42 protein-coding genes, 2 tRNA genes and 9 pseudogenes (1 of these 53 cut by a window edge) are annotated in these 57,540 nt (G+C 71.4%); 23 read left to right on the forward strand and 30 right to left on the reverse strand.

What is annotated here, in order from left to right:
* Positions 1-1,780 (reverse strand): annotated as a pseudogene (locus tag BJF83_RS23030) (type IIA DNA topoisomerase subunit B); it reaches 325 nt to the left of the window's first position.
* Positions 1,781-2,238: 458 nt separating this feature from the next.
* On the opposite strand from BJF83_RS23030, the gene BJF83_RS23035 reads away from it, so the two are divergent.
* The gene (locus BJF83_RS23035) at positions 2,239-2,463 is read left to right on the forward strand and encodes a hypothetical protein (RefSeq protein WP_075927956.1); all 225 of its coding nucleotides are present in this window, start codon (positions 2,239-2,241) and stop codon (positions 2,461-2,463) included.
* Between the two features lie 132 nt (positions 2,464-2,595).
* On the opposite strand, the gene BJF83_RS23040 is transcribed toward BJF83_RS23035, so the two are convergent.
* Positions 2,596-3,294, reverse strand: a complete 699-nt coding sequence (locus BJF83_RS23040; protein WP_075927957.1) for a GNAT family N-acetyltransferase — start codon at positions 3,292-3,294, stop codon at positions 2,596-2,598.
* A 116-nt stretch (positions 3,295-3,410) separates the two neighbouring features.
* Here BJF83_RS23040 and yaaA point away from each other — a divergent pair, with 116 nt between their 5' ends.
* Entirely contained in the window at positions 3,411-4,208 is a 798-nt protein-coding gene (gene yaaA / locus BJF83_RS23045; RefSeq protein WP_075927958.1) for a peroxide stress protein YaaA, read from the forward strand.
* Between the two features lie 270 nt (positions 4,209-4,478).
* Here yaaA and BJF83_RS23050 read toward each other — a convergent pair whose 3' ends face one another.
* Together BJF83_RS23050 and BJF83_RS23055 are read right to left on the reverse strand one after the other, a co-directional pair.
* Entirely contained in the window at positions 4,479-6,161 is a 1,683-nt protein-coding gene (locus BJF83_RS23050) for an RNA polymerase sigma factor (RefSeq protein WP_143832045.1), read from the reverse strand.
* A gap of 237 nt (positions 6,162-6,398) precedes the next feature.
* On the reverse strand, positions 6,399-8,456 hold the full coding sequence (locus tag BJF83_RS23055; protein WP_075927959.1) for a SpoIIE family protein phosphatase: 2,058 nt from the start codon (positions 8,454-8,456) through the stop codon (positions 6,399-6,401).
* Positions 8,457-9,021: 565 nt separating this feature from the next.
* On the opposite strand from BJF83_RS23055, the gene BJF83_RS23060 reads away from it, so the two are divergent.
* Entirely contained in the window at positions 9,022-9,294 is a 273-nt protein-coding gene (locus BJF83_RS23060; RefSeq protein WP_075927960.1) for a hypothetical protein, read from the forward strand.
* 146 nt (positions 9,295-9,440) lie between these two features.
* Positions 9,441-11,093 carry a hypothetical protein gene (locus BJF83_RS23065; protein WP_075928021.1) on the forward strand — a complete coding sequence of 551 codons (1,653 nt, stop codon included), beginning with the start codon at positions 9,441-9,443 and terminating at the stop codon, positions 11,091-11,093.
* A gap of 176 nt (positions 11,094-11,269) precedes the next feature.
* Here the strand turns inward: BJF83_RS23065 and BJF83_RS23070 are convergent, their stop codons facing one another.
* The 4 genes from BJF83_RS23070 to BJF83_RS23085 form a co-directional block, all read right to left on the reverse strand.
* Positions 11,270-12,067: a tyrosine-protein phosphatase gene (locus BJF83_RS23070; RefSeq protein ID WP_075928022.1), complete on the reverse strand. Its 798-nt coding sequence runs from the start codon at positions 12,065-12,067 to the stop codon at positions 11,270-11,272.
* A 50-nt stretch (positions 12,068-12,117) separates the two neighbouring features.
* Positions 12,118-12,858 (reverse strand): nucleotidyltransferase family protein, encoded by a 741-nt coding sequence (locus BJF83_RS23075; protein WP_075928023.1) that lies wholly within the window; start codon positions 12,856-12,858, stop codon positions 12,118-12,120.
* A 47-nt stretch (positions 12,859-12,905) separates the two neighbouring features.
* On the reverse strand, positions 12,906-15,359 hold the full coding sequence (locus BJF83_RS23080) for an AAA family ATPase (RefSeq protein ID WP_075927961.1): 2,454 nt from the start codon (positions 15,357-15,359) through the stop codon (positions 12,906-12,908).
* A gap of 223 nt (positions 15,360-15,582) precedes the next feature.
* On the reverse strand, positions 15,583-16,296 hold the full coding sequence (locus BJF83_RS23085) for a ribonuclease HII (RefSeq protein ID WP_075927962.1): 714 nt from the start codon (positions 16,294-16,296) through the stop codon (positions 15,583-15,585).
* 172 nt (positions 16,297-16,468) lie between these two features.
* Here BJF83_RS23085 and BJF83_RS31340 point away from each other — a divergent pair.
* The 6 genes and pseudogenes from BJF83_RS31340 to BJF83_RS23105 form a co-directional block, all read left to right on the forward strand.
* Positions 16,469-16,783: pseudogene (locus BJF83_RS31340) on the forward strand (transposase domain-containing protein); the annotation flags it as partial.
* Between the two features lie 19 nt (positions 16,784-16,802).
* A pseudogene (locus BJF83_RS29925) lies at positions 16,803-17,543 on the forward strand (IS4 family transposase); the annotation flags it as partial.
* 16 nt (positions 17,544-17,559) lie between these two features.
* Positions 17,560-17,823, forward strand: coding sequence for a hypothetical protein (locus BJF83_RS29930; RefSeq protein ID WP_262391795.1), 264 nt, complete (start codon positions 17,560-17,562; stop codon positions 17,821-17,823).
* Positions 17,824-17,982: 159 nt separating this feature from the next.
* A pseudogene (locus tag BJF83_RS23095) lies at positions 17,983-18,557 on the forward strand (DoxX family protein).
* A 70-nt stretch (positions 18,558-18,627) separates the two neighbouring features.
* Positions 18,628-19,287 carry a hypothetical protein gene (locus tag BJF83_RS23100; protein WP_075927963.1) on the forward strand — a complete coding sequence of 220 codons (660 nt, stop codon included), beginning with the start codon at positions 18,628-18,630 and terminating at the stop codon, positions 19,285-19,287.
* Positions 19,288-19,452: 165 nt separating this feature from the next.
* Positions 19,453-19,644 (forward strand): hypothetical protein, encoded by a 192-nt coding sequence (locus BJF83_RS23105; RefSeq protein ID WP_075927964.1) that lies wholly within the window; start codon positions 19,453-19,455, stop codon positions 19,642-19,644.
* Positions 19,645-19,758: 114 nt separating this feature from the next.
* Here BJF83_RS23105 and BJF83_RS23110 read toward each other — a convergent pair.
* A pseudogene (locus BJF83_RS23110) lies at positions 19,759-21,209 on the reverse strand (SPFH domain-containing protein).
* Positions 21,206-23,016: pseudogene (locus BJF83_RS23115) on the reverse strand (SPFH domain-containing protein). Before BJF83_RS23115 ends, BJF83_RS23110 begins: the two co-directional pseudogenes overlap by 4 nt.
* Before the next feature lie 313 nt (positions 23,017-23,329).
* On the opposite strand from BJF83_RS23115, the gene BJF83_RS23120 reads away from it, so the two are divergent.
* Complete coding sequence (locus BJF83_RS23120) at positions 23,330-23,635, forward strand: hypothetical protein (RefSeq protein ID WP_075927965.1); 306 nt, start codon at positions 23,330-23,332, stop codon at positions 23,633-23,635.
* Between the two features lie 58 nt (positions 23,636-23,693).
* On the opposite strand, the gene BJF83_RS23125 is transcribed toward BJF83_RS23120, so the two are convergent.
* The 4 genes from BJF83_RS23125 to nrdR all read right to left on the reverse strand — a co-directional run bounded on the left by BJF83_RS23125 (position 23,694) and on the right by nrdR (position 28,933).
* Positions 23,694-24,128: a CBS domain-containing protein gene (locus tag BJF83_RS23125; protein ID WP_075927966.1), complete on the reverse strand. Its 435-nt coding sequence runs from the start codon at positions 24,126-24,128 to the stop codon at positions 23,694-23,696.
* 284 nt (positions 24,129-24,412) lie between these two features.
* Positions 24,413-24,643 (reverse strand): hypothetical protein, encoded by a 231-nt coding sequence (locus BJF83_RS29935; RefSeq protein ID WP_262391796.1) that lies wholly within the window; start codon positions 24,641-24,643, stop codon positions 24,413-24,415.
* Entirely contained in the window at positions 24,582-28,424 is a 3,843-nt protein-coding gene (locus BJF83_RS23130; protein WP_262391797.1) for an LAGLIDADG family homing endonuclease, read from the reverse strand. Before BJF83_RS23130 ends, BJF83_RS29935 begins: the two co-directional genes overlap by 62 nt.
* Positions 28,425-28,459: 35 nt before the next feature.
* Positions 28,460-28,933 (reverse strand): transcriptional regulator NrdR, encoded by a 474-nt coding sequence (gene nrdR / locus BJF83_RS23135; RefSeq protein WP_075927967.1) that lies wholly within the window; start codon positions 28,931-28,933, stop codon positions 28,460-28,462.
* A gap of 647 nt (positions 28,934-29,580) precedes the next feature.
* Between nrdR and lexA the strand changes: the two genes are divergently transcribed.
* On the forward strand, positions 29,581-30,297 hold the full coding sequence (lexA, locus tag BJF83_RS23140) for a transcriptional repressor LexA (RefSeq protein WP_075927968.1): 717 nt from the start codon (positions 29,581-29,583) through the stop codon (positions 30,295-30,297).
* Between the two features lie 204 nt (positions 30,298-30,501).
* Positions 30,502-31,575, forward strand: a complete 1,074-nt coding sequence (locus BJF83_RS23145; RefSeq protein WP_075927969.1) for a S9 family peptidase — start codon at positions 30,502-30,504, stop codon at positions 31,573-31,575.
* A gap of 3 nt (positions 31,576-31,578) precedes the next feature.
* Here the strand turns inward: BJF83_RS23145 and BJF83_RS23150 are convergent, their stop codons facing one another.
* From BJF83_RS23150 to leuS, 3 genes are all read right to left on the reverse strand, one after another.
* Positions 31,579-32,214 (reverse strand): hypothetical protein, encoded by a 636-nt coding sequence (locus BJF83_RS23150; RefSeq protein WP_075927970.1) that lies wholly within the window; start codon positions 32,212-32,214, stop codon positions 31,579-31,581.
* Positions 32,211-32,789: a hypothetical protein gene (locus BJF83_RS23155; protein ID WP_262391798.1), complete on the reverse strand. Its 579-nt coding sequence runs from the start codon at positions 32,787-32,789 to the stop codon at positions 32,211-32,213. The genes BJF83_RS23150 and BJF83_RS23155 overlap by 4 nt, the downstream gene beginning before the upstream one ends.
* 125 nt (positions 32,790-32,914) lie before the next feature.
* Positions 32,915-35,410, reverse strand: coding sequence for a leucine--tRNA ligase (gene leuS, locus BJF83_RS23160; protein WP_075927971.1), 2,496 nt, complete (start codon positions 35,408-35,410; stop codon positions 32,915-32,917).
* Between the two features lie 356 nt (positions 35,411-35,766).
* On the opposite strand from leuS, the gene BJF83_RS23165 reads away from it, so the two are divergent.
* Positions 35,767-37,323, forward strand: coding sequence for a long-chain fatty acid--CoA ligase (locus tag BJF83_RS23165; protein WP_075927972.1), 1,557 nt, complete (start codon positions 35,767-35,769; stop codon positions 37,321-37,323).
* A gap of 67 nt (positions 37,324-37,390) precedes the next feature.
* On the opposite strand, the gene BJF83_RS23170 is transcribed toward BJF83_RS23165, so the two are convergent.
* The gene (locus BJF83_RS23170; RefSeq protein ID WP_262391807.1) at positions 37,391-38,131 is read right to left on the reverse strand and encodes a carbohydrate ABC transporter permease; all 741 of its coding nucleotides are present in this window, start codon (positions 38,129-38,131) and stop codon (positions 37,391-37,393) included.
* 256 nt (positions 38,132-38,387) lie between these two features.
* Between BJF83_RS23170 and BJF83_RS23175 the strand changes: the two genes are divergently transcribed.
* Positions 38,388-38,675 (forward strand): hypothetical protein, encoded by a 288-nt coding sequence (locus BJF83_RS23175; RefSeq protein WP_075927974.1) that lies wholly within the window; start codon positions 38,388-38,390, stop codon positions 38,673-38,675.
* Between the two features lie 41 nt (positions 38,676-38,716).
* On the opposite strand, the gene BJF83_RS23180 is transcribed toward BJF83_RS23175, so the two are convergent.
* The 5 genes and pseudogenes from BJF83_RS23180 to BJF83_RS23200 form a co-directional block, all read right to left on the reverse strand.
* Positions 38,717-39,595 (reverse strand): carbohydrate ABC transporter permease, encoded by an 879-nt coding sequence (locus BJF83_RS23180; RefSeq protein WP_075928025.1) that lies wholly within the window; start codon positions 39,593-39,595, stop codon positions 38,717-38,719.
* 137 nt (positions 39,596-39,732) lie between these two features.
* Positions 39,733-41,016, reverse strand: coding sequence for a sugar ABC transporter substrate-binding protein (locus BJF83_RS23185; RefSeq protein WP_075927975.1), 1,284 nt, complete (start codon positions 41,014-41,016; stop codon positions 39,733-39,735).
* Positions 41,017-41,159: 143 nt separating this feature from the next.
* Entirely contained in the window at positions 41,160-41,648 is a 489-nt protein-coding gene (locus tag BJF83_RS23190; protein WP_075927976.1) for a hypothetical protein, read from the reverse strand.
* A 124-nt stretch (positions 41,649-41,772) separates the two neighbouring features.
* Positions 41,773-43,143 (reverse strand): cyclopropane-fatty-acyl-phospholipid synthase family protein, encoded by a 1,371-nt coding sequence (locus tag BJF83_RS23195; protein WP_075927977.1) that lies wholly within the window; start codon positions 43,141-43,143, stop codon positions 41,773-41,775.
* 54 nt (positions 43,144-43,197) lie between these two features.
* Positions 43,198-44,642, reverse strand: a pseudogene (locus BJF83_RS23200) (FAD-binding oxidoreductase).
* 235 nt (positions 44,643-44,877) lie between these two features.
* Here BJF83_RS23200 and BJF83_RS23205 point away from each other — a divergent pair.
* Positions 44,878-45,669: a glutamate racemase gene (locus tag BJF83_RS23205; protein WP_262391799.1), complete on the forward strand. Its 792-nt coding sequence runs from the start codon at positions 44,878-44,880 to the stop codon at positions 45,667-45,669.
* Here the strand turns inward: BJF83_RS23205 and BJF83_RS23210 are convergent.
* Positions 45,612-47,147 carry a hypothetical protein gene (locus BJF83_RS23210; RefSeq protein WP_075928026.1) on the reverse strand — a complete coding sequence of 512 codons (1,536 nt, stop codon included), beginning with the start codon at positions 47,145-47,147 and terminating at the stop codon, positions 45,612-45,614. The two genes, BJF83_RS23205 and BJF83_RS23210, sit on opposite strands and share 58 nt — an antisense overlap.
* A gap of 216 nt (positions 47,148-47,363) precedes the next feature.
* On the opposite strand from BJF83_RS23210, the pseudogene BJF83_RS23215 reads away from it, so the two are divergent.
* Positions 47,364-47,710, forward strand: a pseudogene (locus BJF83_RS23215) (hypothetical protein).
* A 155-nt stretch (positions 47,711-47,865) separates the two neighbouring features.
* Positions 47,866-48,390 carry a DUF6315 family protein gene (locus BJF83_RS23220; protein WP_075927979.1) on the forward strand — a complete coding sequence of 175 codons (525 nt, stop codon included), beginning with the start codon at positions 47,866-47,868 and terminating at the stop codon, positions 48,388-48,390.
* A gap of 246 nt (positions 48,391-48,636) precedes the next feature.
* Here BJF83_RS23220 and BJF83_RS23225 read toward each other — a convergent pair whose 3' ends face one another.
* Entirely contained in the window at positions 48,637-50,718 is a 2,082-nt protein-coding gene (locus tag BJF83_RS23225) for an ATP-dependent DNA helicase (protein WP_075928027.1), read from the reverse strand.
* Between the two features lie 110 nt (positions 50,719-50,828).
* The gene (locus BJF83_RS23230; protein WP_075927980.1) at positions 50,829-51,263 is read right to left on the reverse strand and encodes a hypothetical protein; all 435 of its coding nucleotides are present in this window, start codon (positions 51,261-51,263) and stop codon (positions 50,829-50,831) included.
* 169 nt (positions 51,264-51,432) lie between these two features.
* Here BJF83_RS23230 and BJF83_RS23235 point away from each other — a divergent pair, with 169 nt between their 5' ends.
* Positions 51,433-52,614, forward strand: a complete 1,182-nt coding sequence (locus tag BJF83_RS23235; RefSeq protein WP_075927981.1) for a DUF418 domain-containing protein — start codon at positions 51,433-51,435, stop codon at positions 52,612-52,614.
* Between the two features lie 139 nt (positions 52,615-52,753).
* On the opposite strand, the gene BJF83_RS23240 is transcribed toward BJF83_RS23235, so the two are convergent.
* A tRNA-Ala gene (locus tag BJF83_RS23240) sits at positions 52,754-52,826 on the reverse strand.
* Between the two features lie 13 nt (positions 52,827-52,839).
* Between BJF83_RS23240 and BJF83_RS23245 the strand changes: the two genes are divergently transcribed.
* Positions 52,840-53,247 carry a hypothetical protein gene (locus tag BJF83_RS23245; protein WP_143832046.1) on the forward strand — a complete coding sequence of 136 codons (408 nt, stop codon included), beginning with the start codon at positions 52,840-52,842 and terminating at the stop codon, positions 53,245-53,247.
* A gap of 59 nt (positions 53,248-53,306) precedes the next feature.
* Positions 53,307-53,468, forward strand: coding sequence for a hypothetical protein (locus BJF83_RS27690; RefSeq protein WP_158070440.1), 162 nt, complete (start codon positions 53,307-53,309; stop codon positions 53,466-53,468).
* A 127-nt stretch (positions 53,469-53,595) separates the two neighbouring features.
* On the opposite strand, the gene BJF83_RS23250 is transcribed toward BJF83_RS27690, so the two are convergent.
* Positions 53,596-53,668: transfer RNA gene (locus BJF83_RS23250), tRNA-Ala, on the reverse strand.
* Positions 53,669-53,818: 150 nt separating this feature from the next.
* On the opposite strand from BJF83_RS23250, the gene BJF83_RS23255 reads away from it, so the two are divergent.
* Positions 53,819-54,112 carry a co-chaperone GroES gene (locus tag BJF83_RS23255; protein ID WP_075927983.1) on the forward strand — a complete coding sequence of 98 codons (294 nt, stop codon included), beginning with the start codon at positions 53,819-53,821 and terminating at the stop codon, positions 54,110-54,112.
* Positions 54,113-54,125: 13 nt separating this feature from the next.
* Here BJF83_RS23255 and BJF83_RS23260 read toward each other — a convergent pair whose 3' ends face one another.
* The gene (locus BJF83_RS23260; RefSeq protein WP_143832047.1) at positions 54,126-54,692 is read right to left on the reverse strand and encodes a TetR/AcrR family transcriptional regulator; all 567 of its coding nucleotides are present in this window, start codon (positions 54,690-54,692) and stop codon (positions 54,126-54,128) included.
* Between the two features lie 160 nt (positions 54,693-54,852).
* Between BJF83_RS23260 and BJF83_RS23265 the strand changes: the two are divergent.
* Positions 54,853-56,606, forward strand: a pseudogene (locus tag BJF83_RS23265) (ABC transporter ATP-binding protein).
* Positions 56,607-56,640: 34 nt separating this feature from the next.
* Here BJF83_RS23265 and BJF83_RS23270 read toward each other — a convergent pair.
* Entirely contained in the window at positions 56,641-57,291 is a 651-nt protein-coding gene (locus BJF83_RS23270) for a dihydrofolate reductase family protein (protein WP_075927984.1), read from the reverse strand.
* Positions 57,292-57,540: the final 249 nt, after the last annotated feature.

The raw sequence follows: 57,540 nt of genomic DNA on the forward strand, positions 1-57,540 counted from the left end.
CGCCGGGTGTTGGTCAGCTCGATCCGGTGCAGCGGCGGCACGGCGGCGTAGACCCGGCCCGCCTCCAGCATCGGCCGCATGTACCGGTAGATGAGCGTGAGCAGCAGGCACCGGATGTGCGCACCGTCCACGTCGCGTCGGCCATGAGGATGATCCGGCCGTACCGTGCGGCGTCGATGTCGAATGTCCGGCCCGAGCCGGCGCCGACCACCTGGAGGATCGCGGCGCACTCGGCGTTCTTGAGCATGTCGGAGACCGACGACTTCTGCACGTTGAGGATCTTGCCCCGGATCGGCAGCAGCGCCTGGAACTCCGAGTCGCGGGCCAGCTTGGCGGTGCCCAGAGCGGAGTCTCCCTCGACGATGAACAGTTCGCTGCGGTCCAGGCCCTCGCTGCGGCAGTCCACGAGCTTGGCGGGCAGAGCGGAGTTCTCCAGCGCGTTCTTGCGACGCTGAGTCTCGCGCTGCTGACGGGCCGCGAGCCGGGCCTTGGCCGCCCCGACCACCTTCTCCAGGACCGTGCGCGCCTTGGCCTTGTCCGTCTTCTTCGTGGAGGTGAGGAAGTCGCGCAGCTCCCTGCCGACCACCTGGGAGACGATCCGGGAGGCGGCCGAGGTGCCGAGGATCTCCTTCGTCTGCCCCTCGAACTGCGGCTCGGGCAGGCGGACGGTGACGACCGCGGTCAGACCCTCCTGCGTGTCGTCCTTGGTCACGGGGTCGTCGCTGTTCCTGAGCAGCTTGGTCGCGCGCAGCTGGTCGTTGACCACCCGGACCAGGGCGCGCTCGAAGCCGGTCAGGTGCGTGCCGCCCTTGGGCGTGGCGATGACGTTGACGAACGAGCGGACGGTCGTGTCGTAGCCGGTGCCCCAGCGCAACGCGACGTCCACGTCCAGGCGGCGCTCGACGTCGGCGGGGACCATGTGCCCGGCGTCGTCCAGGACGGGAACGGTCTCGGTGAACGTGCCCGAGCCCTGGATGCGCAGGACGTCGCTGACCGCCTCGTCGGGGGCGAGGAAGGTGCAGAACTCGCCGATCCCGCCGTCGAAGCGGAACTCCTCGGTGTAGGCGGGCTCGCCTTCGGCGCGCTCGTCGCGCACGGCGATGGTCAGTCCGGGCACGAGGAACGCGGTCTGGCGGGCGCGGTCGAGGAGGGACTCACGGGCGATCTCCGCCTCCTTGAGGAAGATCTGCATGTCCGGCCAGAAACGGATCCGGGTCCCGGTGATCTTGGCGGCGACCTTGCGGACCTGCTCCAAGCCGGAGACCGGGGTGAACTCGGCGTCGGGTCCGGCACCGGCGAAGCGGCCCGCGATGCCGCGGCGGAAGCTGATCGCGTGGGTGCGGCCCTGGCGGTCGACCTCGACGTCCAACCGGGACGACAGGGCGTTGACGACGGAGGCGCCGACACCGTGCAGTCCGCCCGAGGCGGTGTAGGAGCCCGAACCGAACTTCCCGCCCGCGTGCAGCTTGGTCATGACCAGCTCGACGCCGGACAGACCGGACTTGGGCTCGGCGTCGACGGGGATGCCGCGGCCGTCGTCACTGACCGAGACCGATCCGTCGGTGTGGAGGGTGACGTCGATCCGGGTGCAGAAGCCGCCCAGCGCCTCGTCGACGGAGTTGTCGATGATCTCCCACATGCAGTGGGTGAGGCCGCGGCTGTCGGTGGACCCGATGTACATGCCCGGCCGTTTGCGTACCGCCTCCAGGCCCTCCAGGACCGAGAGGTGCCGAGCGGAGTAATCCTCGGGGTCGTGGACGGCTGCGGTCAAGGCGGTCACTCGGACATCTCCTGCGTCTTGAGGGCCATCGGAGCTCTGATGCGGTGCGTGGTGCCCTTTGTACCGCGCCGCGCCGACGATAGGGGGCAGGCCACGGCGTGCCGGGCGGATTCCACGTCGTGGGGTAGCGGGGTCGTGGGCCGCCGCGGCGGCGGGCGTCGTCGCCGAGCGCCGCCCGTGCGGGGCCGCCGGAGCGCGGCGACGGGTGCTGCCCCGCGCGAGACTACCACCTCCTGTGGATGCGACCTGGATACTCCCACTTTCTGGGGATGCCGGAGGCCCACAGGGGGTATCAGGGAGGTAGGGAAGCGACAGCAAACCACAAACCCCCACATCGACCCCCCAGGGAACCAACCGGGCAGATTCCGCTGTCGGCGTACACCCGAGCCGGTTGGGAACGTCCCTGGCTGGTTAGATGTTGTCAGAGGTGACTAACGCCGAGTATTGAGGATGGCGAAGTGACTGGAACCCTTGCCCCCACCCAGCAGCTGACGGCTGCCGACCGTTGCGACCGTTGTGGCGCGCAGGCGTACGTCCGGGTGCTCCTGAACTCCGGCGGCGAGCTTCTCTTCTGCGCGCACCACATGCGCAAGCACGACGAGTCCCTCCGCAAGATCGCCTCGGACATCCACGACGAGACGGACAAGCTGACCGCGAGCAAGGCCACCGCCGAAGAGCGTTAGCCACGGGACGACAACTTCACACGGAATCCAGACGTACGGCGGCGGACCCGGAAGGGGCCGCCGCCCTTCGTCGTGCGCCCGCCACCGCCCGCGGTCCTACCCTCACGTCGCCCTCCGCCACGGCGTACGCGGCTACGGCTCGCCCACCCGGAAGTGGTAGCGGTCCGTCCGGATGAAGCCCGCTCGCTCGTAGGCGCGCAGCGCCGCCGTGTTCCCGTCCATCACGCACAGGTAGGCGCGCTCGGCTCCCCGGTCGCGCCCCCAGGCGAGCAGCGCGTCGACGATCCCCGCGGCGAGCCCCCGGCCCCGGGCCTCAGGCGCCGTGAGCATGGCGTACAGACCCACCCAGCCGTCCGCGAGGGACGCGCATCCCCGGGCCGCGCCAGCGGCCTCCACCGCGTACGCCATCTCGGGGACGCGGTCCATGATCCGGTGCTGGCCCTCCACGACCCGCGCGCCGGTCCCCTCTGCCGACCACAGCGCCCGCCAGCGCTCGTCCGGGCGCGCGAGCACCTCGAACCGGCCCCCCGGACCCTTGACGTCGTCCAGATCGCGCACCATGACCAGGGCGGGGTTCACCGAACGGTAGCCCCGCGCGGACAGGTCCCGGTCGAGGTCGTCCATCCCGTCCCAGACCTGGACGGCCGGAGGAGCACCCCGCTCCCGGTAGAAGCGTTCGACGGTCTCCGGGTCCGCGCGTTCCGGGTCCAGCGCAACCGCCGAGTTGGCGCGGAAGGTCACCCCTCCCGCGAAGCCCAGGTGCCATCCCCCGGTGACGCGCACCTCCTCCGGCGGCCAGTCCCTGGAGATCCTCCGTGCCCACGTGTGCATTCCAAGCCCCTCGACGGTTGCGATGATCCGATGATGCCAGGGCAGACCCGCCACCGGCACGTACCATGGCAGGGCCGCCTCCGGCTCTCCACCCGCAGTACCAGGAAAGTCCCGCCATGCTCATCTTGCTGCCGCCCTCCGAGGGCAAGGCCACCTCCGGGGAGGGGCCGCGCCTGGACCCGTCCTCGCTGACCTTCCCCGATCTGACCGGGGCCCGTGAGGAGGTCGCGGCGGCGCTGGCCGAGGTGTGTTCGGGTCCCGAGGAGACGGCCCTGGAGGTGTTGGGGCTGTCCGCCGGGCAGACCGACGCCCTCAAACGCAACCTGGACCTGGCCACCGCCCCCACGCTCCGCTCCGCCGACCTGTACACCGGCGTGCTCTACGACCGGCTGGGGCTGCCCTCGCTGCTCGGCTCCCCCGCCGCCGGGCGCGCGCGGGAGCGGGTCCTGGTGTTCTCGGGCCTGTGGGGTGTGGTCGCCCCCGAGGACCGGCTGCCGCCCTACCGCCTGTCGATGGGGGTCAGGCTGCCCCCACTGGGCGGGTTGGGCGCGTACTGGCGGCGCGCGGTGAGCGGCCCGCTGGGAGAGCTGGCTGAGGGACGGCTGATCGTCGACTGTCGTTCGGCCGCCTACGCAGCGGCGTTCCGACCGAAGGGAGCGACCGCCGAGCGCACGGTCTCGGTCCGGGTCCTGCACGAGAGAGTGGTGAGCGGTCAGACGCGCCGATCCGTGGTCAGCCACATGGCCAAGGCCACGCGGGGCGACATCGCACGCGCGCTGCTGGCCGAGGGCGTGGACGCGGCCACCCCGTACGAACTGGTGTCCGCCCTGCGCGACCTCGGGCACACGGTGGAACTCCAGCCCGCGGCCAAGGCGGGGACCGCCCGCACCATGGACGTGGTCGTTCAGGACTGACCGGGGCCGTCGTGCTCGGGGGAGGGGCCGGCCCCTCCCCCGAGCACGGGACTTTATCCCGCACCTACACCTGGGCTGGCAGCATGGCTGCCGTCGGATGGACGTCGGCACACCCTGGAACGCATGCGGGAACACGCCCCACACGCCCGAGGACACGCGGGAGTCGCCACACGCGTGGACGGCGGGGCGTCAGCGGACCGGTGCGCCGTCCCGGTCCCTCGGGACGGCGCAGTGGGCACAGCCTCTCAGACCATCACTGACAGGACCGCCCTAGTCCAGGTAGTCACGGAGCACCTGCGAACGCGACGGGTGACGGAGCTTCGACATCGTCTTGCTCTCGATCTGCCGGATGCGCTCGCGGGTGACGCCGTAGACCTTGCCGATCTCGTCTAAAGTCTTCGGCTGGCCGTCGGTGAGACCGAAGCGCATGGAGACCACGCCGGCCTCACGCTCGGACAGGGTGTCGAGCACCGAGTGCAGCTGCTCCTGCAGGAGTGTGAAGCTGACCGCCTCGCCCGGCTGGATCGCCTCGGAGTCCTCGATGAGGTCACCGAACTCGCTGTCGCCGTCCTCGCCCAGCGGGGTGTGCAGGGAGATCGGCTCGCGACCGTACTTCTGGACCTCGACCACCTTCTCCGGGGTCATGTCCAGCTCCTTGGCCAGCTCCTCCGGGGTGGGCTCGCGGCCCAGGTCCTGGAGCATCTGGCGCTGCACACGGGCCAGCTTGTTGATGACCTCGACCATGTGCACCGGGATGCGGATGGTGCGCGCCTGGTCGGCCATCGCCCGGGTGATCGCCTGACGGATCCACCAGGTGGCGTACGTCGAGAACTTGAAGCCCTTGGTGTAGTCGAACTTCTCCACCGCGCGGATCAGGCCGAGGTTGCCCTCCTGGATCAGGTCCAGGAACAGCATCCCACGACCGGTGTAGCGCTTGGCCAGCGACACCACGAGTCGCAGGTTCGCCTCCAGCAGGTGCTTCTTGGCGCGGCCGCCGTCCTCGGCGATCCACTCCAGCTCGTCGCGCAACTCGAAGGTGAGGACCTCGCCCTCCTCGGCGAGCTTCTCCTCGGCGAACAGACCGGCCTCGATACGCTTGGCGAGTTCGACCTCCTGCTCGGCGTTGAGCAACGGCACCTTGCCGATCTGCTTCAGGTAGTCCTTGACCGGATCCGCGGTGGCGCCGGCCGCGACCACCTGGGCGGCGGGAGCGTCGTCGTCATCGTCGTACAGGACGAAGGACTCGTCCTCGGACCTGGGCGCGGTGGGCGCGCCGACCGCCTCGGGCTTGGCGGACTTGACGTCCTTCTCCGGAGTGTCCTCGACCAACTCCAGCTCGGCGCCGGTGTGTTCGAGGTCGTCCAGCCCCTCCTCGTCCTCGAACTCGGCGGCGGGCGCGAGCTCCAGGTCCTTCTTGGCCGTCTTCTTGGCGGCGGCGGTCTTCTTGGAGGTCGCCGCGTTCTTCGGGGCGGCCTTCTTCACCGCGCCCTTCTTGGCTGCGGCTGGCTTCCTGCCGGCGGGCTTCCCCGCGGCGGCTCCCCCGTCGGAGGTCCCCTCGGGGTCGCCCGAGTCGACGACCGCGGTGACCGTCTCCGGCTGCTCCTGGGCCGCCGCGGCGCGCACGGGCTTGGCCGACCGGGCGGCCGCGGGCTTGGCGGTGGCGGTGGTCTTGGTGGACCTGGTCGAGGTGGACCGCGTGGTCGCCGTCTTGCGCCTGGGAGCCTTGCGCCGTGAGGAGGCCGACTCGGGCACGAGCACGGTCACGCCCTCCTTGGCGAGGCTGCGAAGCACGGACTGCGCCTGCGACATCGGGATTTCGGCCTCTTCGAAGGCACGGCGCACGTCCTCGGGCTCAAGAAAGCCCTGGGACCGCCCACGCTCGATCAGCTGCTGAATGACGGGCTCTTGCAGTGACTCGGACTGCTTCGAGCGAGTCGAACTGGCAGATGACACAAACACCTCTCGAACGGACGTGTGGCGAGATTGTCGGACCCGGTGGTCCGCCTGGCCGGGACCGGGCGCGCGCCCTCTCCCACCTGCGGCCTGGGATCGTCCCCACTGGGGCGGGGAAGCCGTTTGTCTATCAAGCGTATGCGCTCCGGGAGGTCATCCCCCTGGAGGATCACCCCCGCGTCGCGGGGCGGAACGGCTTCTTCACTGTAGGCAAGGCAATGGACTTGTTCGTACGGTCTACCGCTCCGACGCGGAGTCGATCACCGGAAGCTGAACGGCGAGCAGAGTGACGTCGTCGTCCTGCTCGTACCCTTCGAGCATGCTCTCAACAAGGTACTCCAGCATCTGCTGTGGGTCGCCCACCGCCTCGGGTGGCGCCGAGGCGGCCACGTCGACCAGCTCGTCGAGTCCGGAGGCGACGGACCGTTTGCGGTTCTCAACCAGTCCATCGGAGTAGAGGGCGACGGTGTTACCGGGTTGGACGAAGAATTTGTGGTGGCCCCTGGGAGCACTGACACCCAATGGCGTGTCGGGCTCGCCCTCCAGCAGGGAGGGGCCGGCGCTTCCCGCGACCACGAGGGGCGGCAGATGCCCCGCGTTGCTGAGGTCGAGCTGTCCGGTGACCGGGTCCAGCACGAAGTAGACCAGCGTCGTCACCTGGTCCAGCCCCTCGGTGGCGGCGAACATCCGGTCGAGCCCGGTCAGGACGTCGGCGGGTTCGGGCATGTTGAACGCCAGGGCGCGCAGCGCGTTGCGGATCCGGCTCATGCCGGCGGCGGCCGGGATCCCCTTGCCCATGACGTCGCCGAGCACCCCGGCGACGCGGCCGTCCGGCAGCGGGAAGGCGTCGTACCAGTCGCCGCCGACCTGCACGTGCTGGGAGCCCGAGCGGTAGTAGGCGGCCAGCCGTACGCCCGTCACCACCGGCAGCTCCTCGGGCAGGAGGCTGTGCTGGAGGGCCTGGGCGGTGTCGTGCTCGCGCTCGTAGAGCTGGGCGCGGCCGACGGCCAGGGCACACTGTCCGGCGAGGGCCTCCAGGAACACGCGTTCCTCGTCGGTGACTTCGCGGGTCGCGACGAAGGCCAGGCGCAGGGCGCCGATCGTGCGTCCCGCGATGCTCATGGGCAGGGCGACCCAGGAGCGTTCCGGTGTGGTCTCGACCAGTTCCACGGCTTCGGGAGCATCCTCGAACAGGGCGCGCAGCTCGGCCGGGTTCGCGGCCAGGCACGGGGCCTGGTCGGCCACGGCGCGGGCGGCGGGGTCGGGGTGTTCGAGCGGGAAGGAGGCCCTGGGCAGCGGATGGGTGCGCTCGGCGGCCATGGTCCGCAGTCGGAGGCGGTCCCGGTCGAACAGGACCACGTGGGCGTGGTCGGCGCCGACCCCGGAGCGCCCGATCTCGGTCATGGCGTTGACGACGTCGTCGACGGTGAGCGCCTCGGCGAGGTCGGAGGTGGCCTTCTGGAGCCGCGCGGTGCGCATGGCCGCCTCACCCAACTGCTGGTTGAGCCGCTGGCGGAGTTCGTCGGCCTCGCGTTCGGTGGTGACGTCGACGAACGTGCCGATCCATTCGACGGTTTCGGTCCCGTCCTTGATGGGGTTTGCGCGTGCCCGGTAATGGTCGTAACCGCCGGAACGGGTGCGCACGCGGAACATGGCGTCGAAGGGGGTCACGTCGAGCACGGCGTCGTCCCACGCGCGCTCGACCCGGGTCCGGTCGTCGGGATGGACGGCGCCGAGCCAGCCCCGTCCGAGGAAGGCGTCGGGTTCCTGACCGGTGAGCGATCGCCACTGGGGACAGTCCTCCTGCATGTCGCCGCCGGGTCCGGCCGCCCAGACGATCTGCTGGCCCGCATGGAGCAGGGCGCGCAGCCTGCGCTCGTCGCGTCGGGCGACGGAGGCCTCGTGCTCGGGCGCCGCGATCAGGCCGACGCGCTCCTCGTCGGTGTCGGGATCGGTCACCGGGAACCAGGTGAGGTCCCAGACCTGTCCCCTGGACGCGCGGAACCGCTCCCGAACGGTGCCGCCCCCGGCCCGGACGGCGCGCAGAGAGGCCCGCTGGGCGGCGGCCCCGGCCGGGTCTCCGGCTTCCTCCAGCAGGTCGGCGGGGGTCCGACCGAGGCACTGGGCGGGTGCGGCGCCCAGCAGCGCGGCGAAATGCTGGTTGACGGTGGTCAGACGCTCGTCGGAATCGACCAGGGCGAATCCGATGGGGGCGTCGGTCAGAAGCGATCTGACCGCGTCAGGCAGTTCCGCCCCCTCGATTCGGGGTGGCGGAATGGACGTCTCGGCGCTCACCTGCTCGACACCTCCGGAACCGTCGGACTCCCCACCCGTGTTTCGCTGGGGACGCTGCCTGGACCGCACGACCCACGTGAAGCACGTGTACCGGCCACGGCGTGTGCCCGGGGCCAGTCGCGAATTACGTACGGGGGCTCGCGGCCCTCGGGAGTCACACTCCAGGACTCCTCTCGGCCGCTGTCACCGCCCCAGCATAAGACACACCCGTCCTCACGCAACGGGCCCTGTGGAGGGGAGTACCACGGGCACGGAAGGTCATCATCGGGCCACACGTCGGCCGTCGGACGGTCAACCGGCGGTTTTTCGCCCGTGTTTTGCCCTCATTACCGATGCCTACCACACGCGACCGGTTTCCTCCGTGCATTCCGAAACAAGACTGTTATATGGCGGAAAAGTCCATTTTGTACCGTTGACCTGCGTTGATGGCGAGACCAGAGTAAACGCCGTCCCCCGAGGTTTTGACGACAGCGCACCGGAACGGGGGTTGACAGTCCGTCCAGAACAAGTGGAATGGGTGGAGGTCACCGTCCAGGCCATCTTCCAGCAAGGGGTGTGAGCGAGAATGCTCCAGACCTTCCCGGTCCAGGATCTCAGGCGGATCTCGGCGAGGCTCCACGACGAGTTCAGCGGACTGTCCCATCGTTGTGTCGAGCGTTGTGTCAGTGACACGTGGAACTGCGTCGAGCACCTGGGGATCGCGGTCACCCCGCACCTGGTCGAGAGGGTCGCCCGAGAGCACCTGGAGGCCATGGTCAACTCCGTGCCGCCGTCCGAGATCGGCGCGGTACGCGGTCACCGCGGCCCCGGGCACGGAGCCGTCCCCCGGCCGCGCTGACCGCACCGGCGGTGCGCCGCCGGACCCCGCGAGCCGCCGTCCTCGGGCGGGACCACGCCCCGGCGGCGCTGGCATACCCTCAGGTGGTGTCCAACCCAACGCCTCCCCCCGGACCCGAGCCGGTGCCCGGCGCCGTCTTCGACGAGATGCTGCGTGCGGCCCGAGCCCTGCTCGCCATGCGCGAGCCCCTGGACGCCGAACTGGCCTTCAGCGAACTGCTCGGGACGTGGTGGGGTGAGCGCGTCCCGGGCGTGGACGTCGAACGGCTGCTCGGCGAGGGACTGGTCGCGCACGCCACCGCCTCCGGCACCCCGGCCGGGCTCGGCGTGCTGGCGGCGGTCGCCGCGCTGGGCACCTCGCGCCCGCAGCGGCACCTGGCCGAACAGGGGGTGATCGCGCTCAGGGAACGCGGCCTCCAGGTGCCCGAGTGGGCCTCGAAACTCGGCGCGGTCACTCCGCTGGCCGCCCATGTCCACGGCGACCGTTTCGGAGACACCGACGACATCGTCTGCGTGTTCGGCAGGGCCGACGGCGACGGCGCACCGTCGCCGCCCGAGCACGCCGTGATCCTGGTCGTCGACCACAACGGCGGAGGCCTGCTGCGCGACGTGTGGGTCACCTCCAAGGTGGACCGACTGCTCGAACGCTGCCGGGAGCGGGCCGAGAAGGATGACTTCATCAGGTTCGCCCCGATCGGGCTCGGCACCGCCCGCGCCCTGCTCACCCGCGCCCTGGAACGGACCGACCTGGTCGTGGGCGGTGCGTCCAGCGACCCCGGAGCGGGTCCCACCGTGCGGGCCGTCGGGCTGACCGCCGCCGACCTGACCGACGGTTCCCTGGCCGCCCACTACGCCCTGGTCCGCGCCCGGATCCGAACCCTGCCCGCGACGGCCGCGGAGGCCGCCCCGGTCCCGCTGTGGCGGCGCGACGACCGCGCCGTGCTGGCCGCCCGCTTCCTGGCCTCGGACGAGGCTGCGGGACTCTCGGACTCCTACGCCGCCAGCCGGTGCGTCGACCACATCATCGCGTACGGCTGCGACGTGGACGCCGGTCGGCCGCTGCGCGTCAGCCCCCGCAAGGTGGAGTCGTTCCTGCTGCACTGGCTGCCCGGTCGCGTCGTGCTGCTGCCCGAGGAACAGGAGGCGATGCCGCACGTCCTGGCCGCGTGGGTGCGTTGGGCCGGTCGGGTCGCGCCGGAGGCGTCGGGCGGGTGCTCCGGCGGGCCGGGCGCGGCATCGGTCTCCCGGCTGCCGGAGGTGGCCCTGGGCGCCACCCTCGACGCCGTGTGGGAGTGCACCGGCGCGTTCGTGGGCACCTACCGCGACCCCGCGCGCCCCCTGGGCCTGCGCCAGGAGGCGGTGCGCCGCCTGCTGCCGGACGGTGACTTCGCGGCGCTCGCGCGCCGGATGTTCGCCTTCCCGCTGCTGGCCAGCGAGATCGTCGCGGGCGCTCCGGACGAGTTCGACCCCGCCACCCCGCGCGGTCGGCGGGCGCTGCTGCGGCTTGACCACTACGGCGAGTACGAGGCGGCCACACCGCACAGCGGCCGCCACTCCAGCGGACAGGACCACTGGTACCGGCCGGTGACGCGCACCGATCCCGAGCGGGAGCAGGAGTTGGACAGGCACGAACGGCTCGCCGAGCGGCTGTGGCACGGGCGGCCCGTCCACCTGTGGCGGGCCGCGAGGCGCCTGTTGGACCGGGGCGTGGACCGGCGCTCCGTACTGACCGCGCTGAACGCCCAGTTGGAGACGGCCTCCGACGAGACGGATCTGCGCCGACGCCTCGACGCTCTCTGAGCGGCGGTGGCCCCGAGCCCCGTTCGAGCCCGCCAGAACGCATCAGCACAGCGAGGGGCGCACCGGGATCCACAGGAGAAGCCAAGCCGCGAGCGAGGAACGAGCGACAGGCGAAGGCGACGACGAAGAGCCCGGTTCCCCGCGCCCCGAGCCCCGTTCGAGCCCGCCAGAACGCATCAGCACAGCATCCGCTCCCGCAGGCGCTCGACGGTGTCGGCGGACACCTTGAGCCCCTCGGCTACGTATTCGTCGAAGGACCCGTACACCTCGTCGATCTGGGTCAGCGCGGTTTCCAGGTACTCCGGGCGGACACGCGTCATGGGAACCAGGTCCGCCCAGTCGAGCCCGCTGTTCGCCGACAGGCGGCGCATCCACCGGTCGGTGCTCTCCTGGCGCCCGTTGCTCACCAGGTAGTCGGCGACGACCGTCGCGTGGTCCACTCCCAGCAGGCGCAGCAGCAGAGCGGCGCCCCATCCGGTGCGGTCCTTGCCCGCGCTGCAGTGGAAGACCAGGGCCGTGGGCCCATCGGCGGCGCGCTCGACCAGGTCGCGGTACCCGTCCAGGGCCGTCTCGTCGGTGACCAGTTCCCGGTAGACGGCGTGCATGAAGCGCTCGGCCGCGCCGTCGCCGAACATGGCGCGGGCGGACTCGGGGTCGGCGAGCACGTCGGCGAAGTTGGCCCCGACCGCGTCGGGGTCCTGGACGGCCACGGCGGCGTACTCGGCCCCGTCCGGGGTGATGTCGGGCAGGCGTTCGCGCTCGTGGGCCGTGCGCAGGTCGATCAGCTGGCGGATGCCCAGGCCGTGGTAGACGGGCAGGTCCTCGTCGGCCACCGAGTGCAGGGCGTCGGAGCGGAAGAGGACCCCGGTGCGGACGGTGTGTCCCGAGGTGGTGCGGTGTCCGCCGAGGTCGCGGAAGTTGGGGGCGCTGGGGAGGAGGAATCCGTCTCTTGTCACGCTCGTGACGATACCCATGCGCCCCAGCACCGGATCAGCGGGCATCGGGCGAACCGGGGACGATCGGCCTAACGTTCCCGCTCGGCCTCGCGTGTGGCGGCGATCGCCTCGCCCGCCTCCTTGACGTCCTTGGCGGTGTCCACCCCGCGCCAGAAACCGTCGATGCGGTAGGCGGTCAGGCGGCCCTCCTTGGCCAGCCCCGGGAAGGTGGAGGACTCGTGGTCGCCCTTGGCGGGCAGCAGGGGGGTGATCCCGGGTTCGAACAGGTACACGCCCGCGTTGATCCACACCGGCAGCAGCGGGCTCTGGGTGAAGCCCTCGATCCGGTCCCGGTCGTCGACGTCGACGATGCCCCACGTGGTGCGGAACTGGGCCAGGGCCAGCGTGGCCAAGCCGCCGCGCTCGCGGTGGTGGGCGGTCATCTCGTCCAGCGGGAACCAGGTGAGCACGTCCCCGTTGAGCGCGAGGTAGGGCGCGTCCGGGTCGCGCAGACCGGTGGCGGCGTAGCGCAGGGCGCCGCCTCGGCCGAGCGGTTCGTCCTCCACCAGGAGGGAGATCCGCGGACCCCCGGCGCGGGCCGACAGGTGGTCGCCCAGCACCTCGGCCTTGTAGCCGCAGGAGACGACGACCTGCTCGACGCCGTACGAGGCGAGCCACTCCAGCTGGTAGTCGATGATCGGCCGTCCGGCCACCTCGACCATGGCCTTGGGGCGGGTGTCCGTGTAGGGCCGCAGCCGTGTGGCCTGGCCGCCGGCGAGGATGAGCGCCTGGGTGACGGGGGGCGCGGAAGGTGAGGGTGTCGCGGTCATGGGTCGGACCATAGCAGTCACGAGAGCGGCCCCCGGGGCCGCTCCCCTCAGGCCTGCTGCGTCGCGTCCGCGTAGGCCAACCGGACGTCCGCGCTGGTGACCACGGTGAGCTGCGCCGCGGTCGCGGCCTCGCCGACCTCCTGGGAGACGCGCAGGTCGCGGTGGGAGCACGCCCTCTCGAACAGCGAGCGGGCGAAACGCCCGTTGCCGAGTTCGTCGATCCAGCCCGTCGCGCACACGTGCGCGAAGATGCTGCGCAGGTCCTCTCGGGCCGTGGCGTCGAAGGCGTCGCCGGTGCGCGCGGCCACGGCCTCGGCGATCGCGGTCAGCTCGTCGGCGGTGTAGGAGGGGAAGCGCACACGCACGTTGAACCGGGAAGAGAGCCCGGAGTTCGAGGCGAGGAAGCGCTCCATCTCGTCGGGGTACCCGGCCAGCACCACGACGAGCCGTTCCCGGTCGTCCTCGGCGCGCTTGAGCAGGGTCTGCACCGCCTCGGTCCCGAACGCGTCCCCGCCGCTGTACCCGGGGTTGACCAGAGCGTAGGCCTCGTCGACGAACAGCACCCCGCCCAGGGCGCGGTCGACCAGCCGGTTGGTCCGGATCGCGGTGGCGCCCAGGTGCTCGCCGACCAGGTCGGCGCGCTGGGCCTCGACCACCTCGGCCCGCCCGAGCAGCCCCAGCGCGGAGAAGACCCGACCGAGCACGCGCGCGACCGTGGTCTTGCCGGTGCCGGGCGGCCCGGTGAAGACGAAGTGCCGCATCGGCGCCTGGTTGGGCAGCCCCTGCTCCTCGCGGAGCTTGGCGACGCGCAGTTGGGCGACGATCGAGCGCACCTGCTCCTTGACCGGCTCCAGTCCGATCATGGCGTCCAGTTCCGCCATCGCCTCCTCGATGCCGGGCGCCTCGCCGAACCCGGGCAGGTGCGAGGTGAGCTCGGCGTAGGCGTTATCCACGTCGGCCCCGCGGACCGTGATGAGATCCTCGGCTCCGGGACGCGGCGCCGGTCCCCCGTCCCGGACGCCCGACGTCACCACGCGCACGTCGCGCGCCTGGGCGGCCTTCTCCACGACCGAGCGGGCGAAGCGGCCGTTGCCGAGTTCGTCCACCGCCTCGATCCGGACCGCCTGGTCGAATCCGCGCCGCAGCGCCGTGGCCGCGCCCGGGTCGAGGCTGTCGCCGCGCTGGGCCAGGAGGGTCTCGGCGATGCGGAAGAGCTCGTCGGCGGTGTAGCTGGGAAAGGTGATGCGGGTGGCGAAGCGCGAGGCCAGCCCGGGGTTGGAGGCCAGGAAGGAGTCCATCTCCTGTTCGTAGCCGGCCAGCACGATCACGAGCCGTTCCCGGTCGTCCTCGGCACGCTTGAGCAGGGTCTGCACCGCCTCGTTGCCGAACCGGTCGGGTTGGCCGTCGCCCTCGTTGACCAGGGAGTAGGCCTCGTCGATGAAGAGCACCCCGCCCAGGGCGCGGTCGATCAGCTCGTTGGTCCGGATCGCGGTGGCGCCCAGGTACTCCCCCACCAGGTCGGCGCGCTGGGCCTCGACGACGTGGGCGCTGGGCAGCAGGCCGAAGGAGTGGAAGATGGTGGCCAGGGTGCGGGCGACGCTGGTCTTCCCGGTGCCGGGAGGCCCGGAGAAGACCAGGTGCCGCAGGGGGCGTTCGACCGGGAACCCGGCGTCGGCGCGCAGGCGGGCGGCCTCTATCGAAGCTGCCAGCCCCCGGACCTGCTGCTTGACCGGGTCGAGTCCGATCATCGCTTCGAGTTCGGCCAGGGCCTGGTCGACGGGGACGGGGTCGGCGTCGTCGGAGGTGGCGCTCCGGCCGCGTGTCGGGCGCGGGGCGTGGTCGGCGCTACCGCGCACGGGTTCGGGGCGGACTCTGGCGGCGCGGTCGGCGCCCGAGGGAGGGCGGGAGGCGGAGGTCGAGGTGGCGCGGGCGTCGGCGCCCTCCCTGATGATCTGGCGGGAGGCGGTCAGCCGCCACACCAGGCAGGCGCCCGCCGCGGCGTAGAGCAACGCGACGCCCCACGCCGCGGACAGGGCCGGGACCACCATTCCGGCCAGGGCGAGGGAGTATCCGGAGACCAGCCCCGCGGTCAGGGCCAGCGCGCAGGTGTGCCACACCGGGAACTCGCGGACCCGGCCCGCGGCGAGGGCGACCAGTGGGGGGACCGGCAGGAGGAGGAGCGTGACGGGCTCTCCGGCGAGCGGGATCTGGAAGAGCGGAAAGGTCACCGCCAGCCACACGACGCACACCGTCACCGTGACGAACGCGTCCAGCGAGCGCATGAGCGCGGCAAAGAGCAGAAGGAGCGCGAGGGTGGCGGCGAGCGCGCCCACGACGGGCAGGCCCGCCACCAGAGCGACGACGGCGACGACCGTGACCAGGACCAGCGCGGCCACGAGCCGTCTGGCGAGGGGGACACGGCGGTACCGGGCTCGTAGACGGGTGAGCCCGGACGCGCGTCCCGGTTCCGCGGCTGCGGTGGAGTGCGTCTCGCGCGTCATCCATACCCTTCCTGCCAGGGGGTGCGTGGGAGGTCGGCTCTCCTGACCGTGACGGCCGGGCCGGGTGGTGTCGGGGGGACCGACGTGTACGGCATGGCTACGGCACCAGCCTTGCCCGAAGTGGTGTGGATGTCCAGTGCGGGGCGGCGTGTCGCGGCCCGTGGGTCCCGCGGAACCGGGCGCGGCCACGTTCCGCTTCGCGGAGGCGCGGGACCGCGGGCGGTCAGAGCAGGGTCAGCTGTTCGTCCTCGTCGGCGGTGGCGGGCGCCGCACGCCGCCTGCGCAGGTGCTTCCAGCGGGGCAGGGCGTCGAGGTAGGACCAGCTCAGCCGGTGGTACGGAGTGGGTCCGGACTCGGCGAGGGTCGCGCGGTGCGCGGGTGAGGGGTACCCGGAGGCGCGGTCGAATCCGTAGCCGGGGTGGTCCGCGTCGAGCGTGGCCATGAACGCGTCCCGGCGCACCTTGGCCAGGACCGCCGCGGCGGCCACGCTCACGCACGTCAGGTCGCCCTTGACCTGGGTGCGTACCCGCCAGGGGCGGCCGATGAAGTCGTGTCGGCCGTCGAGGATGACCGCGTCGGGGGGCCTCGTCAAGCCGTCGAGGGCGCGTCGGGCGGCGCGACGCAGCGCCTCGGTCATGCCCACTTCGTCGATCTCGGCGGCCTCGGACCAGCCGAAGGCGTGCTCGGCGACCCAGGGCTCCAGCCGCGCGGCGAGCTCCCGGCGACGCTTGGGGGTGAGGCGCTTGGAGTCGGTGAGCCCGGCGGGCGGATCGCCCACGCCGGGCACGGCGGCGCAGACCAGGAGCGGACCGGCCCACGCGCCGCGTCCGACCTCGTCCATCCCGGCCACGACGCGGGCGCCGTGGCCGCGGAGTTCGTCCTCCACCTCGAACGTGGGTGCGGCGGGCGGGCTGGCGCCCGTGGATGTCGTGCTCACGCCTCCACCCTAGGGTCAATGCCGGTGAGTTAGGGCTGGGACGGTCCTGTCAAACCAGCCGCCGAGCCCCCTGCACACGCGAACGGAGACCCAGTAGAACGGGAGTTCTTCGACAAACCATCCGTTCGAACCCACTGGATCTCCGTTGCCCTCCCAGTCTGCCACCCCTGCCATGGCCACCGCCACCACGGCCACCCACCACGCCGCGACCACCGCCGCAGGCGTGTTCGCCCCCGGCCACCTGGGCGAACTCACCCAGACCCTGCCCTTCGAGATGATCGACGAGGCCTTGGCCGATACCGGCCGCACCCAACAACGCCTACGCCGGCTGCCCTCACGCGTCGTGGTCTACCTGCTCCTGGCCGGGGCCCTGTTCGCCGACCAGGGATACCAGCAGGTCTGGGCCCGCCTGACCGCGGCCCTGGACCGCCCGGGAACCGCACCGTCCTCCTCCGCGCTGGCCCACGCTCGCAGGCGCATCGGAGCCGCCCCCCTTCAAAGCACTCTTCGAACTGGTGGCGGGCCCACCACCCGCACCCGCACGCTGGAAGGGCCTGCTGGTGTGCGCGATGGACGGCACCACCCTGTGGACCCCCGACAGCCCGGCCAACCTGGCCCACTACGGCCGCCACGCCCAATCCGGGTACCCGATGCTGCGGCTGGTCGCCGTGGTGGCCTGCGGCACCCGCACCGTGCTGGGCGCCGTCTTCGGGCCCTCCAGCACCGGCGAGACCACCTACGCGCCACGGCTGCTGGACTGCCTGAGAACGGGCATGGTGCTGCTGGGCGACCGCAACTTCGCCGTGGCCGACCTGGTCGGCCGGATCACCGCCACCGGCGCAGCATTGTTGGTGCGCTGCAGGAACCAGCGGCGCCTGCCCGTGCTGGAGCGGCTCGGGGACGGGTCGTGGACCTCCCGCTTGGGCGGGGTGGTGGTACGGGTGGTCGACGCCCACGTGATCGTGGACCTGCAGGGCGGCGGCCGCCGCAGCGAGCACTACCGGCTCATCACCACACTGGTTGACCACCGCCGGTACCCGGCCGCCGACCTGGTGGCCCTGTACCACCAGCGGTGGGAGGTCGAGACCGCCTACCGGGAGCTGAAGTCCACGATCCTGGACGGGCGGGTGCTGCGGGCCCGTGCCCCGTGGGGTGTGGACCAGGAGGTGTACGCGCTGCTGACCGCCTACCAGGCGTTGCGGTTGGCGATGGCCGAGGCCACCGCCACCGCCGGCCATCGACGATGACCGGGCCGGTTTCACGGTGGCGCTGCACGCCGCACGCGACCAGGTCGTGCGGGCCGCAGGGGTGGTGGCTACCGGGGCCGTGGACCTGGTGGGGCGGATCGGCCGCGCGGTGCTGGCCGATCCGCTGCCCCCGCGTCGGGTGCGTGTGTGTCCGCGTGTGGTCAAACGCGCGATCTCCAAGCATCGGGCCAAAGGGAGCGTGGACCGCACCAACTACCAGGCGAAGATCAGCATCTGTGTGCTGCACGATCCCGGGTTGACAAACGATCCAGCACCCTAACTCACCGGCATTGACCCTAGGGTGCCGCGCGGGTGGTGCGGTCCGGCGCCGGGAAACGCGCCATGTGGCGACTCACCGAGCGTGACAACAAGTCACGAGCGGATACTTTCGGTAGTTTCCGCTTGTCAGCACCACCACGATCGGACCACAGGGGTGCACATGCGGGCCGCCAGGAGTCGACCCCGGATCTCTCGGGGACGCCTGTACGACGTCGCCTCCGCGCTCACCCGCGTCGGCGTCGGGTGGATGTTCGTCGAACACGGCCTGGGCATGCGGGGACGGACCGACCCGGTGTCCGTGCGGCTGCCGACCCGGGCTCCGCGGTGGCGGGCGTCCTGAGCCCGGCCCTGCCCGCGCTGCTGGTGGCGCTGTCGGTCGCCTTCGCCGTGGGACTGCTCACGTGGTTGACCGGCCCCCTGCTCGCCGGTGCGGCGATCCTGGCCGCGTTCGCCATCGGCGGCGGGGGTCCGCCGGACCTGACACCGTTGGGGTCCTGGCCCACGACGGCGCTGGTCACAGCGGTGTGCGTGCTCATGGCCGTCCGTGGCGGGAGGTGGTCCTGGGACTATCTGGTGCTCTCCTCGGGCCCCGTCGTCCAGCGCCCGGGGACGGTGCGCGCGGCCGAGCCCGCGACGGCGAGTGCGCCCGCCTTTTCTCGCCGTCTCCCCGAACACGCTCCGCCACTGCTCTATCCTGTCGGTGAGGCCGCGTTCCGACGGCCGTCTCGACTGTGACGCGGCCGACCCGCCCCTTTCGGCGTGCCTGCCGGTCCGTCGCACCCGCGGAATCCACGGAGGGGAACGTATGTCGGCCGCAGGTACCGGTTCGGACCCCCACGGGTCCGTGGCCAAGCTGATCGAGATCGCCGAACAGCCCACGCTCGGCCAGCGGCTCATCAGCTGGGCCTCGCGCCCGCCCGGGCGGCTCTACATCCCCGCCTGCGGCGCCGTCGCGCTCGTCCTGGTCTTCGAGGACAGCGTTCCCGCCGGGCACCTGCCCACCTTCGCGGTCGGGCTGGTCTGCGGCCTGCTGCTGGCCGCGATGGGCGCGCTGCGGCTGGGCATCGCCCTCGCCGTCGCCCGGCCGATGATCCGGCACTACTGGCTGCGGTGGATCTCCGCACCGCTGATCGCCGCCGCCGCGCTGGGCGTGTCCGGCGCCGACATCCCGCTCCAGTTGCGGGTGACCGCGTCGGCCGACCAGTTGCTGGCGCTGCGCGGCGAGGTCGAGGACGGGCAGACGGTCGCACGGGACGGGTCCTGGACCGGGACCTACCCGGTGACGGAGGTATCGGTCTCCGGAGACATCACGCACTACACGGTCCAGGGCGCCGGTGTCCTGGTGCCCTCCGCCGGGCTGGCGCACAGCCCCGAGGGCATCCCCGTGGGCGTGTTCGTCCCCGGCCAGGGGTCCCGGATCTACGAGCACGTGTCCGGAGACTGGTACGCGTGGGTGAACCACTGACCTCGCGGGAGGCGTCACGGACCTGCCGTGGGGCTTTCCGGCCGCTCTGCCCCCGCTGAGGTGCTCCAACCCCGCTCTCACCTTCGGTCGGTAGACAGGTGTGGCCCCCTGGGAAGGGTCCCCGACCTCTCCCCCGCCGCAGCACCGACGCCGAGGAGTCGCCCCATGCGCGAGTTCGCCCTGACCCTCCACCTGCGGATCCACGACGCGATCACGGCGCTGCGCCGGGCGCACGCCACCGGCGACGACGATCTGGCCAGCTCCCTGGCGGGCGAGGTCGAGGACCTCGTCGAGATCGCCGTCCGCAACGGCATCGACATCGCCGCCGCGTACGCCTCCCTGTCCGTCACGGGTTGAGCCGAAGTGCCGGCGTCCCCGGGGGACGTGCACACGAACGGGGCCCGCGACCACCCCCTTGGACTCTGGGGCTTGGGTTCTAGTGGTGGTCGCGGGCCCCGTCTGTTCCGGGGGTCAGCGGCGGCCGTGCCCCTCGCCGTGCTCGAACTGCTGGCGCATCGCGGCGTCCTGCTGGCGCTGGTACTCCTGCGCCATCCGCTGCTGGCGCTCGGCTGCGGTGGCGATCGCGCCCTGGGCGGACTCCGCCATCTCCTGGGCGCCCGCGGACGCCACGGCGGAGGCCGCACGGGAGGCCGGCGCCGCACCGTTGAGCACCTGCGGCAGCAGCTGCGCGGTGAGCAGCGTGGCCAGTGCCGAGGAGTCGCCCGAGCCCGCCTCGGTCTGCACGACGACCGGCCGCGGCGCCCGCTCGGCCAGCGCGGCGCCCACGTCCAGGCGGCGGCGCGCCAGCTCGTACTCCAGCACCGCCCGGTTGTCCCGGTAGGCGGTGGACAGGCGCCGTTGCGCCTTCGCCTCGTTCTCCGCGGCGACCAGGTCGGCGCGGCCGCGGGTCTCGATCTCGTACCGCACCCGCTGCGCCTCGGTCTCCTGCTCCTCCAGCATCTGTGCGACGTCCTTGCGCGCCTTGTTCAGGGCGGCGTTGACCTCGACGATCTTCGCGTCGCGCGTCTTCTTCGAGCGCTCGATGTCCATGAGCAGGGTGTCGATGCGGCGCTTGCGCGTCAGCTCCCACTCCTGTTCGTAGGCGACGAGCTCCTTGGCGACCCGCTCCCGCGTGGCCAGGTGCTGCTGGTACTGGTTGGGCAGCTGCACGTCGGGGATGTTGCAGCCGGTGATGCGCACGCCGTACTTCTCCAGCTGGGAGTTGAGCAGGCGGCGCATGTCCTCGACGTTGGAACCGCGCAGGTCGTAGGCGGACTCGGTGTTGACCAGGCGGCTGCGCTGGCGGATCGCGTCCTGCACGGCGCTGGAGAGCACCAGGTCGAAGTTGCCGGCGCCGATGATCGTCACGAACCGAATCGGGTCGATGATCTGGAACTGAGGAAGAACTCGATCGACTTCAGCGGCACGTTCTCACGGGTCGGGCAGGCCAGGACCGGGGCCGTGTAGGGGATCTCCGTGCGGGTGTCCACCACGAAGTCCACACGTGACCAGGGGTGCCACAGGTAGTGGCGGCCAGGTCCGACCGCCCGGACGATCGCGCCGTAGCGGGTGAGGATCCCGTGGGTGCCCTCCTCGATCTCGATGATCGAGCCGCGCCACCACCACAGACCCGCGCCGAGGATGCTGAGCAGCCCGACGAGCATCGTGGGGACCGCCAGCAGGGTGTAGCCGACCGCGCTGTCGCCGATGACGGCGCTGACCGCCATCATCAGGGCCGAGCACAGGGAGAAGAGGCCGAACCAGACCAGCACGGTCCAGCGCAGGCCGCGGGTGTCGCGGGGGATGACGACGGGGACGAGGGCGCCCTGGTCGCCGCCCCGCAGCAGACCGGCCAGGTCGCCCCAGGAGGCGAGCGACTCCTTGATGCTGGAACCGCCGCCGGTGTTCACGGGCTGGCTCATCGAGCGAAACCTCCCTGGTTCGGGTCGCGGTCCTCAGGGCCGTGCTGCGACCACGGGGGCGGGGGCGGCGTCTGAGGTTGCTGGTACCGCGGGTCGACGGTAACGGAAGGGTCGGCCGGAGCGGGCCGGGCGGCGAGGGGCGCGGCCGGCCCGTCTGCTTCGTCGGGCTCCTGCGAGGTCTCGGCGAGGCGCACGTCGATCGCCTCCTCCGAGACCGACTGGCGGATCTCCTCGACCAGGTCCTGGCCGGGGTCCTCGTCCTGGGGCCGGCGGCGCGCCTCGCCGACGTCCCCCACGAGGGAACTGATCTCCTGTTCGCGCTCGGCGATCCGGGCGGAGATCTCGCCCAGTCGGGCGCGGATGGCCGCCATGTCCGCCTCGGAGAACAGGGCGGTGTCGGTCTGGCCGATGATCTCCTGGGCGATGCGCAGGTAGTCGACGGAGGCGGTGTCGCCCGAACCGATCCGCAGGACCTGCGGCAGGCTGTCGGCGACCGCCTCAAGCTTGTCCAGAAGGTTCTCGCGGAAGCGGTAGTTGAGGATCTCGGGAGCCTCGGCGGCACTGACCGCGCGGATGTCCAGGGCCTGGGCCTGGAGCAGGGCCGCGTTGGCGTTGGCCTCGGACTCGGCCTCCACGAAGCGCTGGCGGGCCAGGGCGCGCGCCCGGTTGGTCTCCCGTTCCAGAGCCGTGTCCATCTGCGCCTGGTACTGGGCGATGTCCGCCTGGATCGCTGACAGGGTCTCCTGGAGGGTCGCCAGCTCCTTGTTCAGGTCACCCTCGTTCTGCTCCTTGCGCAGCTGGAGTTCGTACTCGAAGGTGTAGGCGTCCTTGGCGACGCGGACCATCTCCGGAGCCGCCAGATCCATCCGGTACTCCTGGCTGGAGGGCTCGGCGTGGGTGATGTTGGCGTTGGTCAGGACCACGATCCCGCCGAACTGCTTGTTCAGCTGGTCGAGCAGGGCGTGCGTGCTCTCGCCGACCATGTCGTAGATCGCCGAGGCCTCCTGCTCGTAGATGAGGCTGCGGGTGGTCTCGCTGATCGCGTTGTTGAGCTTCTCCTGAAAGCCCTGCACTCCGCCCAGCGTGTAGACGAAGCTGGTCGCGTCCTCGATGCGGAACTGGACGAACAGGTCGACCGAAGCCTGGACCCCGCTCTTGGTGGGAGCCGAGCGGATGGGGGCGTGAAGGGGTACTCGCGCGTGGTGTTGACGATGTAGGAGACGCGCTTCCAGGGGTTGAGCAGGGTGACGCGCCCGGGCTTGAAGTTGTCCTCGCGCTTGCCGAAGCGCGTGACGATCGCCTCGCAGCCCTCGGGCACCATCACCATGCCCTGGCGCCACCACATGAAGGCCGCGACGGCCGCGGTGATGATCCAGTAGTGGATGCCGAAGAGGGGGTTGAGCAGGGGGTTGCCCCCGGCCAGCGACCACGGGATGAGGACGGTGAGGGAGCCGAGGAGTCCGAGGACCACGAGCAGGATCGCGGGAAGCATGGTGAGGAACGTGCGGCCGCGCGGGATCACCATGGGGCAGATGACGTGCACGGCGCCGCCCCGGCCGCGCTCGGTGTGGCTGCGGTTGAGCGCCTCGCCCGCGTTGTTGAGCGAGGTGGTCTTCTGCTCGATCCGGGTGCCGACGGACTCGCCCTGCTCGCGGGCGGCGATGAAGTCACGCGGGTCCAGTCCGCCTCCCCCCTCGGACTGGGCCTGATCCGAGACCTGTTGGACGGCGCTGGCCATCGCCTGGCGCGGATCGCCTCCCTGAGCGATGGCGTCGGCGGCGCCGCGCACTGTCTGCGCGAACGACATAGGCGTGGACTCCTTGCTGGCGGAGATGGGGAACTATCGGGTTCGACGCGGCGTACACCCGCCCGGTTCCAGGTGGGAGCGACGCGAGGGCGGGCGCAACGGTATCGGATGGGGACAACGGTGGCACGGCTTCGATCCGAAACCCATGGGTCGTGCCCTGAGCGTGACCAGCCCTGTCACGGCGGACGGATCGGTCGCTGTTCCCCTCGCGGCGTCTCCGTGTGCGTGCCGGTTGGCAGCCGCGCGGGGACGGGGGCTAACGTCGTTCGAGGGACGGGCCGAAAAGCGGCCGCGACGAGGAGGAGCGCCCCCGATGACCGCAGTACCGAGTGCCGTGCTGACCACCGCCGGGCTGATCGGCGGCTACGCGACCGCCCGCGCCACCGGAAACCGCCCGCTGGGAGGAGTGGTGCTGGCGGCCTTCGGCGCGGCGGCGTTCGAGTCGTGGCGTCGGCGTTCGGGGCTGGGCACCGCGATCGCGCTCACCGGGGTGTACGTGGGGGCGTTCGGCCTGGCGCACCCGCTGGCCGGGAAGGTCGGCTCATGGCCCGCCGTGCTGGGGGTGACCGCGGCGACCGCGGCGGTGGCCGTCGCGGTGGGAGACCGGGGCGGGGAGTAGCCCGCCCGGGCGCATCCGCTGCGTCGCGCCCGCATCCGACCGTGCTTCCGGCGCCTGGTCAGGCGCGGCGACCCTGGATGTAGGCCTCCAGCGCGGCGCGGTCGTCCTCCAGCACGCTCAGACGGCTCTTGACGACGTCGCCGATGCTGACGATGCCCACCAGCCTGCCCCCGGACAGGACGGGGACGTGCCGGAACCGCCGCAGCGTCATCGCCTCGCTGACGTCCTCGACGGTGTCCTCGGTGGAGCAGGTGAACACGTCCCTGGTCATGATGGCCGAGACGGGGTCGGAGAGGAGTTCGGGGCCGCTGCGTTGGAGGGCCCGGACGACGTCGCGCTCGGAGACGATGCCGACGACGCGGTCGTCCTCGGCGACGACGACGGCGCCGATGTCCTGGCGGGCGAGTTCGGTGAGGAGTAGCGCGATGGTCGCGTCGGGGGCGACCCTGACCACCTCCGGCCCCTTGGACCGGAGGATCGCGGCGATCAGCATGGGGACCACCTTCCGCTGAAGGGCGCTCGGTCCCGAAGAGCTACCCGTTCCGCGGGTCGGCCAACCACAGGTCTGGACCATCCGCGTGCTCTCCGTACACAGCGCACCCCGGGGAGCCACGCGGCTCTGTCGAGGACCAGTGTGCCCCCGTGGCCACTTTCCTGTCGGCCACGCCGCCTCCACCATCGCCTCGGGGCTGGGGGCGTCCTTGATCTCCGTGAGCACACCGGAAGCCGGTGGCCGCGCCAGTTCGCCATCCCGGTCACTCGGCGCTCCTCCCGATATCAGCTGCACCCGCTGGTGGCGCCGCACCCCTCACAGGCGTAGCAGCTGCCCGACGGCCGCATCTTGGTGCCGCAGGTCATGCACAGCGGCGCGTCCGCGACGAAGCCCTGCCGCAGCTCCAACAGTTCCGTGCTGGAGTGCGGCTCCCTCGGCGGGGCCTCCTCCCGCTCAGCGCCGGGGCTCTCGGCCTCGGCGTCCCGGGTGGGGGCCGACTGGGCGTAGGACTCCACCTCGGCCGCGACCTGGGTCGGATCCCCGTCCGCGACCCGTGCCGCACGCTCGTCCGACGAGAGCACACCCAGCGCGGCGCGTTCGTCGTAGGACAGGTGGTCCAGGGCCAGACGCCGGAAGATGTAGTCCACCACCGACTGCGCCATGGGGACGTCGGGGTCGTCGGTCATGCCCGCCGGTTCGAAACGCATGTTCGTGAACTTCTGCGCGTAGGTCTCCAACGGGACGCCGTACTGGAGGGCGATGGAGACCGCGATGGAGAACGCGTCCATCACCCCGGCCAGGGTGGAGCCCTGCTTGCCGAGCTTCAGGAACACCTCGCCCAGGCCGCCGTCCGGATAGGAACCGGCGGTGATGTAGCCCTCGGCGCCGCCCACCGCGAACGACATGGTCTCGCTCGGGCGCTTCTTGGGCAGGCGACGGCGGACCGGGCGGGCCGCCTCCGCGGAGCGCGGGGCCGCGGAGCGCCCCTCTCCCCGCCTCTGCGCCGCCGGCCGACAGCGGTTGGCCGACCTTGCAGTTGTCGCGGTACACGGCGAGTGCCTTCAGACCCATCCGCCAGCCCTCGAAGTAGAGGTGCTCGAAGTCGGCGACGGTGGCCTCCTCCGGGACGTTGACCGTCTTGGAGATCGCCCCGGACAGGAAGGGCTGCACCGCGGCCATCATGCGCAGGTGACCCATCGGCTGAATGTGGCGGCGGCCCATCGCGCAGTCGAACACCTCCAGGTGCTCGGGGCGCAGTCCGGGAGCGTCCTCCACGTGTCCGTGCTCGGCGACGTACTCGACGATCGCCTCGATCTGCTCGGCCCGGTAGCCGAGGGTGCGCAGGGCGCGCGGGACGGCCCGGTTGACGATCTGCATGGAGCCGCCGCCGACGAGCTTCTTGAATTTGACCAGCGAGAAGTCCGGCTCGATCCCGGTGGTGTCGCAGTCGAGCATGAAGCCGATGGTGCCGGTCGGTGCGAGCAGGCTCGCCTGCGCGTTGCGCCACCCGTGGCGTTCGCCGAGGCGCAGGCACTCGGCCCACTCGCGGGTGGCCGCCTCGTGGACGGGCTCCTCCAAAGCCCCGACGGCGCGCAGGTCGTCGTTGGCGGCGACGTGCTTGCGCATGACGCGGCGGTGCGCACGGCTGTCGCGCGCGTACCCCTCGTACGGACCGACCACGGCGGCCAGTTCGGCGCCGCGGCGGTAGGCGGCGGCCGTCATCAGGGAGGTGACCGCGGCGGCGACGGCGCGTCCGCCGTCGGAGTCGTAGGCGTGGCCGGTTGCCATCAGCAGGGCGCCGAGGTTGGCGTAGCCGATGCCGAGCTGGCGGTGGGCGCGGGTGGTCCGCGCGATCGTGTCGGTGGGGAAGTCGGCGAACGTGACGGAGATGTCCATCGCCGTGACGACCAACTCGGTGAGCCGGACCAGGGACTCCACGTCGAAGGAGTCGTCCTCCCGCAGGAACTTCAGCAGGTTGATCGAGGCCAGGTTGCACGAGGAGTCGTCCAGGGACATGTACTCCGAGCAGTTGGCCACGACGGTGGTTCCCACCACGTACGAGTGGTTGCGGGGTTCGGTGAGGTTGTACGTGGTTTCGAACCCCTGGGACTCCCGGCCGACCAGGCGGACCGAGGTGTCGGCCGCGTGTACGCGAGCGCGGCCCAGCGCGGCGCGGAGTTCGTCTTGCCTGATCCCGAGGGAGGAGCCGACCAGGGTGGAGAACTCCCGCAGGAACCGGCCGGTGATCCGGAGAGCGTGCGCGGGCCCGTCACCGCCGGAGGCGAGCCTTCCGTCCTCGCGCGTCTGGGGAGGGGAGTCCGGTCCGACCCGGGACCTCGTGTGGAGGCTGCTGGCGATGCCGAAGGAGCCGAGAAGCTCCTGGGCATCGCGCAGGAGACGCTCGGAACGGCTGGTCAGCTCCACGTGGCGCGTCCCGTCGGACTGCTCGGCCACTCGGCCGCCCGCGTCGAACAAGCCCCGGAGGAACGCGAGGACCGCCTCCTGCGGCCCCTCGAAGAGCGCTTGGGGAACGACCCCGCCCGCCGCCTCCGTCCCCAACCCGAGTGCGCGGACGAACTCCACCAGCGCCGGACTCGCGACCCTCAACCGTCGCGTCCCCTTCGGCCGGACGCTGGACGCGCCCGGCAACCCCGTGAGGCGCTCGACCAGCGCACGGTGGCACGGGAGGACGTCCGCCCGCTCCTCAGCGCTGCCGTAGACGGTCACGACCGAGCGCTCCCCGACCGAGCCGCCCCCCGCGAGCCATCCCAGGTAGTGGGCGAGGTCCGGGTCCTCGTCCCATGTGTCCGGGAGGTTCAGCGCACGGACTCCGGGCCTGGCCGCGGCCGCGCGGGCGGTTTCCGACGCCGCCCAGGGAATCCGTGGGGCGGGGTTGGAGCGTGGGGCGTACCGGAGCGAGCGCACGATCCGGTCGTCCTCGGTGAGGTCCTCCGCGGCCACCCATCCCCGGTCCGTCGTCCACACTCGGTGGCCAGGGGTGCAGCGCAGGATCGAACCGTCCGAGAAGCGCAGGGCGAGGATCTCGTTGGTCCCGGTGACCATGTACCGGACGGGCGCCGAGGCCACCACCGCGTCCCGTGGGTCCTCACCGGACGTGACGTCGTTGGTGTAGACGCCGAACGTCTCGCCTCGGGCGGCGCGTTCGACGAGTGCGCCGATCGGGATCTGCCCCCGGTCGGTGAGCACGCGCTGATCAGCTGGGAAACAGGGATTGCTGGCGCTGACACGCCCGCCCCCGGGGTTGGTGTGCCAGTCCTGGATGGTGCCGTCGTACTGGATTCCGGGGTCGGCGCACTCCCACGCGGCCCTGGCCATCCGGTGGAACAGGTCCTTGGCGTCGACGGTGGCGATGACCTCGCCGGTGGTGCGGGAGGTCAGTCCGAACTCGGATCCGGTCTCCACCGCGCGCATGAAGGCGTCGCAGACCCGCACCGAGTTGTTGGCGTTCTGGTACTGGACGCTGAACGTGTCCGCGCCGCCGAGGTCGACGTCGAATCCCGCGTCGCGCAGGGCGCGGACCTTGTGCTCCTCGCGCGCCTTGGTCTCGGTGAACTCCTCGATGTCGGGGTGGTCGACGTCCAGGACGACCATCTTGGCCGCCCGGCGGGTGGCGCCGCCGGACTTGATGGTTCCCGCGGAGGCGTCGGCGCCGCGCATGAAGGACACGGGCCCCGAGGCCATGCCGCCGGACGAGAGCGGTTCCCGGCTGGAGCGGATCCGCGACAGGTTCACACCCGCTCCGGAGCCGCCCTTGAAGATGATCCCCTCCTCCTTGTACCAGTCGAGGATTGACTCCATGGTGTCGTCGACGGACAGGATGAAGCACGCGCTGACCTGCTGGGCCGAGGTGGTTCCGACGTTGAACCAGACCGGGGAGTTGAAGCTGAAGAGCTGGTGGACCAGGGCGTACTTGAGTTCGTGGTCGAAGACCTCGGCGTCGGCGTCGTCCCTGAAGTAGCCGTGGGCGCGGCCGGTGGCGGTGTAGACGCCGACGACGCGGTCGACGAGCTGCTTGAGGCTCCACTCGCGCTCGGGGGTCCCCGGGGCGCCGCGGAAGTACTTGCTCGCCACGATCTGCGTGGCGTTCATCGACCAGGGGGCGGGGAACTCCACACCGCGCTGCTCGAAGTTGACCGTCCCGTCACGCCAGTTGGTCATGACGACGTCGCGACGCTCCCAATCGAGGGTGTCGTAGGGGTGGACGCCGGGCGTGGTGTGGACGCGCCCGATCCGGAGCCCCTCGTGTCCGGCCTTGCCGCCGGTGTTCTCCGTCATGACGGCATCTCCCCCGAGAATGCGCCTGGAGGGTGTCACCCGGTGGTCGAGCCCGTGTCGGCCTGGTGGTCCTGACGCAGGCTCGCGATCTCGGCCTCGAAGTCCGCGAGACTCTCGAACCCGCGGTAGACGCTGGCGAAGTGCAGGTAGGCGACTTCGTCCAGTTCGCGCATGGGGCCGAGGATGGCCAGCCCGATCTCGTGCGCGGGGACCTCGGCCAGACCCCGGCTGCGGATCTCCTCCTCGACGCGCTGTCCGAGCTTGGCGAGCGCGTCCTCGGAGACCGGGCGGCCCTGACAGGCCCTGCGCACTCCGGCGATGACCTTGGTTCGGCTGAACGGTTCGGTGACCCCCGAACGCTTGGCGACCATCAACAGGACGGTCTCCTGCGTGGTGAACCTGCGCTCGCACACGGGGCAGGACCTGCGGCGTCTGATGGCCGCGCCGTCGTCGGTGGACCTGCTGTCGATCACCCGGGTGTCCGGGTGGCGGCAGAACGGACAATGCATCCCTGTTCACCTGCTTCCTCGCGACGACCCGTACGTCCACTTAACCACAAGTCCTGGACTTTCGCTTCTCTGCCACTCCCAGATGTTGTGGTTGAACCTCGACCGCCACCCGACGTCCCGCAACCAGCCCGGAGTGTGCCCCGCCCACGGGGCCGCGGGCACGGACGGAGCGGCCCCGCCAGTGCTCACGAGGGGATGGAGAGGGTCGGCGGACAGTCCGCGGAAGGGGCACGGGTCCGCCCGAAATCCGGTTGCCAGGATACCGCCGAACGGCCCCCCAACACCGCGCCCGGAGGTTCGCGAAACCGTCGACAACCGCGTGCGCAGGGAGTTCGCGACGCGGACGGCCCCGGGGAGACGAGACCCACACCGACACCGGCGGCATCGTGTTCGCGTATTCCGGGGACAGCGACGGGAGTACACGTGTACACGTAAGTGGAGGCCGGTAATTGACCGCGAAAACACCCGGCAATTATCCACAGCCTCGAACGCTTGTTTGATATCACCGTCTGCAACGACTAATGTTGACGTTGATTTCACTCCGGTTTCGTCGGCACGTGGACCCACGGGTCCGCGCTGGCGCGGACCGGAGCCAGGCAGTCACCCAAGCAGGCCCCGACCGAACCGAACGCCGAGGAGGCCCGGCCGTGCCGGAGGAGAATCCCGGAAGCACCACCGTCCTCTCGCCCGTGGGCGACACGGGCGGGCCGAAGCCCGACGCCCCCAAACTCACGGCGCGTCAGCAGAGCGTGCTGAACTGTATCCAGCGGTACGTACGGGAGCGCGGTTTCCCGCCCTCGATAAGGGAAATCGGTGACGCGGTCGGACTGTCCAGTCCCTCCAGCGTGGCGCATCAGCTCAAGGTGCTCCAGCGCAAGGGGTACCTGCACCGTGACCAGAACCGCCCGCGGGCGGTCGAGCTGCGCACGCCCGGCCGTGCCTCCGGCGTCAAGGCGGACCCGGCGGAGCCGAGCGCGGACGCCTCGCGAGCGGCCGCCGTGCCGTTGGTCGGCCGGATCGCCGCGGGCGGACCGATCCTCGCCGAGGAGTCCGTCGAGGACGTGCTGTCCCTGCCGCGTCAGCTGGTCGGAGAGGGTCGGCTGTTCATGCTCACCGTGGTCGGTGACTCGATGACCGACGCGGCCATCACCGACGGCGACATGGTGGTCGTCCGGCAGCAGCCGGAGGCCAACAACGGCGACATCGTGGCCGCCCTGCTCGACGACGAGGCCACCGTCAAGGTGCTGCGCCGCGAGGACGACGGCCACGTGTGGCTCATGCCGCGCAACGACGCCTACGAGCCCATCAACGGCGACGACGCCACCATCCTGGGCAAAGTCGTCGCCGTCATGCGCCGGGTCTGAAGGGCGCGGGCCGGCCCGCGCCGTCCGGGAGGGCGCCAGGCTCCCGGACCGGGCCGCCAGGCCGTGTGCCGCGCACCCGTCCCTGCTGCGCGACGCCCCGGCACGGCTCTCGCCGCGTTCTCATCAGTCGAAAGGACCCCGACCTCGCTCCCTCTTCGGCCTCACGACGGGCGGCATCCGCGGCACACACCGTAGGCTGAGGTCATGTCCACACCCGCCTCCTCTCCCGCGACCGGTCGTCGGCGCGCGCTCGCGGCCATCGGCGCGACCACAGGTCTCCTGCTCGCCACAGCCTGCTCAGGCGAGACCGCCTCGGTCCCCCCGCCCGGGGTCAGCGGCTCCGAACGGGACCTGTCCTTCGCCGTGGACGGGACGGAGGTGTTCGCGACCTTCACGTCCCCCACCAACGCCACGGGCACCGTTCCCGCCGCCCTCATCGTCTCCGGCAGCGGGCCCACCGACCGGGACGGCAACACGCAGACCCGACCCGACGCGGGCACCAATCTGAACCTCGCCCGGGTGCTCGCCGACACCGGGGTGGCCTCACTGCGCTACGACAAGATCGGCAGCGGCCAGACCGGTCTGGGCGACCTGGATCCGGAGGCGTCGATCGACCCCGAGGTCCACGACCGCCAACTCATCGCCGCCTACGAGGAACTCCTCGCCCAGCCCGGCGTCGATCCCGACCGCACGGTCGTCGTCGGACACAGCGAGGGCGCGTTGTTCGCCCTCCGAGCGCATGACCTCCTGGACACGTCGCCCGCCCTGGTTCTCGCCGCCCCGCCCGGCACCCACTACCTCGACCTCGTCGACCGCCAGCTCACCGAGCAGATCCGCGTGGGCGAGGCCCGAGGCCACATCGGTACGACCGACGGTGTCACCGTGCTCTCCGACGCGCGGGCCGGGCGGGCCGCGCTGCGCGGCGGGCGGGAACTGCCCGACGACCTGTCGCCGCTGCTGGAGACCGTCTACTCCGAGCAGAACGCGGCCTTCCTCAGGTGGATCGACACCTTCGACCCCGTCGAGCTGGCCGCGGACCTTCCCGACGGCACCCCCGTACTGGTGCTGTGGGGCGAGGAGGACGTCCAGATCCCCCGCTCGGACGTGGACCGGCTCATGACCGGCTTCGCCGACGCCGAACGCCTCGACGTCCCCGACGCCGACCACGTGTTCCGCGAGTTCCGGGACCGGCCGGGCACCGCCGCTCTGGATGCCGACCGTCCCTTCGCCCCCGAGGTCGCTCCGGCCCTGGAGGAGTTCCTGGACCAGGCCTGGTGAGGATCAGGAGGGCAGGTCCGCAAGCACGGCCCTCGCGAGTTCCTCGGCCGTCTCCAGTCCGCGCTCCGGCTCGGCCGCGCGGGTGACGGCGTAATCCGCCGCCGCCCCGTAGCAGGTCTCCACGTACAGGTTGGACACGCGCGCGCCCACACAGGCGAACGGGAAGTCCGTTTCGTCCGTCCACGAGAACGCCTCGTCGCCGATGCCCTCGACGCGGTCGGCGCCCTGGTTCGCGGTCGTGTTCCGCAGGTTGCCGGCGGCCGTCTGGATCCCGCCGGGGTTGGGCGCGGCCACCATGACCAGGGTCACGAAGGACGGAACCACGTCGCCCGGCCCCTCGGGGGTGGACCACCGGCACTGCCATCCGGTGCCGAACGAGTCCTGTTGGCTCCCCACCGGCTGTTCCAGCTCCAGGGTGTGGGCGGGCACCAGCTCGCCGAGCACGTCGGTCTCCCCGGCCGCGCACGCGGGCGCGGCGTCGAAGTCACCCGACTCCAGGGTGTCCCGGTTGACGACGAACCACACGCCGCCAGCAACAACCAGGACGACGACCAGTGCCAACGCCACCACGCCGACCACCGCGCAGCCCCGGCTCCGGGGTTGGGCCGAGGGGACCGCCAGGGGGGTTTCGGGGTTCACACGGCCTCCACGAGTCGCTCGGCGACGCGCACCGCCGTCTCGCGCGCGTCCTCCCACTCCACCGGGTCGCCTCCGGAGACGCCGGAGTAGGCCACCCGAACCAACAGATTGTCGGCCTGGAAGGCCAGGCCAGCGGTGCCCGGCGCGCGTTCCGCCCACACGTGCGCCGCGACGTGCGCCCCGAGCACGACCTCGTCGCCGCCGCGTGGGACGACCGCGGCCAGCGCGCCCTCGGTGTGTTGGACGCCTGAGACCGGCTCTTCGCCCGACGTGTCGGTGAACAGCGCGGAGAACTCCACCCGCAGCGTACCGGGGGCTTCGGCGCGGCCCAGCGAGGTCCACGCGCACACGGTGGTGTGGCCGCCCGGCCGCGGGCCGGACTCGGCGGACTCGACCACCGCGTCGGTCAACGCCTCGGCCACGGCGCTCTCGGGAACCACAGCGCAGTCGGGCGCCGAGGCGTGGACGTCGTCCTCCCCGGGAACGTCGGGGTCGCCGCCCGCCAGGACCAGCCCACCGCCGATCGCCGCCGCGGCGAGCACTGCCGCGCCGCCCGCCATGACGGCGCCGCGCACCAGCGCACCACCCGCCCTACCCGATGGGGACACCCGCCCACCGCCTCCCTGTCGGTCGTCGCTCACGTCGGCGCCTCACGCGGAGGCGGCGGCCGCCGAACGCGACCGCCGCCTCCGCCGCCGGATCAGCCGACGACGATGTTCACCAGTTTCGGCGCGCGCACGATCACCTTGCGAATCTGCTTGTCGCCGATGAATCCCTGGGCCTTCTCCGAGGCCAGCGCCAGCTGTTCCAGCTCCGCCGGGTCGATGTCGGGCGCCACGGACAGCTTGTCGCGGACCTTGCTCTGCACCTGCACCACGCAGGTCACGGACTCCTGGACCAGCAGGTCCGGGTCGGCCTCGGGCCAGTTGCCCACCGCCACGCTGCCGGTGTGCCCCAGCCGCTCCCAGCCCTCTTCGGCCACGTACGGCGCGAACAGCGACAGGGCTACGGCCACGAACTCGGCCGCCTCGCGTACGGCCGGGTCGGCGGCGCCGGGGCCGGAGTCGATCGCCCGGCGCGCGGCCGTGACCAGTTCCATGGTGCGCGCGATGGCCACGTTGAATCTGCGGGCCTCGACCAAAGCGGTGATCTGATCGATGCTGCGGTGGGTGATCCGGCGCAGCCCGGCATCCCCGGCTGCGGCGTCGGTCCCCGGCGCGCTGGCCGCGCCGGCCTCGCTCATCACCCGGAACGCGCGGTTGAGGAACTTCTGCGCGGCGGTGCAGGAGACGTCCGCCCAGTCGACGTCCTCCTCGGGCGGGCTGGCGAAGAGCATGGTCAGGCGGACGGCGTCGACGCCGTAGGCTTCGATCTCCTTGCCCAGGTCCACCCCGTTGCCCAGGGACTTGGACATCGCCCGGCCCTCGTTGATGACCTGGCCCTGGTTGGTCAGGCGGCGGAACGGCTCGGTGAAGGAGAGCATGCCCAGGTCGTGCAGGACCTTGGTGAAGAAGCGCGCGTACAGCAGGTGCAGGGTCGCGTGCTCCTTGCCGCCGATGTAGTGGTCCACGGGGCCCCACGTGTTGACCGCCTCGGAGTCGAACGGCGCGGTGTCCAGGTGCGGGGAGCAGTAGCGCAGGAAGTACCAGGACGAGTCGACGAACGTGTCCATGGTGTCGGTGTCGCGCTTGGCGGGGCCGCCGCAGGCCGGGCAGTCCACCTCGACCCAGTCGGTGGCGGCGGCCAGCGGCGACACGCCCTGCGGCGCCAGCTCGGCGCCCTTGAGCTCGGGCAGGGCGACCGGCAGCTGGTCGTCGCGGACCGGCACCTCACCGCAGGTGGGGCAGTGGATGATCGGGATCGGCGTGCCCCAGTACCGCTGGCGGGACAGCAGCCAGTCGCGCAGACGGAAGTTGACGGCGGCGTCGCCCGTGCCGCGCTCGGCCAGCACCTCGATGATGCGGTCGATCGCGTCGGTCTTGGTCAGACCGTCGAGCGGCCCGGACTCGCGCAGGGTGCCCTCGCCCGCGGTGGCCACGCCGGTCTCGGCCGGGTCGGGATCACCGGTCTCCACCACCACCTTGACGGGCAGGTCGAAAGCCAGGGCGAAGTCGAGGTCGCGCTGGTCGTGCGCGGGCACGGCCATGATCGCTCCGTGGCCGTAGTCGGCCAGCACGTAGTCGGCGGCCCAGACCGGCATGCGCTGTCCGTTGACCGGGTTGACCGCGTACCGGCCCAGGAACACACCGGTCTTGGGCCGCTCGGTGGCCTGGCGCTCGATGTCGGACAGCTTGGCGACCTCGGCGCGGTAGGCGTCGAAGGCCGCGCGCTGCTCGGGCGCGCACAGTTCCTCGGCCAGGTCGGCGTCGGCGGCCACCACGAAGAAGGTGGCCCCGTACAGGGTGTCCGGCCGCGTGGTGAACACGGTGACCGGCGAGTCGCGGCCCTCGATGGCGAAGTGGACGTCCGCGCCGACGGAGCGGCCGATCCAGTTGCGCTGCATGGCCAGGATCTCGTCCGGCCAGCGGCCGTCGTCGAGTTGGTCCATGTCGTCCAGCAGGCGCTGGGCGTAGTCGGTGATCCTGAAGTACCACTGGTTCAGGCCGCGGCGGACGACGTCGGCGCCGCACCGCTCGCACCGGCCCTGGACGACCTGCTCGTTGGCCAGCACGGTCTGGTCCTGCGGGCACCAGTTGACCTGGCCGTCCTTGCGGTAGGCCAGCCCGCGCTCGAAGAACCGCAGGAACAACCACTGGTTCCACTTGTAGTACTCGGGGTCGCTGGTGTGCAGGCGGCGCGACCAGTCGACGGCGATGCCGTACCGGCGGAAGGAGGCGGCCTGGGTCTCGATGTTGGCGTAGGTCCACTCGGCGGGGTGGGAGTCGTTCCTGATCGCCGCGTTCTCGGCGGGCAGCCCGAAGGAGTCCCAGCCGATGGGGTGCAGGACGTTGTCGCCGCGCTGGAAGCGGTAGCGGCCGATGACGTCGCCGATGGCGTAGGCCTCGGCGTGGCCCATGTGCAGGTCGCCGGAGGGGTAGGCGAACATGTCGACCACGTAGCTGCGCGGCCGGGTGTCGCCGGGGTCCTCGCTGCCCTGGAACGGAAGCTCAGCGGCCCAGCGCGCCTGCCACTTGTCCTGGAGGGCGCGGGCGTCGTAGGTGTCGCCCGTCTTCTGGTCGCCGTCTACCGCTGTCATCGCTGCAAGTTCCTTAGCCGGTCTCTCACGTCGGTCGCACGCGCGCGCCGGGATCGGGCCCGGCGTCCCCGCGTGCAGTTCCCAGGTTAGCGGTACCCGCCCTCGGCCGCGGACCCGTTCGGCCACCCTGTGGACGGCTCCCGGTCACGGCGGCGACGCGGTTCCTGCGCCGTCCGCGCGCCGGCGCCGGAACGCCGCGGGCGAATCCGCGGCACGCGTTCCAAACACCGTTAGGTTTCGATCCAGCTCAGATCTCCACACCGACCAGCTGGTTTGTTACGCTGCCGTCACGTGACGCGCACCACGAGACCCAGACCACACCTGGGTCCGTCACTCACACGTAGCGGGAGGCCCCAATGCTCAACCTGTCCGTGCTTCTGGAGGACGGCGCCCGATCGGTACCCGACAAGGAATGCCTGGTCTTCGGCGATCTGCGCCTCAACTACGCCCTGACCGACATGATCGCCAACCAGGTCGCCAACCTCCTGGTGGCCCGGGGTGTCCGACCAGGCGACCGGGTCGCGCTCGCCAGCCCCAACCTTCCCTACTTCCCGTTCGTCTACTTCGGCGCTCTCAAGGCCGGAGCCGTCGTCGTTCCCCTCAACGTGCTCCTCACCCCGCGCGAGATCGCCTATCACCTGGAGGACTCCGGCGCCACGGCGCTCTTCGCCTTCACCGGCACCCCCGAGCTCCCTCTCGGCGAGCGCGCCTTCGAGGCCTTCCAGCAGGTCGACACCTGCGAGACCTACATCGACCTACCCGCCGCCGCCGGTGCCACCGAGTCCGCCATCGACGGCGCCGAGACCCTGTGGAAGGCACTCGACGGCCAGCCCGGCACGTTCGAGACCGTGCAGGCCAACGCCGACGACACCGCCGTCATCATCTACACCAGCGGCACCACGGGTCGGCCCAAGGGCGCCGAACTGTCCCACCACAACCTGATGACGAACGCGATCGTCGCCGCCGAGCTGTTCAACCCCCATCCCGACGGCCGCGACGTCGCCCTCACCGTCCTGCCGCTCTTCCACATCTTCGGCCAGACGGTGGTGCTCAACGCCTCCCTGTACCGGCACGGGACCCTGGTCCTCATGCCGCGCTTCGACGCGGACGAGGCGCTCAAGCTCATGGACAAGGAGGGCGTCACCGGATTCGCCGGGGTGCCCACCATGTACTGGGGCCTGCTCAACGCGGTCCAGTCCGCCGAGCCCGGCACCTACGACCTGGAGAAGATCGCCGGCGAGATCGTCGACGCCTGCTCCGGCGGCTCCTCCCTGCCCGGCCAGCTCGCCGAGGACTTCGCCAAGACCTTCGGCGTGGAGATCAAGGAGGGCTACGGCCTGTCCGAGACCTCCCCCGTCGTCTCCTTCAACAACCCCCGGGTCCGGGCCAAGACCGGTTCGATCGGCCTGCCCGTGTGGGGCGTGGAGATGAAGCTGATCGACCCCGACTGGAACGACGCCGAGGACGTGGGCGAGATCGCCGTGCGCGGCCACTGCGTGATGAAGGGCTACCACAACCGCCCCGAGGCCAACGCCGAGGTCATCCGGAACGGCTGGTTCCGCACCGGTGACATCGCCCGCCGCGACGAGGACGGCTTCTACTTCATCATCGACCGGTCCAAGGACATGATCATCCGCGGCGGCTACAACGTCTACCCGCGGGAGATCGAAGAGGTCCTGATGACCCACCCCGAGGTCAGCCTGGCCGCCGTCGTGGGCGTGCCCCACGAGACCCACGGCGAGGAGGCCAAGGCGTTCGTGATCCGCGGGGCCGACTCCACCCTCACCGAGCAGGAGTTGGTCGACTGGGCCAAGGAGCGCCTCGCCGCGTACAAGTACCCCCGCCAGGTCGAGTTCCGCACCGAACTGCCGATGACCGCCACCGGCAAGATCCTCAAGCGCGAACTCACGTGACCCGCGGCCGCCCCTCCGCCGCCCGGCTCCCGGGGGCGGAGGGGCGGCGCGCCGTCCCTGCTGTGCCTCACCCCTTCACGGCCCCCTGGACCAGCCCGGCGACCAGCCAGCGCTGGACGAGGACGAAGAAAACCATCACCGGGACCGTGATGATCGTGGACGCGGCCATGACGTGCCCCCACTCGTTGGCGTACTGGCCGAAGAACTGACGCAGGCCCACCGCCACCGTGTACTTGTCGCTCTGCTGCATGAAGGTCAGGGCCAGCACGAACTCGTTCCAGGCCACGATGAAGGAGAAGACGGCCGTGGCCACCAGACCCGGGGCGACCAGGGGGAAGAGCACCGACCAGAACATGCGCGGCCAGGAGGCGCCGTCGATGTAGGCGGCCTCCTCGACCTCACGCGGGACCGCCGCCACGAAACCGCGCATCATCCACACCGCCAACGGGAGCGAGAGCGCCACGTACACCACGCCCAGCCCCAGCACGGTGTTGAGCATCCGCAGGTCACGCACCTGGAGGAACAACGGGATGACCAGGGCCTCCAACGGCACCATCTGCACCACGAGGATGAGTACCAGCACCGTGGTCCGGAAGCGGAACCGGAACCGCGCGACCGCCACCGAGGCCAGCAGCGCCAGCAGGCACGCCCCCACCACGGTGATGCCCGCGACCGCCAGGGAGTTGCGCAGGTACACGGAGAACCGGCCCTCGGTCATCACGTACGCGAAGTTGTCGAACGTGAGATCGGTGGGCAGCAGCACGCCGGTCCCGGAGGTGCTCCGATCGGAGAACGCGCTGACCAGCATGAAGTACACGGGGAACAGGGTGAAGGCCAGCAGGACCGCCACCCCGGCGGACCTGGCCGCGCGCCGCGCGGCCGTGCTCGTGTGCAACGAAGCTCCTCTCACCGGCACCCGTCGCCGGGCCCGGTCCGATGATGGGCCGGGGAAGGGGGACGGCTAGAATCCTGCTCTGTTCGTGCGGGGGCGCTCGTACCGCCCCGATGACGGTTGAGGGGTGATGGCCGTGTCGACGTGGTCGTCGGAAACGGTGGCGTGAGCCGTGAACAAGTCCGCCGGCCCCTCCCCCACCGAGGTGGTCATCAGCTGGATTCCGCACGACGCGCGCTTCCGTGACCGCGCCGTGCGCCACGCGCTCTCCGACCTGACCGGCCAGCGTCTGTTCGTGTACGTCAACAACCTCGTGACTCGGAGCCACGACGACGGCCGCCCGCTGGGCGAATACGACCTGCGCACGATGGACGCCGTCCTGGAGGACCTGGACCACCGGCCCCTGGCCGCCGTGGACTGGCGGCGGGTCCGCGAGAAACTCATCCAGGCACTCGGCTGACGGGGCGTGCCCGCAACGCCCCCGAGGCGCCGGCCCGCCCGTCATCGCAACTCGTCCTCCCGGAACAGGGCGCGCAGGTACAGCACCGTGACCGCCAGCAGGAGCAGGGTGAGCAGGACCGCGACGGCCGATCCCGTCCCGAAGTCGTTGTGGCCGAAGGAGCGCACGTACGCCCACACGCCGAGATTGAGCATCTCCGAGCCGCCGACGTCCCCGCCGGGCATGAGGTAGATCTGCGCGAACACCTTGAAGTCCCAGATCGTGGACAGGACGGTCACCACGGCGAACACCGGACGCAGCACGGGGAAGGTGACGTGCCAGAACCGCCGCCAGGCGCCCGCTCCGTCGATCATCGCCGCCTCGTGCAGGTCCCGCGGGACGGTCATCAGCCCGGCCAGCACCGTGACCGCGACGAACGGGAACCCGCTGTGCACCACGTTGAGGGTGACGACGCCGTAGAAGAACAGGCGGTCGGCGAACCAGTTGTACCCGTCCGGGCCCAGGAGTCCGAGGGACGTCAACGACTGGGCGACGATGCCGTCGTCGACGTCGAAGATCCAGATCCACACGTACGTGCCGCTCACTGCGGGCATCGCCCAGGCCACCATGACGCACGAGACGACGATGACGCGCGTGAGCGGCCGCAGGGTGGACAGCAGCAACGCCACGAGCGTGCCCAGGACCACCGTCGCGACCACCGCGACCAGGGCGAAGCCCACCGTGTTGGGCAGCACGACGCGCCACAGGTACGGATCGCCCAGCAGTGCCGCGTAGTTGGCCAGGCCGACGGACTCCGAGGTGCCGGTGACCAGGTTGCGCAGATGGAAGTCCCGGAAGGACAGCCACACGACGCGCCCCAGGGGGAAGAGCAGGAGCAGCCCGATGACCGTCAGGGCGGGGGCCAACAGCGCCCACGGCAGGAGCGCCCGCCGGGCGCCCCCCGTGAGGAGCGGTGCCCGGCGGCGCCTTCGCGGCCGTGCCCGCGCCGGGACCGCCGAGCGGCCGACCCGCTCGGGCCGCCGCCGCGCCTCACTGAGTCCGACCGGTGTGCCCACGTTCAGTCCCCGTTGAGGATGCGTTCGACCTCGTCGGCCGCGTGCTCGGTGGCCTCCTCCACCGTGGCGTCGCCGTTGAGGACGTCCTGCTGCATGGCGACGATGACCTTCGCGGCCTCCACCCGCCCCCAGGCCGGGGTGACGGGGGTGCCGCGGCTGGCCGCCTCCAGCTGGACCGCGAACGGCCGGACCAGCGGGTTCTCGGATTCGGCGAACGTGCGCACCGCGGCCGCGCGCCCCGGGAAGAACCCGGTCTCCTCCGACCAGCGGATGGAGAACTCGTCTCCGGTCAGGTGCGCGACGTACTCCCAGGCGGTCTCCTCCTGCCCCGTCCCCGCGAACACGGACAACAGGGAACCGCCCGCGAAGGAGTCGGTGTACCCACCCTCCCTGCCCGGGATGGGAAAGGCTCCCAGGCGGCCCTCCAGGTCGGGGTTGGACTCCAGGATCGCCTTGGGGGTGGCGCTGCCGGAGATCGCCATGACGGCGCGCTCCTCGGCCAGGGCCTCCATGACGTCGATCTCGTTCCAGTTCACCGCTCCCGTGGTGGACACTCCGTCCTCCAGGGCGAGGCCGGTGAAGAAGGACATTCCGGCGCGGCCGCCCTCGCTGTCGATGTCGGACACCCACGTGCCGTCGGGTCGCTGCGCCGCGAGCTCACCGCCGCCGCCCCAGATCCACGGCATGACCGAGTACTGGGCGTCCCCCGGGACGGGGAAGGCGGTCATGTCCTCCTCGGCCTCGGAGAGCGCGACGGCGGTCTCGCGCAGCTCGGCCCAGTCCTGCGGGACCTCCTGGCCGTGCTCCTCGAACAGGTCGGAGCGGTAGACGATGGAGCGGATGGCCGCGTACCAGGGCACTCCGTAGATCCGGTCGTCGATCTGGCCCATGCGCAGCATGCTCTGGGTGTACAGGTAGGGGTCGTCGATGTGGGTCGACAGGTCGTACAGGGCGCCGGAGTCGGCGAACTCGGGGATGAAGGTGGTGCCGAGTTCGACCACGTCGGGCACCGTGTCTCCGGCGATGGCCGTGGAGATCTTGTTCTGGGCGTCGCTCCACGGCACGAACTCGACCTCGACCTCGACGCCCGTCCGCTCCGTGAACGCGCTGTTGGCCGCGTCGAAGTAGGCGGTCTCGTCGGGGTTGGTGCCCTCCATGATCCAGACGACCAGGGGGTCGGCCACGGGACCGTCGCCCGCGACCGCGCCGCAGGCGGTCGCGGTGAGGGCCAGGGCCAGGGCAGCGGTGGGGAGGTGAACGTGAGTGTGGGTCCGTCTGCGTGCCATCGGCGCGCCTCCCGTTCCATTCGAGGGCCCCCAGGGGGATGGTAGGAAACCTACGTAAGGAAGCCCCCGATGTGAAGTAAACAACGCGTCCTTGTGGCCGAGTCGTGAGCAGACGGTGGCCCGACGGGTAGACCCGGTCTCCGTCAGTCCTCGGCGAGCCCGGTCACCTGGCGAAGCGTGGAGACCAGTTCGGGCCGCCGGTACACGGCCAGTCCGATGGCGGCGCTGAACGCGGCGAGCATGTGCACGAAGACCATGGGATCGCCCTGGGAGATCCGCTCGGCGGCCTCCTCCTCACCGACGGAGTGCGCCTCCCAGGTGGTGCTGACGGCGAACTCCAGTTCGGGCGGGAGCATCTCGGCGACCGTGCGGGCGACGGCCTCGCGCGAGTCGGCGGGCTTCCACACCACACCGGTCTGCTGTACGCGGCGGCTCAGGAAGGCGGCGATGACCTTGAGCTCGGACAGGACGTCGTCGACGTCGTCGGCCGCCCCGGGGACCGCCTCCTCCAGCTCGTCCCGGTTGCGGTCGGCGTAGGCGCCCACGAGCGCGATCGCGGTGTGCTTGACGTGGTCGGGAAGGTCGGGCGCGGGCGACTCGTCGCTCTGGGGCGCGTTCTCTTCTGAGGACACTGGCTGGTCCCTTCACGGTGCGTGGGGCCGGTGTGACGGCTTCCATCATGCCGTCACCGGACCAGCCGCGGGCGCCTGACGGGCCGGTGTCCCCTCCCGGCGAACAGGAGGGGACGTCCATCGGTCAGAACTCGGGACGCAGCGGCATGTGCGCGTCGGCGCCGTCCAGTCGGACACCGAGCACCTGGTGCAGCTGGACGACGTTGCGCTCGAAGCCGAGCACGCATCCGGCCATGTACAGACGCCAGACGCGGGCTGTGCCCTCACCGACCAGCGCGACGGCCTCGGCCCAGTTCCGATCCAGGTTGGCCCCCCAGTGGCGGAGGGTGAGCGCGTAGTGCTCGCGCAGGTTCTCCTGGTGGCGGATCTCGAACCCCGCGTCGTTCATCGCGGTCTGGATGACGCCCGGCCCCTCCAGTTCGCCGTCGGGGAACACGTACCGGTTGATGACACCCTTGGGGTCCAGGGCCTTGAGGTCGTTGCGCGGCCGGGTGATGCAGTGGTTGAGCAGCCTGCCGCCGGGGACGAGTTTGGCGTGCAGCGACGCGAAGTAGGCGTCCAGGTTGCGCGCGCCGACGTGCTCGGTCAGGCCGATCGAGCTGACCCGGTCGAAGCTGGCGTCGGGCACGTCCCGGTAGTCCATGTGCCGGACCTCGGCCAGCTCGGACAGGCCCTCCTGGGCGATCCGCTTGGCCGCCCAGTCGGCCTGCTCCTTGGACAGGGTGACCCCCAGCGCCTTGACGCCGTGCTCACGGGCGGCGTGCATGACCATGCCGCCCCAGCCGCAGCCGACGTCGAGCAGGCGCATGCCCCGCTCCAGTCCGAGCTTGCGGGACACCAGCTCGTACTTGCGGAATTGGGCGCTCTCCAGAGCGCCGTCGAAGCGGCCCACCCGCCGCCCTCCACCACCCTCGACGGAGGGCCTTCGGCCCGTGCCGTCCTCTCCTGCGGACGCCTCCGACGCGGTCACCCCTACCCGGTCGAGCGCGCCGTCCTCCTCGTCGAAGACGGCGCAGGTGTAGGTCATGGACGGGCCCAACACCAGTTCGTAGAAGTCGTTGGACACGTCGTAGTGGTGGTGGATGACCTCGGCGTCACGGCTCTTGGAGTGCCGCCAGCCCAGGCCCGCGAGTCTGCTCCGGCTCATCTCCTGCGGCGGTGGCGCCACGCGGTTGACGAACTTGACCCAGCCGACCGACCGGACGATGGCGGCGAGGTCGCCGAACGACAGGTTGACCCCCTTGGCGAGGGCGAAGTCGGACATCCTCCGCAGGAGCGTGTACATGTCGCCCTGGACGTCCAGATGACCGGAGACGTAGGCGCGGGTGAGGCCGACCGCGTTCGGCGACTGGGCCAGGTAGTTGACCGCGACCGGCGTGCGCACGTGAAGGGCGACGTCGGAGTCGGGAGCTCCCGCGGAGCTGCCGTCGTAGGCGGTGAAACGGATGGGCGCGTCGGGACCGACGACCCGCTCGAAGATCTCGGCAAGCCGCATGTTCTCGTCCTCCCTCTCCCGGACGCGACCAGGGGCCGCCCGGTGCGTGCGGTGTCAGCGGTTGCGTACGCACTTGGCGTACAGGTCGAGCAGCCGTCCTCCGGGGTCGTAGGACTCCTTGAGACGGGAGTAGGCGGGGCCGTCGTAGAGGCGCCAGAACTCGTCCTCGGGGTAGAAGGAGTCCGAGTACAGCGACTTGTGGCCACCGAGCCGCGCGACCTCCTCCTCCACCAGCCGGTTGTGGTGGGCGCGGCGCTGGCGCGGCTTCATGTCGACCAGGCCCCAGAACCCGAAGTTCACGTAGAGGCGGTCGTTGTCGAGGGGGTAGAGCGGCCAGACGTGGTCGCCCTCGCCCGCTTCGGCCGGCCGGGGTTCGCGCAGCCGCAGGGGGCACATCCACACGGGGGTCATGCCGATCTCGGCGTGGAAGAACTCCAGGAACTCCGCGCCGCGCTCCACGCCCACCTCGACGTCCTGGATGAGCGGCTCCTGGGGGCGCCTGCCCCGGTAGTGGTTGAGCAGGCGGGAGAAGTCGGTGCGCCGGTCCCAGGCCACCAGCCTGCGGTAGACGTCGGAGCGCTTGAGGGAGCGCGGCCACAGCGGCCGGACGAGGGGGTGCTGGGCGCCGAAGGCGCGCGAGCACCAGAACCAGTCGGTGTCCCACCGCCACAGGTAGTCGTGGACGGTGAGGTAGTCGCCCGGGCCGTTGCCCGCGTGGCGTCGGATGGACAGGTAGTAGATGTCGGTGCCCGTGTAGTCGCTGGCCCAGGGCGCTGGTCGGTGAAGCGCGCCAGGGAGAGGTAGAGCTCGTGGGGGCCGAAGGCGACACCGTCCACGAAGTCGACGGGCTGGCCGTCGTGTTCGGCGTCGGCGCAGATCCGTGCGAGCGCGTCCATGGCCTCAGCCGCGTCGTGGAACCGCAGGTGGCGCAGGTGTACGTAGGGGGAGACGGGTTCCAGTTCGACGCGCAGGCGCAGACCGTAGCCGAGGGTTCCGTAGGAGTTGGGGAAGCCGTGGAACAGGTCGGCGTGCTCGTTGTCGCGGGTGGCGGTGACGACGTCGCCCGCGCCGGTGAGGATCTCCATCTCCTGGACCGACTCGTGCGGGAGTCCGTTGCGGAAGGAGGAGGACTCGATGCCGAGACCGGTCACGGCTCCGCCGAGGGTGATGGTGCGCAACTGCGGGACGACCAGCGGCATCAGCCCGTGCGGAAGGGTCGCGGCGACGAGGTCCTCGTAGGTGGTCATCCCGCCGACGTCGGCCAGGCGTTCCACCGGGTCGATCGAGATGACGCCGGAGAAGGCCGACACGTCCAGCGGTGGGGAGGTGGCCGGTTCCCTGAAGCGGAAGAGGTTCGAGGTGGGTTTGGCCAGTCGTACGGGCGCGTCCGCGGGCAGTGCCCGGTACTCGCGACGCAGGCGCTGGACCGCCGCGATGTGCGCCGCCAGCCCCGACCGTTCTCCGCTGGCCCTGTCCGTCCCCTGCTGTCGAGTCGCCATGTTCCCGCTTCCGGTCTCGGCGCGTGCCGCACGGTGTCGTCCGACCCGGTCCCGCACGAGCGGGGACGAGCCGATTCCCTCAGTTCTACCCACGAGAAATGCCTCGGTGCCACCCCATTTCCGTCCGTGTCGCCGACGCAAGCCTGCGACCTGCGAGGAGTAAGCGGACCGTCCGGCTGTGGCGTGGGCCACGCTAGGGCGCCCGGCGCGACGGCCGCGGCTAGAATCGGCTACCGTGCGCATCGCTCTCGTAGACTCGGGCATCGGGATGCTGTCCACTGCGGCCGCCCTGCACGCGGCCAGGCCGGACGCCCACCTTGTGCTGTCCATGGACCCCGACCACATGCCGTGGGGCGCTCGCACGCCCGCGCAGATCATCGGACGCGCGCTGGCGGGAGCGCGCGCGGCCCGCGAGACCGCGGGGGCGGACGGCCTGGACGCGGTGGTCGTGCCGTGCAACACCGCCTCGGTGCACGTGCTCCCCGAACTGCGCGCCGAGTTCGAGCCGCACGTCCCGGTGATCGGGACGGTTCCGCCGATCAAGCCCGCGGTGGCAGCGGGGGGACCGATCGCCGTCTGGGCGACGACCGCCACCACGCACAGCGCCTACCAGCGTCGGCTCATCGAGACCTTCGCCGACGACGTCGAGGTCACGCCGGTGGCCTGCGTGGGCCTGGCCGAGGCCGTGGAGTCGGCCGACCCGCGCCTGATCGAGGAGGCCGTGGCGTACGCCGCCGCACGCACCCCCGACGACGTGCGCGGCGTGGTCCTGGGCTGCACGCACTACGACCTGGTGGACGAGCGCGTCACCGCGGCGCTGGCCCCGGCGGCCCGGACGTTCACCGCGGCCGGCGCGGTGGCCGCGCAGACCCTGCGCCGGATCGGCTGCGTCCCGCCCGGCGATCGACCGGGACGGGTGAGCGTCCTCGCCAGCGGGCGCCCCGCCCGGCTGCCCGCCCAGGCTCTGACCTACCCGGCGGGGCGGGCGCTGGCCACCGCCTCCCCGACCTCCGGAGCGGTCCGGTAGTCGTCCTCGTGCGGCACTCCCGCGGTGAGGGTGCGGACCAGGTCGCGCACCCCCGCCGTGTCGTTGTCGTGCATCAGCGTCTCCAGCAGTGACAGGGCCGCCCGCTGGTCGCCGGGACGCTCCCGGATATGGCGCCACTGCGGTTCGGTGGCCGCGTCGGAGAGCATGAGCGTGCGGCCCACCTGTCCGAGCGCCGACAGCAGCGGAGTGTCGTGCGGAACGGCCGCCAAGGCCGCGTTGACCTGTTCGGCCTGGCGTTCGGGGTCGACCTCCTCGGCGGGCTGGGCGCGCAGGTACTCCAGGATCCGGTCGGCTGGCGCCAGGGGCTGGACGGGGGTCATGGCCGTGACCATGGCACGGACCTCGTCGAGGTCGCCGGTGATCTCCTCGGTGGCGCTCAGCTCGCCGATGAGGCGCTCGGCGCGCCGAGTCGAGCAGGTGGCCACCCAGCGCGCGCCCCGGCCCGCCGCCAACCGCGCGGCGGCCAGGGCCAGTTCGGCGCCCCTGCGCGGGGCCCCGACCCGCTCGAAGTAGCGCGACCAGGTGGTGACGCGCACGCCCAGCCGCCAGTCGTTGCGGACCGCGCCCTGGCAGACGAGGTTCTCCACGGCCTCCACCCAGGCTGGCCGCAGGCTCGGGTACGCCTCGGCCTCCTCAATGGTCGGCAGGGGCACGATGGCGTCGCGGGACGGGTACAGGCCAAGACGGGCCAGCCAGGACAGCAGCCGCGCGCGTTCGAAGCGGACCAGGCGGCGCAGGGAGACGCGGCGTCCGCCGTGGACGTCCGGCGCCAGCGCGATCTCGGCCTCCAGCCGGTCCAGCGCCTCCAGGGCGTCGGTGTGCTTGTCCTGGTGGCGGAGCGCACGAACCAGCGTGAACACGCCCTCCGCACCGAGCAGGGCGGGGCCGGTGGCTGTGTGCTCGTAGCGACGCAGGTCCGCCTCGGCGCGGTCGGGCCTGCCCTCGTCGATGAACAGTTGGGCCCGGGCCAGGCAGAAGGCGGGCCAGGCGGGTGACTGCTCCCATCCGGCCAGACGCCGGGAGGACAGCAGTTCGCCGCGCTCGGCGGTGGTGCCGCCCGCGTCGACGTTGGCGTGACAGCGCACGAGCGTCTCCAGTGCGGAGACCGGGAGCGGTCCGTGCGCGCGCGGATCGGGCACGCCCTCGGCCGCGGCCGCGGCCTGTTCCAGGGCACGCCGGCCCTCGGCGAGGGCGCCCACCCGTACCGCCAGGGGCCAGTGCGCGAGGTAGAGCAGGGTGGGCGGGCCGAGCACCCCCGGCACCTCGGCCCGGTCGCCGCCCGCTTCGAAGACCAGCCGACGGGCCGTGCGCAGGGCCGAGCGTGCGACGGCCTCCACCCGGACCGCCTCCCCCGACTCGCACAGCTGCGGCAGACTCGTGACCGCCTCGGCGAGGTCGACCTGACCGACCGACCGCAGGTGACGCGCGGTCTCCCCCGCCCATGACCACATCGGCATCATGACTCCCCCTACCTCACGCCGTGCGAACAGAAAGTAGCAGCGCGGTGACACTCCTGTCCGGAGAACCCGTGAAACCGGTGCGCTCCCGCACCATCCGCGCCCGGCCGGATGTCGGTGGGCGGGACTAGAATCAGTCCGAGCCGCGATGTCCCGGGTACCGGCCGGGGCGCCGGGGCCGATCCGGCCGATAGACACGTGAGGACATGAGCGCCGATGGGATGGCGAGACCGCTTGGGCCTGAGCAGGGCCAACCGCACGAGCAAGGCCCGTTTCGACCGAATCACCAAGGACGACGACATCAAGGCGCTGATCGAGTTCGCCAGGAGCCGGGTCGGAGTTGAGTTCTTCGTCGAACCCGTGACCTTCGCCACCCAGACCACGGCCGTGGCTGTGGCCACCGACGGGGAGTGGACCCGCCGCCGGTGCGGTTCCCCCGACGTCATCCGCAAGGTGGCCGGGCGCCTGGCGGCCCCCGTCTACGACGTCCAGATCGTCGGGTATCCGCAGCGGATGCGGGACTGGACGCCCGGAACAAACGCGGGCTGTCCCTGGACGAATGAGATCGGACGCGAGGACCTTCCAGCCCGGGTCCGGTCGAAACCCCCGACTCGGTCATTTTGGGCATTGATGACGACACCTTGCCGCGACTTCCTCGCCGAACGGGTTCCCTAACGGGCCTCATCCATCGCATACTCGCCTGGGAGGGGGGACTCTGATGAAGCAGGATCTCACTGCCCTGTGTTGTGAGTGCGGCATGATCCGCGGGGTGAGCGACTACCAGAGCGTGGGCGAGGCCCAGTCGGCCTACGGCGTGGCCCGCTGCGTCGTCTGGCGCAAGTGCCGTAAGTGCGGCTACCGCACCTACCACGCCTACCTGCGCGGTGACGAGGACCGCGACGAACTCGAAGACGCGCTCCGTCTGGACGGCGCCCTGGCCGCCGAGGCGCTGGACGAGGAGGTCGAGCAGCTGCGCCTGTGCGGGGTGGAGGTCGGCCACGCCCCCGTCCCGGCGATCTGGGACGGCCAGTCCGTGGGGATGGTGACGCAGCGGCTCACCGACCAGACCTACTCGATCGTGCTGGACCCCGAGGCCTCGGTGGTGTCCCGGCTCAAGCTCATCGACATGATGTGGAACGAACTCCTGGTCGGCGCGCACGACGACCGCTGGTACATCCAGGAGCCCGAGGACGACTCCCCCGGCTACGCGATCCGCCTCTTCGGTTTCCGGGACCGACGATAGCCCTCGACTCCCGCGAACGTCTCAGCCCCGTACGTCACCCCCGCCGCCCTCCGCGCCCCACCAGCGACGGGTGAGTCCCACCCTCCGGTCGCCCCCGGCCCGCAAGAGCCCCCCACGGCCCCGTCTGCTGAGGCCGACCGCGCGGGTCCCCGTACGCGGGTGAACGGCCCCCGCCGGACACGTCGGCGAACGGTGCAGGACCCGCGAAGACCATCCGTCCCGGACCTCGCCGCCCCGAACGCGCGGTCAACCCGCCGCAGAGACGGCCTCCGTCGTCGCGGACAGCCGTCGCAACGCCGACCTGGCCACGGCGGGGTCGGTCGTCCCCCAGTAGGGCGGCAACGACGCGCGCAGGAACCCCCCGTAGCGCGCCGTGGCCAGTCGCGGGTCGAGCACGGCGATGACGCCGCGGTCGTCGGTGGACCGAAGGAGGCGGCCCGTGCCCTGGGCGAGCAGCAGGGCGGCGTGGGTGGCGGCGACCGAGAGGAAGCCGTTGCCGCCGTGCGCGGCGACCGCACGCTGACGGGCCGAGGCCAGCGGGTCGTCCGGGCGGGGGAACGGGATCCGGTCGACGATCACCAGTTGCAGCGAGGCGCCGGGCACGTCGACGCCCTGCCACAGCGACAGGGTGCCGAACAGGCAGGCCCGCTCCTCCTCGGCGAACCGGCGTACGAGCTGGCCGGTGGAGTCCTCCCCCTGGCACAGGATCGGGTGCTCCAGGCGTCCGCGCAGCTCCTCCGCGGCCCTCTGGGCGGCTCGCATGGAGGAGAACAGGCCCAGCGCGCGGCCGTCGGCGGCCTCGATCAGCTCGGCGATCTCGTCCAGGTAGGCGTCGGCCAGACCGTCCCGGCCCGGCGGGGGCAGGTGGGTGGCCACGTAGAGGATGCCGCTGCGCGCGTGGTCGAAGGGCGAGCCGACGTCGAGCGCGCGCCAACGGGGCTCGCCCGCCGCGCGGTGCGGTCCGTCGTCGTCGGGATCGGGGGCCTGGTCGGTTGCTGGCTCGGTCTTCCCGGCCGCGGCGCGCTCGGCGGCCTCCTCGGTGACCTCGCGGCCCAGGCCCCACTGGCGGGCCAGTGCGGAGAAGGAGCCGCCGAGGGTGAGCGTGGCCGAGGTGAGCACGACCGTGGGGTCGCCGAAGAGCTTCTCGCGGAGCAGCCCGCCCACCGCGAGCGGAGCCACGTTGAGGGAGGGCGGCCGGGACGGGCTCCGGGTGAGCCAGACGACGTCGGTGCGGTCGCGCAGGGCGGGTTCGAAGGACTCCAGGACGCTCACGGCGGCGTCGTGGACCTCCCCGAGGGAGGCCAGGGCCAGCCGGCGGTCGGAGGCGGTGTCGGGGTCGAGTTCCCCGGGGGAGGGTCCGATGGCGCTGACACAGGCCGACGCGGCGTCGCGCACGGCGGCGACGGCGCCGGCGAGGCCGTCGTCGATGTGGTCGAGGCGGCCGTCGGGCGCGTCGGCGAGCATCAGCCCGAGGCCGTCGGCGCACTCGGCGAGGCGCTCGCCGATTCCGGGTTCGACGAGTCGTCCGGCGCGTTTGGCGGCGGTGCCGACTGCGCGCTCGGTGAGGCTCTCGGTGGCCACGGAGGTGGCGCGGTCGACCAGCTCGTGGGCCTCGTCGATCATGATCGTGTCGTGCTCGGGCAGGATGTGGCCGCCCTGGGTCATGTCGATGGCGAGCATGGCGTGGTTGGTGACCACGACGTCCACGCCCTGGGCGGCCTCGCGGGCGAACTCGGCGAAGCACTCCTGGCCGAACGCGCAGACCCGGGCTCCGACGCACTCGTTGCCGCCCACCGACACCTGGCGCCAGGCTAGGTCGCTGACGCCGGGGACGAGCTCGTCGCGGTCTCCGGTGACGGTGTCCTCGGCCCACTCGTGCACACGGGCGACCTGACGGCCGAGCGAGGAGAGCTGGCGGGGGTCGAAGAGTTCGGCGTCCTCGGCCTCGTCGTCGGCGGTGTTGAGGCGGTTGCGGCAGAGGTAGTTGCGACGCCCCTTGAGCACCGCGAACGTGGGCTCGCGCGGCAGTAGCGACGCCAGAGCGGCGGCCAGGCGTGGCAGGTCGCGGTCGATGAGCTGGTTCTGGAGTGCGATGGTGGCCGTGGAGACGACGACGGTGCTCTCCGTGGCCATCGCGTGTCTGACCGCGGGTACGAGGTAGGCCAGGGACTTGCCGGTGCCGGTTCCGGCCTGGACCACGAGGTGCTCGCGCCGGTCGACCGCCTCGGCGACGGCTCCGGCCATGGTCGACTGGCCCTCGCGGGGGGCGCCGCCCAGAGCGGCGACGGCCGCGTCGAGCAGAGTGGGGACGTCGGGAAGATCTGCCACGGATCGACAGTACCGGGCGCGGGCGACGGCCGGAGCGTTGTCCACAGACCCCGGCGCGGAACGGGAGGAGATCCGGGCGACGCGGGGCCGGCGGAAGTCGCGGAACACGCTCAGCGCAGCCCGGCGAACAGGCGGCCGATCTCCGTCTCCGCGCTCAGCACGGTCGACAGGAGTTCGGACTCGATCCAGTCGCGCTCACCCGGCCGGGCCCTACGGGCGCGAGGCCCCAGGTCCTCGGCGATCGCGGTCAGAGCCGTGCGGATACGGCGGATCCGCGCCAGGTCCTCGGAGTGGGCGGGCTCACTCGGGGTGTGGTCGGCCAGGAGGGCGTAGCTCTCGGACAGGACCTCGTCGATCTTGTCGATCACCGCGACCCGGACCACCTGGCCCCACTCGGCCGCGGTGAACGGCTGGCCCGCGGGCCGGGGGACGTCCGCAGCGGTGGTCGCGGGCGCGGGCGCACAGCGGGGACAGGGGATGGACGCGACCGTCTCGGCGCGGCGGAGGAAGGAGGGGAGGGGGATCAGGTTCCACAGACTGCGCATAGCACCCCGAATGTGTTGAGTATGTGGATTTGTCTGTTTGGACGCCCGCGACGACGGCCCCGTTCCTCGATCAGCCGACCCCTCCGCCCCCGAGTCCAGGACAGTAACTGACCTCAAGGGGTCCTAGGGTCGGTCGAGCCGTAACCGCCACGACACGAAGGACGTCACGATGACCCACCCCAGATCGGCGACCACCGGCGGCACCGCCCCCGCCAGTGAGCGCGAACTCGCACCCGACCTGGCACGGGGGGCGATGCTGCTGCTGATCGCCATGGCCTACGCCGGGGTCTACGCGGGGGTGTCCTTCGGTGCCGCGGCCGAGCGGACCTCACCCCTGGACGACGCGGCGCGGTTCCTCACCGTGCTCGTCCTGGACAACCGCGCGTTCTCGATGTTCGCGATCCTCTACGGCTACGGAATGGGGTGGCTTGTCGCCCGTCAGCTGAACGCAGGGAAGGGTGAGCGCGAGGCGCGTCGACTGATGCGGCGGCGCAGCCTGTACCTCCTCCTGTTCGGCTCGGTCCACGCGTTCCTGGTCTTCCCCGGAGAGATCCTGGCCTCCTACGGCCTGGCGGGGCTCGCCCTGGGGTGGCTGCTGTTCCGCCCCGACCGCGCGATCACCCGCGCGGTCGCGATCCTGACCCCGGTCTACGCGGTGACGGTGACCCTGGGCATGTTCGCGGTCGCCTCCAGCGAGCAGGGCGAGGCCTCGGGCCAGTGGGGGCTGCCGGGCTACACCACGGCGGAAGACTGGGTGAGCCGACTGTCCGGTGTGCCGTTCACCCCGCTGTTCATCGCGTTCGCCTACCCGCTGCTGCTCCTGGTGGCACTCGGGTTCTGGGCCGGTCGCCGCAAACTCCTGGACGACCCCGCGGCGCACCGGGTCCTGCTGACCCGTGTCGCCGTGGTCGGAACCGCGGCCTCCGTACTGGGCGCGTTGCCCGCCGCCCTGGTCACCGTGGGCGTCCTCTCCCCGGGGCCGGTCTCCACCGGACTGCTGCTGGCGCTCCAGGTGCTCACCGGCGTCTTCGGCGGGGCGGGATACGCGGCCGTGTTCGGCCTGCTCGGCCTCCGGTTCGGCGATCGGCGGGGGCCAATCGTCCGGGCCGTCGCCGCCGTCGGGCAGCGGTCGCTGACCTTCTACCTGGCCAACTCGGTGCTGGTGGCCGTGATCCTGCATCCGGACCTGGGCGGCCTGGGCGCACGAGTGGGCGCGTTCGGCGCCCTGTGCACGGCGTTCGCGGTGTGGCTGCTCGCCGTCTGCGTCGCGGCGTGGATGGACCGCACGGGCCGGCGGGGGCCGGTGGACGCACTCCTGCGCGCGCTCGTCTACCGCGGCGCGGCGAAGTAGCGGACCGGGAGGGCCGGTGTGCCGCAGGCTTTCGGCGGGAGCCGAGCGGCACACCGGAACCCCGGGGGGGCTTCCCCCGAAAGCACGAGGGACGACCCTGCTCGCGCGTGTCCGCGCCCGCCGGGTCGTCCTGAGTCCGTGGAGCTATGGGGATTCGAACCCCAGACCTCCTCCATGCCATGGAGGCGCGCTACCAACTGCGCCATAGCCCCTGGTGAAGTGACGGTGAAGAGTCTACCGGACGAGGAGCGGCGACCTGACCCGACCAAGGGACCATCCATCGCCGAGATGAGCGATGCCCTGCACGCCAGCCGCACGGCGGTCACGAGCGCGGTCGGCGCCCTGGAGGACTGGGCCTGGGTCCAGCGGTCGCGCTCGGCCGGAGAGCGTGTCGACCGCGTGCGGTTGGACCCGCGGATCTGGCTGCGCCTGATCGACGATCCCGCCGGGTACGAAGCGCTCGGAGCCCTGGCCCGCCGCGGCCTGGAGGCGATGGAAGGCGAGACCGCCGAGCGCCGGGCCCGCATGGAGGAGCTCGTGGAGTTCACAAAGTTCCTCGGCGAACGCATGCCCGCGCTGGCCGCCGAATGGCAGGAACGGCTGGCGACCCTGCGCGGTGGCCGCACGTCCTGACGACAGGCCCCCGAACCACGGTTACACGGCCGGGCAACCACCGACAACGAAGGATCCCCATGCGCTTCGACCACGCCCACTGGCAGAACCGCCTCGACACCCTCCGCGAGCGGCATCTCGTTCCCGGCGCTTCCCCGGCCGTCCCGGTGGTGTTCTCGCGTCTGACCAACGGGACGCCGTGCGTCTACATCGGCATGCGTGCGACGCCCAAGTCCGCCTGAGTCCCGGCCCGGTCGGTCGTCTCGGCGGCAGCAGGCCGAGCAGCGCTCCGGAGGCCTGGGGCGCCCCCAGAAGAAACGAAGGACGACCCGGCGGGCGCGTCCGCGCCCGCCGGGTCGTCCTGATCCGTGGAGCTATGGGGATTCGAACCCCAGACCTCCTCCATGCCATGGAGGCGCGCTACCAACTGCGCCATAGCCCCTGGTGTGCCGGGCGGTTCCCCCGCTCGCGTTGGCAACACTCTACCGGAGTCCGTGAGTGGGTTGAGCCACCGCCCGGCCCTGGGCGGGGAGTATCCCCGGGCGGAGCCGAATACTCTGGAGTGGTGCCCGAATCAAAGCTTGAAATCCAGATGCTCCACGATCGCCTGTTGGTGAGGGCGGTCCCGGACAAGAGCGAGCGGCGCAGCAGCGCCGGGCTGGTCATCCCGGACACGGTGAAGCTGGCGACCAGGCTCGCGTGGGGTGAGGTCTGCGGCGCCGGGACGGGCGCCCGCCACGTCAAGACGGGCGACCGCGTGCTGTTCGACCCGGATGACCAGGGCGAGGTCGAACTGAACGGCGAACGCTACGTCATCCTCCGTGAACGAGACGTGCACGCGGTGGCCAACGAGTCTCCCGAGCGCGGGACCGGCCTCTACCTGTGACCCGGCTCCCCGGTCAGGCCCGCCTGTCGTCGGACACCGCCTTGACCAGGGACAGCAGGCACATGTTGAGCGCCTCGAAGGCCGGAACGCGGGCCACGTTGACGTAGACCGCCCCGGCGTACAACCCCGACCACAGCAACTGCTGCGCCCACAGGGGCGTGATCCTCGGATCGATCGTGCCGTCCTCGTGCCCGCGTTCGACGAGGTCGTAGAGGGCGAGGTCGGCGGGACCGCTCTCGCACTCGGCCGGCTCCCGCGGGACGTCCTGGTCCCCGAAGGCGGCCAGGATGGCCTTGCGCGCCCCGAAGTACTCCGCGACCAGCCGGGAGAAGGCCTCGATGGCGGTGCCGTCGGTGGTGCGCGCCCGCACGGTGGCCTCGTTGACCAGCTCCTCGACGTACTCCCCCAAGGCGCGGGTGAGGTCGGAGCGCTCGGGGAAATAGCGCTGCAGCGTGCTCCGCGCCACCCCGGCGGTTCTGGCCACCTCGGACAGCGGCGCCGCGGAGTTGTCCCCCAGGACCTCGACCGCCGCTTCGAGGATCGCCCGGCGGGTCCGTGCGCGCGTCCTCGTCTGGTCCATCGCAGTAGTCCTGTTCGCCATGCCCACCATCCTAGACCGATGGGTATTCATTTGACGAGAATCGGTCATGCATGACCTAATATAGATCATGACTGATCGAAACCTGGACACTAATGCCCATACTACCGCTGGGAACGAACCGAGATTCGCCCAGTTACGCGTGCTCTGGTCGTTCGTGCACCCCTACCGGGGCACACTCGTCCTCGGCCTGTTCCTGGCACTCTTCGGCTCGGCCCTGGAACTGGCCAGCCCCATGGTCATCAAGCTGGTCCTGGACACCGTCGCCGACGCGGGTGATCTGGCCATGCCGGTCGCCCTCCTCCTCGGCCTGTTCCTGGTGGGCGCCGTCCTGGGCCTGTGGCACTGGATCCTGCTGGGCACGATGGCCGAGCGCATCGTCCTGGACGCCCGGACCTCGATCGTCCAGCGCTACCTCCGCGCCGCGCTGCTGCCGCTGACCAAACGGCCGCCCGGCGAGTTGGTCACCCGCGTCACCTCCGACACCGTGCTCCTCAACGAGGCCGTCGGGCGCAGTCTGGTCGCCCTCGTCAACGGCGCGGTGCTGCTGGTCGGGACGCTCGTCATGATGGCCCTGCTCGACCCGGTGCTGCTGGGCACCACCGTCGTGGCGGTCATCGTCGTGGCGCTGCTCTTCCTGACCCTGATGCCCGCCATCGCCCGGCACGAGGAACGCGCCCAGGCCTCGCTCGGTTCCATGGGCGGCGTCCTGGAAGGCGCCCTGCGGGCGATGCGCACGGTCAAGGCGAGCCGGGCGGAGGAGCGGATCGCGCCCGCGTCGTACGCGACGCCGAGGATTCGGCGCGGCACAGCGTGCGCGCCGTGCGCCGCCAGGCCGTCGCGTTGACAGTGGCCTTCAGCGGTGTGCAGCTCGCGATCATCGCCATCCTCGGGCTGGGCGCCGTGCGCGCCACCGGCGGTGCGATCGAGGTCTCGACCCTGGTCGCCTTCCTGCTCTACGCGTTCACCCTGATGGGACCGGTGTCGGAGCTCTCCCAGAGCGTCACGGCCCTCCAGTCGGGGGTCGCCGCGGCACGCCGGATCCGTGAGGTGACCGACATCCCGCTCGAACCGGCCGCGAGCGCCCCGGTGAGCGCGCCCGCTCGCTCCGGCTCCCCCGGCGGCGCGGTCGTCGAACTGCGCGGGGTCACCGCCCGCTACGCCCCCGGCACGAGGGCGGCGCTCGACTCGGTCGACATCACGGTGCCGAGGCGCGGGCACACCGCGATCGTCGGGCCGTCCGGGGCGGGGAAGACCACCGTGCTCTCCCTCCTGCTGCGCTTCCTGGAGCCCGAGGACGGCCGGATCCTGATCGACGGCCAGCCGTACCCCGAGCTGAGCCCGGCTCAGGTGCGGGAGCGTTTCGCCTACGTGGAGCAGGACACCCCGGTGGTGCCCGGGACCCTGCGGGAGAACCTCGTGTTCGGCCGCCCGGACGCGGACGAGGCCGACATCCGGCGGGTGCTGCGCGAGGTGCGGTTGGCGGACCGGGTGGATGCTCTGGAGGAGGGGCTGGACACCCCGCTGGACGCGACCTCGTTCTCCGGGGGCGAGCGCCAGCGCGTCGCCCTCGCCCGCGCCCTGTTGTGCTCGGCGGACGTGCTGCTGCTGGACGAGGCGACCTCGCAGGTGGACGCGATCACCGAGGCGGCCGTCACCGACAGCGTGCGCCGCCACGCCGACCGGGCCGCGGTGGTGACCATCGCACACCGGTTGTCCACGGTGATCGGCGCGGACCGCATCATCGTCATGGAGGACGGCCGCGTGCGCGCCCAGGGCACGCACCGCGGGCTGCTGGAGGACGACGCACTGTACCGCGAACTGGTCGCGGCGCTGCGCATCGCCGGGGTCCCGGAGGCAGACCCCGGCGTGCCCGAGGCCGCGTCGGCCGGGTGACGGAGCACCGCGGGCGGGCGGCGCCCGCCCGCGGTCAGACGATCGTCTCCCGGCCGTCGACGACCGCGAACTCCCGCCCCGAGGCGAGGTCGATGTCCGGGTCGGGGACGAGATCGAGCGAGACCAGGCCGTTCGCCGTGGTCTCGGCCGACTCGACCCGGAACCCGGTCGGGACCGAGCCCTCGTCGAACAGCCGCTTGCCCTGACCGACCACGACGGGGAAGACCAGCAGCCGGAAGAGGTCGACCAGACCCGCCCCGTGCAGGGTCTGGGCCAGTCGCCAGCTGCCGTGCACCTGGAGTTCGTCGCCGGGGCGCTCCTTGAGTTCGCGAACGCGGTCCTCGACGCGGTCGGCGATGACGGAGGTGTCGCCCCAGTCGGCCTCCTCCTCCGTGAGCGTGGTGGACACCACGTGCTTCGGGTAGGTGTTGAGCACCGTGGCCACCCGGTTGTCGGGTTCGGTGACCGACGACCAGTAGGGGCGCATCATCTCGAAGGTCGTGCGGCCGAGCAGGACCTCCCCGGTTCGGGCGAACCACCCGTCGACGATGCGGCCCATGTCCGTGTCCGCGAACGGCGTCAGCCACCCACCGCGCCCGAACCCGCCGCTGGTGTCCTCCTGAGCCCCGCCCGGACCCTGCATGACGCCGTCGAGGCTGACGAAGGTGTTGACGGTGAGTCTCATATCCGCTCCCTGGTGGATACGCGCGTTCTGTTGACCGCACTCTTCCTACCGACGACGAACGACGAACCGTGGCCTCGACACCCGGGGAGGACTCTTCCCTTCGAAGATCGCGGACCTTGCGGCGCATCGGATCCACCAGTATTCTATTGATCATTAGATCAATAGATGAAAGAGGCATCGTATGTCCGGGCCGTCAGGATCCACCCCCGCAGCGCGAGTCCCGAGGGACTACTGGGTCTGCCGCACCTG

Origin of the sequence: Nocardiopsis sp. CNR-923, assembly GCF_001942255.1 — a bacterium.
Lineage (GTDB): Bacteria > Actinomycetota > Actinomycetes > Streptosporangiales > Streptosporangiaceae > Nocardiopsis.

Excerpts from the sequence above, each read along its gene's own strand:
- BJF83_RS23040 (WP_075927957.1), bottom strand. The coding sequence starts at position 3,294 with ATGCACACGTGGGCACGGAGGATCTCCAGGGACTGGCCGCCGGAGGAG.
- yaaA (WP_075927958.1), top strand. The coding sequence starts at position 3,411 with ATGCTCATCTTGCTGCCGCCCTCCGAGGGCAAGGCCACCTCCGGGGAG.
- BJF83_RS23060 (WP_075927960.1), top strand. The coding sequence starts at position 9,022 with ATGCTCCAGACCTTCCCGGTCCAGGATCTCAGGCGGATCTCGGCGAGG.
- BJF83_RS23065 (WP_075928021.1), top strand. The coding sequence starts at position 9,441 with ATGCTGCGTGCGGCCCGAGCCCTGCTCGCCATGCGCGAGCCCCTGGAC.
- BJF83_RS23070 (WP_075928022.1), bottom strand. The coding sequence starts at position 12,067 with ATGGGTATCGTCACGAGCGTGACAAGAGACGGATTCCTCCTCCCCAGC.
- BJF83_RS23075 (WP_075928023.1), bottom strand. The coding sequence starts at position 12,858 with ATGACCGCGACACCCTCACCTTCCGCGCCCCCCGTCACCCAGGCGCTC.
- BJF83_RS23080 (WP_075927961.1), bottom strand. The coding sequence starts at position 15,359 with ATGACGCGCGAGACGCACTCCACCGCAGCCGCGGAACCGGGACGCGCG.
- BJF83_RS23100 (WP_075927963.1), top strand. The coding sequence starts at position 18,628 with ATGTCGGCCGCAGGTACCGGTTCGGACCCCCACGGGTCCGTGGCCAAG.
- BJF83_RS23105 (WP_075927964.1), top strand. The coding sequence starts at position 19,453 with ATGCGCGAGTTCGCCCTGACCCTCCACCTGCGGATCCACGACGCGATC.
- BJF83_RS23120 (WP_075927965.1), top strand. The coding sequence starts at position 23,330 with ATGACCGCAGTACCGAGTGCCGTGCTGACCACCGCCGGGCTGATCGGC.
- BJF83_RS23125 (WP_075927966.1), bottom strand. The coding sequence starts at position 24,128 with ATGCTGATCGCCGCGATCCTCCGGTCCAAGGGGCCGGAGGTGGTCAGG.
- BJF83_RS23130 (WP_262391797.1), bottom strand. The coding sequence starts at position 28,424 with ATGACGGAGAACACCGGCGGCAAGGCCGGACACGAGGGGCTCCGGATC.
- nrdR (WP_075927967.1), bottom strand. The coding sequence starts at position 28,933 with ATGCATTGTCCGTTCTGCCGCCACCCGGACACCCGGGTGATCGACAGC.
- BJF83_RS23145 (WP_075927969.1), top strand. The coding sequence starts at position 30,502 with ATGTCCACACCCGCCTCCTCTCCCGCGACCGGTCGTCGGCGCGCGCTC.
- leuS (WP_075927971.1), bottom strand. The coding sequence starts at position 35,410 with ATGACAGCGGTAGACGGCGACCAGAAGACGGGCGACACCTACGACGCC.
- BJF83_RS23165 (WP_075927972.1), top strand. The coding sequence starts at position 35,767 with ATGCTCAACCTGTCCGTGCTTCTGGAGGACGGCGCCCGATCGGTACCC.
- BJF83_RS23170 (WP_262391807.1), bottom strand. The coding sequence starts at position 38,131 with ATGCTGGTCAGCGCGTTCTCCGATCGGAGCACCTCCGGGACCGGCGTG.
- BJF83_RS23185 (WP_075927975.1), bottom strand. The coding sequence starts at position 41,016 with ATGGCACGCAGACGGACCCACACTCACGTTCACCTCCCCACCGCTGCC.
- BJF83_RS23195 (WP_075927977.1), bottom strand. The coding sequence starts at position 43,143 with ATGCGGCTTGCCGAGATCTTCGAGCGGGTCGTCGGTCCCGACGCGCCC.
- BJF83_RS23210 (WP_075928026.1), bottom strand. The coding sequence starts at position 47,147 with ATGCCGATGTGGTCATGGGCGGGGGAGACCGCGCGTCACCTGCGGTCG.
- BJF83_RS23220 (WP_075927979.1), top strand. The coding sequence starts at position 47,866 with ATGAAGCAGGATCTCACTGCCCTGTGTTGTGAGTGCGGCATGATCCGC.
- BJF83_RS23230 (WP_075927980.1), bottom strand. The coding sequence starts at position 51,263 with ATGCGCAGTCTGTGGAACCTGATCCCCCTCCCCTCCTTCCTCCGCCGC.
- BJF83_RS23235 (WP_075927981.1), top strand. The coding sequence starts at position 51,433 with ATGACCCACCCCAGATCGGCGACCACCGGCGGCACCGCCCCCGCCAGT.
- BJF83_RS27690 (WP_158070440.1), top strand. The coding sequence starts at position 53,307 with ATGCGCTTCGACCACGCCCACTGGCAGAACCGCCTCGACACCCTCCGC.
- BJF83_RS23255 (WP_075927983.1), top strand. The coding sequence starts at position 53,819 with ATGCTCCACGATCGCCTGTTGGTGAGGGCGGTCCCGGACAAGAGCGAG.
- BJF83_RS23260 (WP_143832047.1), bottom strand. The coding sequence starts at position 54,692 with ATGGACCAGACGAGGACGCGCGCACGGACCCGCCGGGCGATCCTCGAA.
- BJF83_RS23270 (WP_075927984.1), bottom strand. The coding sequence starts at position 57,291 with ATGAGACTCACCGTCAACACCTTCGTCAGCCTCGACGGCGTCATGCAG.